The organism is Pantoea sp. AG1095 (assembly GCF_003208415.1).
In the GTDB taxonomy this organism is placed as follows: domain Bacteria; phylum Pseudomonadota; class Gammaproteobacteria; order Enterobacterales; family Enterobacteriaceae; genus Pantoea; species Pantoea leporis.
Window position 1 is genome coordinate 171,339 of sequence record NZ_QKMJ01000008.1, and the last position, 40,532, is coordinate 211,870.

The following is a 40,532-nucleotide window of genomic DNA, read 5'->3' on the forward strand; positions in this document are numbered from 1 at the left end:
GGCAAGTGGCTGCGCAACAACGCCGATGTGCTGATTTTTGATGAGCCGACGAAAGGCGTCGATATCAAAGCCAAAACCGATCTGTTCACGCTGATCGATGGCTTAGCGCGTGAGGGCAAAGGCATCATTTATGCCTCGGGCGAGTTTTCTGAATTGGTCGGTCTGTGCGACCGCATTTGTGTGCTCTGGGATGGGCGCATTGTGGCAGAGATGGAGGGCAACACCGCCACAGAAGAGGCACTTTTGCTTTATTCCACCGGAGGAACACCTGCGTGAGCAGCAAAGAACTATCCCTAAACTCGCAGCCTTCTCTGCGCCATCGGCTGTTTGATTTCCTCTATAAGTGGGGCATGTTGCTGACCGTGGTGATTTTGATTGCCGCATTTGGTCTCGCTTCGGACAGCTTCCTCGAACCGACCAACATCATTAACATCCTGCGCTCGATTGCCATCGTCACGGTGATTGCGATTGGCGTGTCGATTTCGCTGACCATTGGCGGCTTTGACCTGTCGGTGGGATCCACCGCTTCGCTGGCCAATGCGCTGGTGATTTCGCTATTCGTCTGGCACGGCTTTGGCACCACCGGAGCCATCATTATTACGCTGCTGCTGTGTACGCTGGTTGGCTTGTTCAACAGCTTCCTGATTGTGGTGCTACGTATTCCCGACATGCTCGCCACCCTCGCCACGCTGTTTGTGATTCAGGGCGTGGCGATGACCTACAGCTTTGGTGGTTCCATTACCGAGAATATGGTGCTGCCGAGCGGCGACATGGCCGAAGGCACCATTCCTGCGGCCTTTGGCCTGCTCGGCCAGGTGCCGACTATCGTGATTATCATGCTGGTGGTCACCATTGTGGCGCAGCTGGCGCTGTCGCTGACCAAGCATGGCCGTCGTATGTACGCGCTGGGCGGCAATCCTGAAGCAGCGCGTCTCTCCGGCATTCGTACCACGCGCTATCGCGTGCTGGCGTATGTGCTGGCCTCACTGCTGGCTGGCTTGGGCGGCATTTTGCTGGCATCACGCATCGGCTCTTCGCAGGTGAATGCCGGCGGCGGTTATCTGATGGATGCCGTTGCCGCAGCGTGGATCGGCTTCTCGCTGGCCGGTTCGGGCAAACCGAATGCGCTGGGTACCTTGGTGGGCGCCATCATTCTTGGTGTGTTGCAGAACGGGCTGGTGATGTTGTCGGTGCCCTATTACGCGATGGACATTATTAAAGGTCTGGTACTGGCGCTGGCGCTGGCGATGACTTACATCCAGCGCCGTTAAGGCGCGTTTAATCAGAAAGAGATCATAATGAAAAAAATTACCCTTTCGCTGCTGGCGGTTAGCCTGCTCAACGCCAGCGCCGCCTTCGCCGATGCCGCAGTACCTGAGGTTATCGCTAACCATGAAGGCCCGGTACGCATCGCCATCATCCGCAACCTGGGTTCGGACGATAACACCACGCAGTTTGTCGCCGGTGCGATTCAGCAAGGCCGCCAGCTGGGCTTTAAGGTCAGCACTTTCCTCAGCAATGGCGACGATGCGCGCTTCCAGGATTTCGTTAACCAGGCGATTAGCCAGAAATATGACGGCATTATCCTGTCGCACGGTAAAGATCCCTACTCCACGGCGCTGGTGCAGCGTATTGCCGCAGCGGGCATCAAGCTGTCGGTGTTTGATACGCCGGTTAATACGCCGGTAGAGGGCGTCACCGTGACGGCGCAGAATGATGCTTCGCTGGCGCAGGAATCACTCGGCAGCTTAATCAAAGACTTCAACGGCAAGGCGAATATCGTCAAGCTGTGGGTGGCCGGTTTCCCGGCGATGGATCGTCGTCAGGTGGTGTATGAGAAGCTGCTGAAAGAGAATCCGGACATTCATCAGCTGGAGTCGATTGGCGCGGTTTCATCTGATGTACAGGGCGATACCGCTAACAAGATTGGCGCGATTCTGGCGAAATACCCGAAAGGCAAGATCGATGCGATCTGGGGTTCGTGGGATGCCTTCAGCCAGGGCGCGTATAAAGCCCTGCAGGAGAATGGTCGTACCGAGATCAAACTGTATAGCATCGACGTATCCAATCAGGATCTGCAGTTGATGCACGAAAAAAACAGCCCGTGGGTACAAACCGTGGCGGTGGATCCGAAAACCATTGGCGCAGTGAATATGCGTTTGGTGGCGAACAAGATTGCAGGCGAAACCACACCGGCGACTTACGAGTTTAAAGCGTCATCGATTTCTCAGCAGCAGTTGAACAGCCAGCAAGGTGCGGTCAACGTGGCGTCGCTGAATAAGATCATTCCAGGCTGGGGCGAAAATAACGATTTCATCGCGCCATGGTTTGCAACGCTGGAAGCGAAGTACGGTAAGAAGTAGTTGTCCCTCACCCTAACCCTCTCCCACAAGTGGGAGAGGGAACCGATCGGCGTTATCTTCTCCCTCTCATGCTGACGGGAGAGGGAACCGATCGGTGCGGTTGGTTTTACTCCTTCTCCCGCTGGCGGGAGAAGGCCGGGATGAGGGGCAGCGCGCACAATCTCACAACCCCAACACCAACTGCCGCTCCAACTGCGGATCCACCATCGTGACATGCAATCCCACCAGCCGCACGCCGCGCCCTGCTCTGCGTTCATCCCACGCCTGACGCGCCACCGCGATCATGTCGTCTTTATTCAGCACCGGCCAAACGTGCTCCTGCGTGGTTTGCTGGAAATCATTGAACTTCAGTTTCACGCCTTGTCGGGCGATCTGCTTATCCGGCTTGATGGCGGTTAAGCGGCGATCCAACTCCGCATAGAGAAAATCAATAATCTCCAGACACTGCTCCCAGCTGTGAATATCTTCCATCAGGGTGCGTTCAACGCCGAGCGATTTGCGTTCGCGCTCAACCACCACATTGCGCTCATCCACGCCGTTGCTGCGTTCCCACAAGATGCGGCCAAACTTGCCAAAGCGTTTAAGCAGCAGCGCCAAATCGGCGCGCTGCACATCCGCGCAGGTGCGCAAGCCCATCTCTTCCAGCTTTTTAGTCGCCACTTTACCCACGCCAGGAATTTTACTGAGCGGCAGCGTCAGTAGAAAATCGGACATCGCGTCCGGCGTAATCACATATTGCCCGTTGGGTTTGTTGAGATCGGAAGCGATCTTGGCGAGAAACTTGATCGGCGCGATGCCGGCGGAAGCGGTCAACCCGGTTTCACGCAGGATATCGGCACGAATCGCCTGCGCCATTAATGTCGCCGAGCCATGGCAATGCAGGCTGTCGGTCACATCCAGATAGGCTTCATCCAGCGACAGCGGTTCAATCAGCGAGGTGTAACGTGAGAAGATGTCGCGGATCTGGCGGGAGGCTTCTTTATAGGCATCAAAGCGGCCAGGCAGCAGCCGCAAATGCGGGCAAAGTTTCAGCGCCATGCCGGTCGGCATCGCGCTGCGCACGCCATATTTACGTGCCGGATAGTTCGCGGTGCTGATCACGCCACGTTGCACGCGGCTGCCGCCAATGGCGATAGGAATATCACGTAAAGAGGGATCGTCGCGCATCTCAACCGCTGCATAAAAGCAGTCCATATCGACATGAATAATTTTGCGCATACGCCCTCCCAGATACTGGATAAGTATACAGCAGCGAAAAATATCGGCAATATTTGTTGAGAGCGAGATTAAAGTTTACAAATTAGTGGTCGTATTCCTTTTAGGAACGCGCCATTTTCTCGGACACTGGCTTGATTAAAAGCCAGACAATGTTAATGTTGCGCTGCGATAGCGGATATTTCCGATAATGCAATACCCGGACGCACAGCGTCATCGTCTCTCTCCACATCAAGGTATCTACAGAATGGGCAGAATCGCATTAACGCTTGCGATGATTCTTATGCCGCTCCTTAGCTGGGCAATGAACCCCGAGCCTAAGCAACCGCTGGCTCCGGTGAGCAAAGAGTTAAAGAAACAACTAATTGGCACCCCCGTTTTTATTCAGATTTTCAAGGAAGAGCGTACGCTGGAACTGTACGGCAAAATCGGGAATGAATATCGTCTGCTGGACAGCTATCGCATCTGTAATTTCTCTGGCGGTTTAGGACCTAAACGTCGTCAGGGCGATTTCAAAAGTCCGGAAGGCTTTTATAACGTTAAGCTGAACCAGTTAAAACCGGATAGCCGTTTTTATCGCGCTATTAATACCGGTTTTCCCAATCAGTACGATCGCGCTAAAGGCTATAACGGTAACTATTTAATGATTCACGGCGATTGCGTGTCAGTGGGCTGCTACGCAATGACGGATGCATCGATGGATGAGATCTTCGCCTACACCAACGCCGCGCTGCGTAATGGTCAGCAGGAGATTCAGGTCAATATCTATCCGTTCCGCATGACAGACAGCAATATGCAGCGTCATAAATACTCGACGTACATTAACTTCTGGCGTGAACTGCAGCCGGGCTATGCGTACTTCGCTAAGTACCGTGTGCCGCCTACCGTGAACGTGACGGCCACCGGCCAATATGCGGTGAACAGCACGCCGGTGATCGCTACACCGGATGCTGCCTCGAAATCATTCCTGGCGCTCACCCAGGCAAAATAGTGCCCACTCGCCTGGCACTATCCGGTGCCAGGTTTCATTGCCCGTCAGCGGTTGCGTAGCAATCACCGTCACCACATCTTGCGGCGTCGTCTGCTGCTGAAAATCAATTTCCACATCCTGATCGAGCAACGTCGCTTTGCCAAACGGCGCACGGCGCGTAATCCAGTAGAGATTGGTCGAACAGAACGCCATCAGATAGCGCCCATCCGATAACAGCATGTTGAAGACACCCTTCTCACGCATTTCTGCTGCCAGCTCGGCAATGTAGCGGAACACCGCTGGCCAGTTGCCCGGCGTGCGCGGATAACGCTCGGTCAGTTTGTGCAGCATCCAGCAAAATGCTTTCTCGCTGTCGGTTTCACCAATCGGACGAAATGGCCCGGTATCCAGCTGACGATAACCTTTGAGCTGACCATTATGTGCGTAGGTCCAGTTGCGGCCCCACAGCTCACGCGTGAACGGATGGGTATTTTCCAGCGACACTTCACCGCGATTCGCCTGGCGGATATGCGCCACCACCGAATGCGATTTGATCGGGTATTCCTGCACCAAACGGGCTATCGGCGAGTTAAAGCTCGGCTGCGGATCTTTGAAGGTGCGGCACCCTTTTCCTTCGTAGAACGTGATGCCCCAACCATCTTTGTGCGGCCCGGTTCCACCGCCACGCTGCACCAGACCGGTAAAACTGAAACAGATGTCCGTGGGGACATTGGCGCTCATCCCGAGCAATTCGCACATAGCAACCGCCTTAAGTTAGATCCTCTCGCGCGCGGCGAGAGGAACGCATCATGACTTAACCATCTCTTTTTCAATCAACAGCATCAGAATATGGATCACTTTGATGTGGATCTCCTGAATGCGGTCGGCATAGCCAAAGTGCGGCACACGAATTTCGATATCCGCGGAACCTGCCATCTTGCCGCCATCTTTGCCGGTCAGAGTAATCACTTTCATGCCTTTCGCGCGCGCAGCTTCCACGGCTTTGATGATGTTGGCAGAGTTACCGGACGTAGAAAGACCCAGCAGCACATCGCCTTCACGGCCTACCGCTTCGATATAGCGTGAGAACACAAAGTCATAACCAAAATCGTTACTGACGCACGACAGGTGGCTGACATCAGAAATGGCAATCGCCGGGTAGCCAGGACGGTTTTCACGGTAGCGTCCAGTCAGCTCTTCAGCAAAATGCATCGCATCGCAGTGCGAGCCGCCGTTACCGCAGGAGAGCACCTTGCCGCCCGCTTTAAAGCTATCGGCCAGCAGAACTGCGGCGCGCTGAATGGCGTGAATGTTGGCTTCGTCACTCAGGAACGTGTTGAGCGTATCGGCTGCTTCATTGAGTTCTGAGCGAATAATGTCCTGATACATAGAGATGTCCTTTAGAGGAAAGATTGACCCGGCAAGTTTAACGGAATGGGGCTAAGCCGCAAAGCGCCTGCCATAAGGAAAAGCGCGGCGTCTCGAGGAAGTTTGGCAGTTGTTGCGCATCGTGCAACGAATTTGTGAGATGTGTTGTAATTGCGATGTAAACAGATTGATAAATTTTGCCCCATATTCTAAACCTACATCCATAACAGGTCAGACCTCTTACTACTTATGGAGTGGTTCATTATGTTGGTTGCCTCAATCGTTGCGACGCTAATCCTGCTTAGCGTGTTGTTCTACCACCAAATTTCGCTTCAGCTGAGCAGCGTAATTCTGCTGCTGTGGACCGGCGCACTGGCGGCCGCTGACTTATGGACGCCATGGATGCTGCTGCCGCTGGCGATTATTCTGCTGCCATTTAACCTGCCGGTGATGCGTCGCAGCCTGTTCTCGAAACCGGCGCTGCACAGCTTCCAAAAAGTGATGCCGCCGATGTCGCGCACCGAAAAAGAGGCGATCGATGCCGGCACCACATGGTGGGAAGGCGACCTGTTCCGCGGCAAACCGGACTGGCAGAAGCTGCACAACTATCCGCAGCCGCGCCTGACCGAAGAGGAGCAGGCCTTTATCGATGGTCCGGTCGAAGAAGCGTGCCGCATGGCTAACGACTTCGAAATCACCCATGAAATGGCCGATCTGCCGCCGGAGTTGTGGGCGTATCTGAAACAGCATCGCTTCTTCGCCATGATCATTAAGAAAGAGTATGGCGGCCTGGAATTCTCCGCCTATGCGCAGGCGCGCGTGCTGCAGAAACTGGCGGGCGTCTCCGGCATTCTGGCGATCACCGTTGGCGTACCGAACTCACTCGGCCCCGGCGAACTGCTGCAACATTACGGTACTGATGAGCAGAAAGATCATTACCTGCCGCGTCTGGCGCGCGGTGATGAGATCCCGTGCTTTGCCCTGACCAGCCCGGAAGCGGGCTCGGATGCCGGCGCGATTCCCGATACCGGCGTGGTGTGCATGGGCGAGTGGCAAGGTCAGCAAGTGCTGGGCATGCGTCTTACCTGGAACAAGCGCTATATCACGCTGGCACCGATTGCCACCGTGTTAGGCCTGGCGTTCAAACTCTCCGATCCGGATCATCTGCTGGGCGAGACTACAGAGCTTGGCATCACTTGCGCACTGATCCCAACGCACACGCCTGGCGTAGAAATCGGCCAACGTCACTTCCCGCTCAACGTGCCGTTCCAGAACGGTCCAACGCGCGGTAAAGACATTTTCGTACCCATCGACTTCATCATCGGCGGCCCATCCATGGCCGGCCAGGGCTGGCGCATGCTGGTGGAGTGTTTGTCCGTTGGTCGCGGCATCACGCTGCCTTCAAACTCAACCGGCAGTCTGAAAAGCATTGCGCTGGCGACCGGTGCCTATGCGCACATCCGCCGTCAGTTCAAAGTCTCTATCGGCAAGATGGAAGGGATCGAAGAGCCGCTGGCACGCATTGCTGGTAACGCCTACGTGATGGATGCTGCCGCGACACTGATCACCAGCGGCATTATGCTCGGTGAAAAACCGGCGGTGCTATCGGCGATTGTGAAGTATCACTGCACCCATCGCGGTCAGCGCGCGATTATCGACGCGATGGATATCGCTGGCGGTAAAGGCATTATGCTGGGCGAAAACAACTTCCTGGCGCGGGCTTATCAGGGTGCACCGATCGCCATCACCGTGGAAGGCGCTAACATCCTGACGCGCAGCATGATCATCTTCGGCCAGGGCGCGATCCGCTGCCATCCGTGGGTGCTGGAAGAGATGAACGCCGCAGCGAAAAACGATTTGGTGACCTTTGACCGCGCGCTGTTCAGCCATATTGGCCACGTAGGCAGTAATAAAGTACGCAGCCTGTGGCTGGGCTTAACCGGCGGCCGCACTAGCGCCACACCAACCCGCGACGCCACGCGCCGCTACTATCAGCACCTTAACCGTTTGAGCGCCAACCTCGCGCTGCTGTCAGATGTATCGATGGCGGTGCTGGGCGGCAGCCTGAAACGTCGTGAACGTATCTCGGCGCGTCTCGGCGATGTGCTGAGCCAGATGTATCTGGCCTCCGCCACCCTGAAGCGCTATGACGATGAAGGCCGCAACGAAGCCGATTTGCCGCTGGTACATTGGGGCGTGCAGGATGCGCTGCATCAGGCCGAAGTGGCGATGGATGATTTGCTGCGTAACTTCCCGAACCGCATGGTGGCCGGTGCGCTGCGACTGGTGATCTTCGCCGGTGGTCATCACTGCCCGGCACCGTCAGATAAACTGGACCACAAGCTGGCGAAACTGCTGCAGCTGCCTTCTGCGACCCGTACCCGTTTGGGCCGCGGCCAATATCTGGCACCAAGCGCACATAATCCTGCAGGTCAGCTGGAGCAGGCGCTGCAGGATGTGATGGCCGCCGAAGTGATTCACGATCGTTTATGCAAGCAGCAGAAAAAACATCTGTCGTTTACCCGACTGGATGCGCTGGCACAAGAGGGCCTGAAAGCGGGCTGGATTGATGAGAGCGAAGCGCAGGTCTTGATCCGTGCGGAAGCCAGCCGTTTGAAAGCGATTAACGTCGATGATTTCGCGCCGGAAGCGCTGGCGGTGCCAAAGCCGCAGACGAAATCCAACCCGCGGGCCAGTGAAGCCGCTTAAAACACAAAAGCCTCCGCATGGAGGCTTTTTTATTTCATTCACGCCAGCCTTAACCCGCCTGACGAATCCGCGCAATCAGCGCATCCACATCAGCAACATGATCGGCAGCCAGAATCAGCGTGCGTCCCAACGTGATACAGCTGCGAATACACTCGGTGCGCATGGTCTCATCTTCAATCTGTTTGAAATCCGCAACGTGAGACATCCCCACCGTGCGACGGATCAACTCGGTACCGCAATAACCCAAGGTATCGCGCCACACTTTGCGCAGGAAAGATTCGGCGTAACCGGGATAGGCCAGCGCCACATCGCGGGTTTTCTCTTTCGCCAATTCCAGGAAGCGGCTGGCAAACTGATTACAAATATCCTGCACGTCACTCAGACGACGTTCACGCCCTTCTGCTGCCTCACGCGGCGCCAGCAAGCCCGGCAGGCAGCAGTAGTTGATCAGCAAGTTGCCAATCGCGCTGCCGACATCAAAACCTATCGGCCCAAAGTAACCAAACTCCGCATCAATCACTTTCAGGCTGCCATCGGCGACAAAGATGGAACCGCTGTGTACATCGCCATGCAGCAAGGCTTCCGCATCGGCGAAGAAACGGTGCTTGAGACCGGCCACGGCGATTTTTAGCGCATCGTCGCTGCGCAGGCTGACCACCAGCGATTCCAGCGCCGCAGGATATTTGTTGCGCTCATGGTCAATAAACGGATCGTTGAAGAATAAGTCTTCGGTGATTTCGCACATTTCCGGATTAATGAAACGCGCCACTTCGGCTTTTTTCTTATGCGGATGCAGGAAGAAATCGGAGGTATGGAACAGCGTCTGCGCCAGATATTCGCCAACCTGACGACCGGCCTGCGGATAATACGCACCCTTCACCAATTCGCTCCGCCAGATACGATGACTGGAGAGATCCTCCATCACCATCACCGCCAATTCGGCATCGTAATGAGTGACGTTGACGGTGTGCTGCGGGCAATGTTTGTAGTGCTCAATCAACGTCTGCGCTTCGAGACGCGCACGATCCAGCGTGAGTGGCCAGGATTCACCGACACAACGCACATAGGGCAGCGCCTGTTTTACCACCACACGGCTGCGGCCTTGATTATCGAAAATTTTAAACACCAGGTTGAGATTGCCATCCCCGATCTCCTCGGCGCTCGCCAGCGCTGACGGATCGTCCACGCCGCCAAATTGTTGAGCATATTCCACAGCATCGGCAGCATTGAACGTACGGTATTGCGACATTGCCTGTTCCTCGATTATCGATAGTAATAAGCCGTTCAGACGTCTATACATCCGTTACGCATGTTGGCACAATAGCTAGCATTAACGCAACAGGGATTTCACACCATGCAAACACTTCGTACCACCAGCCTTGAGGTCCGCGATAATCAATTGTGGATCCTTGACCAGCAGGCGCTGCCACAACAACAAAACTGGCTGCCCGCGCACAGCGTCACGCAGTTGGTCGAACACATTCATGCCTTGCGCGTGCGCGGTGCGCCGCTGATTGGCCTCTCAGCCAGTTTGCTGCTGGCGCTGCTGGGTGAGCAAGGCGCAGCGCGCGCAGAATTAGTGACGGCGCTTGAGGTGCTGCGCGCGGCGCGCCCAACGGCGGTGAACCTGATGAATAACCTTGATCGCATGAAAACTGCGTTGGCCGAAAGTGATTTCGTCACGGCGCTGAGCCGCGAAGCACTGCGTCTGGTGGCCGAAGATAAGCATCTGTGTGACAACATCGCCCGCGCCGGCAGCACGCTGGTAAAACCGGGCAGCCAGCTGCTGACGCACTGCAATACCGGCGGGCTGGCGACTGCGGGCGTCGGCACGGCGCTCGGCGTTATCGCTTATGCCCACCAGCAAGGTTTGGTGAAAAATGTCTGGGTGGATGAGACGCGGCCGCTGCTACAAGGTGGCCGTTTAACCGCGTGGGAGCTGGGTGAGCTAAACATTCCTTATCAGCTGATTACCGACTCGATGGCCGCCAGTCTAATGGCGCGCGGCGTGGTCGATGCTATTTGGGTCGGCGCGGATCGTATAGCAGCGAATGGTGATGTCGCGAACAAGATTGGCACCTATAGCCTGGCCGTGCTGGCGCACTATCACGGTATTCCGTTCTACGTCGCCGCACCGCACACTACGCTGGATCGTCAATGTCCAAACGGCGACGCCATCCCTATCGAGCAGCGCGCAGCCAGCGAAGTGACCGGCGTTGCAGGCAGTTTTGGTAGCGTGCAGTGGGCACCGGAAAGTGCGGCAGTCTATAACCCGGCCTTTGATGTGACGCCAGCGGCGTTGATTAGCGGTTGGGTGCTGGATACCGGTGTGGTGACGCCTGCGCAGGTAGAGGAAGGGATATTTTTGCCGTAAATAGGCGCAATTTGCCCCTCACCCTAACCCTCTCCCACAACTGGGAGAGGGAACCGATCGAGCAAATCTGCACGCTTGGTTTTCTCCCTCGCCCGCTTGCGGGAGAGGGCCGGGGTGAGGGCAAAAAATCACGCCAAACGCGGATACGCATCAGCAATCTTATCGCCGGTGAAATTCGCGACCCAGCCTTCCTGATTATCGAAAATGCGGATCGCGGTAAAGTGCGGCTCAGAGCCCATATCAAACCAGTGCGCCGTGCCAGCGGGCACCGAGATCAGATCATTCTTCTCACACAAAATCTGATACACCTCGCCCTCCAGATGCAGACAGAACAGCCCTGAACCTTCAACAAAGAAGCGTACTTCATCTTCGCTATGCGTATGTTCGTTAAGGAACTTGGTGCGCAGCACCTCTTTCTGCGGATTATCCGCACGCATGCTCAGCACATCCCAGCTCTGATAGCCCTTCTCGGCCACCAGACGATCAATCGCATGTTGATAGGCGTTGATCACCGTCTCTGCATCAGGATCCGCACCCAAATCGCGATCGGCTTCCCAGCGTTCAAAGCGCACGTTTTTCGCGTTAAGACGCTCGCGAATCGCCTCGGCATCGGTGCTGTGCCACACCGGTTGCTGGGCTTCGGTATCGGTAAAAATGGTCAATGCACTCATGTTAAATCGACTCCGGTTTAATCTGGGAAAAATCGTTGACCTGGTGATGACGACTGCCGTTATCCGCCGCGCCACGAATTAACTGCACGGTATGCCAGCCCGCATCCGCTGCCGCATCCAGCTCCTGATGAATATCCGACAGGAACAGCAATGACGCAGGCGCAAGGCCGATTTTTTCGGCGATATTGCGATACGATTGCGCTTCACGTTTCGCGCCGACGCCGGTATCAAAATAGCCGCTGAACAGCGAGGTTAAATCACCTTCATCGCTGTAGCCAAATAACAGTTTTTGCGCGGCCACCGATCCCGAGGAATAAACATACAGGCCAATCCCCTGCTGCTGCCAGCGCGCAAAAGCCGGCAGCACGTCGGGATAAAGGTGGCCGGTGAACTGGCCTTCAACGTAGCCGGCGCGCCAAATCATGCCCTGCAGGGCTTTGAGGCCCGGTGATTTGCGATCCTCATCGATATAATTCTTGAGTGTGGTAATCAGCTCCTCCAGCGTGGCCTGAGGCGCAGCGGACTCTGCACGCACCGCGTTGAGTGCGGCGGCGACGTTTTCATCGGTATGATTTTCCCGCACGTACGCCGCTAAACGCTGACGCGCATAAGGGAACAATACCTGATGCACAAACTGGATATCGCTAGTGGTGCCTTCAATATCGGTAACAATGGCGCGGATCATTTGGCCTCCAGCAGGCGACGTTGCAGTTCACATTCAAAAAGGAATTCCAGACCTTCCAGATGGCGACGCGCTTCGTTCACGTCCTTGCCCCAGCAGGTCAAACCGTGGCCGCGCAGCAGAAAACCATATTGCAGCGGCGTAACGGCGGCAAAAGCTTCAATGCGCTGCGCCAGCGCCGTCATGTCCTGATCGTTATCGAACAAGGGAATGGCGATGGTGTTCAGATGCGTCTGCTGCCCGGCCAGCGTTTTCTGCATCTCATAACCACTGAGCAGCAGCGCATCGCTCTTCTCCACCCGCGACAGCACCGTCGAGTTGACCGTGTGCGTATGCAGCACCGCACCCGCCTGCGGAAACAGGCGATAAATCAAGGTATGCAGACCGGTCTCCGCCGAAGGCGTGCGGCCCGATGGCACGGCGTTGGTAGCGATTTCAACCTGGATAAAATCATCGCGCGTCAGGCTGCCTTTATCTTTGCCGGACGCACTCAGCAGACAATACTCCGCGTCCTGCCGCACCGACATATTACCGCCGGTCGCAGGTGCCCAGCCTTTGCCACCAATCCAGTGGCAGGCGGCCACTAAATGTTCCAGTGGAAGAAAATCCGTCATAGCGATATACCGACTCCGCAGGTTAGTTTAGACGTCTAAGCGTCTCGATTGCCAAATGTTAACATCCTGTTTATAGTGGCAGCAACACAGGGTTTCTCCGCAACGACATTCGCGCTTAAGGCCACAAAACAATGACGCAGCACAACCTGATCCCCGAGAGCAAATTACCGGCGCTCGGCACTACCATCTTTACGCAAATGAGTGCGTTAGCTCAGCAGCACAACGCCATCAACCTGTCGCAAGGCTTCCCCGATTTTGACGGTCCGCGCTATTTGCAGGAGCGCCTGGCGCATCACGTGAGTCAGGGCGCCAACCAATATGCACCGATGATCGGCGTACTGCCACTGCGCGAGGCGATTGTTGAGAAAACCGCCGCGCTTTACGGCCACACGCCTGACGTCAACAGCGATATCACCGTGACGACGGGCGCGACAGAAGCGTTGTACGCAGCGATCACCGCGCTGGTGCGTCAAGGTGATGAAGTGATCTGCTTTGACCCAAGCTACGACAGCTACGCGCCTGCGGTGCAACTGGCGGGCGGCGTGTTAAAACGCATCGCCCTGCAGCCGCCGGGTTTCCGCGTTGACTGGCGCGAATTCCGCGGCCTGCTGAGCAGCAAAACCCGCTTAGTAATCCTGAACACGCCGCATAATCCGTCCGCCACCGTGTGGCGCAAAAGCGATTATGCCGAGCTGTGGCAGGCGATTGCGGAGCAGGAAATCTATGTGCTGAGCGACGAAGTGTATGAGCACATCTGTTTCACTGAAGAGGGCCACGCCAGCGTGTTAGCGCATGCTGAACTACGTCAGCGATCCATCGCGGTGTCATCCTTTGGTAAAACCTTCCACATGACCGGCTGGAAAGTGGGTTACTGCATTGCCCCGGCGGCGATCAGCGCTGAAATCCGCAAGGTGCATCAATATCTGACCTTCTCGGTGAATACGCCGGCACAGCTGGCGATTGCCGACATGCTGCGTCAGGCGCCTGAGCACTATCGCGAACTGCCGGAGTTCTACCGCGCGCGCCGCGATCGCTTTATCCAGGCGCTCTCCGCCAGCCGTTTCAAGCTGCTGCCGTGTGAAGGCACTTACTTCCTGCTGGTCGATTACAGCGCCATTTCCGATCTGGATGACGTGAGCTTCTGCCAGCTGCTGACCAAGGAAGTCGGCGTGGCGGCGATTCCGCTGTCGGTGTTCTGCGCCGAACCTTTTCCACACAAGCTGATTCGCCTGTGCTTTGCCAAACAGGAAGCGACGCTCGACGCCGCTGCGGAGCGCTTATGTCAGCTTTGAAAATTACCGTTCTGCAGGAAACCCTGAGCTGGATGGATGGCGCGGCTAACCTGCGTCATTTCGACGGTGTGCTGAAAGGCATTACAGGCCGCGACATCATTCTGCTGCCGGAAATGTTCACTACCGGTTTTGCTATGGAAGCTGCCGAAAGTTCGCTGCCGCAGGATGACGTCGTGGCGTGGCTGCACGCACACGCGCAAACCAGCAATGCGTTAGTCGGCGGCAGCGCGGCAATCCAAACAGAAAAAGGCGCGGTGAACCGCTTCTTGCTGGTCGAGCCAGACGGCACGCTGCATCAGTACGACAAACGTCACTTGTTCCGCATGGCCAATGAACATCAGCACTATGTGGCGGGTGAAACACGTGAAGTATTTGAGTGGCGCGGCTGGCGGATTCTGCCGCAAATTTGCTACGACCTGCGCTTCCCGGTTTTTTCGCGTAACCACAACGATTACGATTTGGCGCTGTATGTCGCCAACTGGCCGGCACCGCGTGCGCTGCACTGGCAATCGCTGCTGTTAGCCCGTGCAATTGAAAACCAGGCTTATATCGCCGGTTGTAACCGCGTCGGCAGCGATGGCAATCAGCATCAGTACAGTGGTGACAGCCGGATTATTTCGCCGCTGGGTGAGATTCTGGCGAGTGGAGAGCCCTTTGCGCGTGCGCGTCTTGATGCGGAACTTTCGCTGGAGGAGTTACAAGCCTACCGCGAGCGGTTCCCGGCTTGGCGCGATGCGGATGGGTATACGCTGAAGTAATAAAAAACCCCGGCTAGCCGGGGTTTTTTTATATTTTTAAATTACAGCTCGAAGCGATCCAGATTCATCACTTTGGTCCAGGCGGCAACGAAGTCGGTCACGAACTTCTGCTTCGCATCGCTGCTGGCGTAAACCTCGGCCAGCGCGCGCAAGATAGCGTTCGATCCAAACACTAAGTCGGCACGTGTCGCAGTGAACTTCACTTCGCCGCTCAGACGATCGCGACCTTCAAACAGCTCTTCGCTCTCATCGGTGGCTTTCCACGCGGTGCGCATGTCGAGCAGATTAACAAAGAAATCATTGCTCAGTACGCCAACGCGATCGGTGAATACGCCGTGCTGGCCGCCGTCGAAGTTGGTGCCCAATACGCGCAGTCCACCGAGCAACACCGTCAATTCTGGCGCGCTCAGCGTCAGCTGTTGGGCTTTATCCAGCAGCAGCGTTTCGGTTGAAGAACCTTTGGCGCTGCGGCGGTAGTTACGGAAACCATCGGCCAGCGGCTGCAGGAAGTTGAACGACTCAACGTCGGTTTGATCCTGACGCGCATCCACACGGCCCGGCGTAAACGGCACTTGCGTTGCCACGCCAGCGGCTGAAGCGGCCAGTTCGATACCTACGCTACCTGCCAGTACAATGACATCGGCCAACGATGCTTTGCCTGATTCCTGCTGAATCTTTTGCAGGATTGGCAGCACATCATTGATTACGCTGGCATTCACCGCCCAATCTTTCTGCGGCGCTAACGCCAGACGCGCACCGTTGGCACCGCCACGTTTGTCACCGCCACGGAAGGTGGAGGCTGAAGCCCAGGCCACTGAAACCAGCTGGCTGACGCTCAGACCTGAAGCCGCAATGCGCGCTTTAATCTCGCTGATATCAGCCGGCGTTGGCTGATGAATCGCCTGCGGTAACGGATCCTGCCACAGCAGATCTTCCTTCGGCACTTCCGGACCGATGTAACGCGCTTTTGGTCCCATATCGCGGTGCGTCAGTTTGAACCAGGCGCGGGCAAAGGCTTCGTTAAATGCCTGCGGATCGTTGAGGAAGCGGCGCGAAATCTTGCCGAACTCTTCATCGAAACGCAGCGTCAGATCGGTCACCAGCATAGTTGGTTTACGTTTTTTCTCTGGATCAAACGGATCCGGGATAATCGCTTCGGCATCAACCGCTTCGAACTGGATGGCGCCCGCTGGGCTGCGCGTCTGCACCCATTCGTATTTGAACAGGTTCTCGAAGAAGTAGTTGCTCCACTGCGTGGGAGTTTGCGTCCATACCACTTCCAGACCTGAAGTGATGGCATCTTTACCCACGCCGCTGCCATAGCTGCTGGTCCAGCCAAGGCCCTGCGCTTCAATCGGTGACTCTTCAGGGTCAACGCCCACGTGGCTGGCTTCTGCCGCGCCGTGGGTTTTACCCAAAGTATGACCGCCAGCAATCAGCGCCACGATCTCTTCATCGTTCATGCCCATGTTGCCGAAGGTAGCACGAATCGCCGGCGCCGCTGATTTTGGATCGCCGCTGGCTTCCGGGCCTTCCGGGTTGACGTAGATCAGGCCCATTTCGGTAGCGCCCAGCGGTGCATTGGCCAGCGCTTCTGGATGGCGATGCGCCAGCCATTCGGTTTCGTGGCCCCAATCCACATCCATATCCGGTTCCCACACGTCTTCGCGACCGGCACCAAAGCCGAAGGTGCGGAAGCCGGCGTTTTCCAGCGAGACGTTACCCGCCAGGATATAGAGATCGGCCCAGGAAATTTTTTGACCATATTTCTGTTTTACCGGCCACAACAGGCGACGCGCTTTATCGAGGCTGACGTTATCCGGCCATGAGTTCAGCGGCGCAAAACGCTGCTGACCGCGACCTGAACCGCCACGACCATCAATGGTGCGATAAGTACCCGCGCTGTGCCACGCCATGCGAATGAACAGCCCAATATAGCTGCCCCAGTCGGCTGGCCACCAGGATTGCGAATCGGTGAGAAGTGCGCGGATATCGGCTTTTAACGCGGAGTAATCCAGTTTGCTGAATTCGTCGCGGTAGTTGAAGGTGTCACTAAGCGGGTTGGAACGGTTGGAGTGCTGGTTTAACAGATCGACGCGTAACATATTAGGCCACCAGTCGCGGTTGGATGTCCCGCCACCGGCGCCGCGCGCCAGAACACTCTTCTCTTCAGACGCCCCGTGATGAAAGGGGCACTTGCCTGCGGCTGCTGCATTATCGTTATTGTCGTGCGTGCTCATGTTTATCGGCTCCATTGGCTTCATATTGCTTTCTAATATGCGACTAAGATTAGCCGCACTTTCGCCAGGAATATATTTGGATGAACCGAAGGTTTTGATAGTTACTGGCTTTCAAGCGCAGCGCGTGAAGTGGCGCACATTATCAGCTGCCGCGATAAGTCGACCACGACCACGGCGAGATGAGAAACGGCAAATGATAATGGCTGCCTGTGGCGCCAATCACGAAATCAATCTGCGCACTCACGTAGAGCGCATCGCGCCCTTCGGCAGCAAAGTAGTCGCCAATTTCCGCCGTCAAACGGTAATGACCTGGCGCCAGCGGTTCGGGCGTCAGATCTTTAATGCGTCCGTCGCTGTCGGTGTTGCCTTCCACCAGCGGCAGCCAGCCTTCCGGGCTATTTTGCTCGAGCGAAACCGCCACGCCAATCGCCGGTTTGCCCAGCGCGGTATCGAGAATATGCGTCGTAATGGTGCTCATGTGATGCTCTCCTTTAGCCGCAACAGGGTAATTTCACGCAGCTGCGCCAGCGCTTCACGCTGTTCACTCGCTGCATCATTGTTAAGCCGACGCTGCAATTCCGCCAGCATCTCTTCGCCGCTGCGCCCTTTGGCACGAATCAGAAACACCCGGCCAAAGCGCTGCTCATAGGTTTGATTGCCCGCCAGCATCGACAATTGCAGCGCGCCGTCCGCCTGCTGCATCGCCGACTGCTCACTGCGCGACAGCGTGGCCTCTTTGTCCGCGCCCGCCACGTTGTCGCCAATGCGTGGATGGGCACTCAGCGCCTGCTCAAGATCAGCGGCTTGCCACAACTGCGCCAAACGATCGGCTTCGGCCTGTAAAGCCGCAACGTCGGCAAAAGGTCGCGCCGCCACCAGCGCCTGCTGCCAGGCGGGAATCGCCACGCAGTGCGCAATCGCCGCCTGCGCAGCTTGAGGTGAAAGCTGATTAAAGTTGACCAAATCCATCTTTATTCCTTAGCGCGCGCAATATCGCAAACCGCTTGCAGATAAGCCTGCACGCCCAGCGCCACATCAGCGGTTTGTACCGATTCCGCCGGATGATGGCTGATGCCGCGATGGTTGCGCACAAACAGCATGCCCACCGGCCAGCGCTCGGCGATAGCAATTGCATCATGCCCCGCGCCGCTCGGCAGCGACAGGCTGCGCCCTTGCACGGTTTCTACCGCGTGGCTCAGCGCCTGCTGCAACCGCGCATCACAGGCGGTAGCGACAATGTGGTAATACTCGTTGGCGCTGAAGGTTAAGCCGCGACGCAGCGCAATCGCCTGCGCCTGGGTGAGCAGCGTGGAGAGTAAACGCTCCAGTGGCTCATCCTGCGGACCGCGCACGTCGAGCGACAGCTGCACTTCACCGGGGATGACGTTGACCGCGCCCGGCAAGCAGCTCAGCGTGCCGACGGTCGCCACCAGCTGCGGATCGTGCTCTTGCGTGGTGTGCTCAATAAACACCATCCATTCAGCGGCAGCGGCCAGCGCATCTTTGCGATGCGTCATCGGCACGGTGCCCGCGTGACCCGCTTCACCGATAAAACTGCAGTTCAGACGACGCGCGCCGTTGATCGCCGTGACCACGCCAAGCGCCAAATCTTCCTGCTCAAGACACGGACCTTGCTCGATATGCAGTTCCAGATAGGCGGCGATGTCATTGACCTGACGCGCCGCGTCGTGAATTTTCGCCGCATCGAAACCGACATCCTGCATCGCTTCCGCCACGGTGATGCCGTTGCCATCCGGGTGCGTCACCCAGCTTTCCGGCCAGCTGCCGGTAATGCCACGGCTGCCGAGCAGCGTAATGCCGAAGCGCGTGCCCTCTTCGTCGCCGAAGCCGACAATCTCAATCGCCAGCGGCAAACGCTGCTGCCGATCGTGCAGCCACTGCACGGTTTCAATGGCGCTTAACACGCCGAGCATACCGTCGTAGCGACCGGCATTGCGCACCGTATCCAGATGTGAACCGAGCAGCAGCGCCTGCGCGCCCGCCTGCGCCGCTTCGTAGCGACCGCAAATGTTGCCCACCGCGTCCTGCCACGTCGTCATGCCCGCGGCCTGCATCCATTCGCCGACGCGCGCGTTGGCACGCAGCTGTTCCGGCGACAGATAAACGCGCGTCAGGCCACCTTCGCTTTCGCTGATCTCAGCCAGCGCATCACAGCGCGCCATGACGCGAGCGGCGGCGATCTGCGCCTCGCTGGCGGTCATCAGGCTTTTATTCATGCGCGGCTCCCGTAAAGATCCCACGCCGCCTGCATCCCCGCGCCTTGCGTGGTGCGGAAGCCAACATGATTCAGCACCGCTTCCAGCGCGCTCAGGGTTTGCATCACGCAATCTTTACGCGCGTTGTAGCCCATGGTGCCGATGCGCCACACTTTGCCATGCAGCGGACCAAACGAAGTGCCGATTTCGATACCGAAATCTTCCAGCACCAGCTTGCGTACCTGATCGCCATTCACGCCCTGCGGAATCACCACGCCGAGCACGTTATTCATTTTGTTTTTTAAATCGCCAAAGGTTTCGAGGCCCATGCCCTGAATGCCTTTCAGCAGCGCATCGCCGTGCAGCTTGTGGCGCGCGATGCCGTTATCTAATCCCTCTTCCATTATCAGACGCGCACATTCACGCGCGCCAAACAGCGCGGTGGTGGCTTCGGTGTGGTGATTAAGGCGCTCCGGGCCCCAGTAATCCATGATCATGCCGAGATCGAAATAGTTGGAGTAGATCATCTCGTCGTCGCCATCCTGATGATCGGCGGTGCGGATGCCCTCTTCCACGCACTTGCGCTTGCGGATCACCGCTTCCATCTGCGGGCTCAGCGTGATTGGCGACGTACCGGATGGACCGCCAAGGCACTTCTGCATCCCGGCGGAGACCGCATCCAGGCCCCACGCATCGGTTTCCAGCGCGTTACCGCCGAGCGACGCGGTGGCATCGGTGTAGAACAGCACGCCATATTTCTTGCAAATCGCGCCCAGCGCTTCCAGCGGCTGCAGCATGGTGGTGGACGTATCGCCCTGCACCGTCAGCAGCAGGCGCGGCTGCACTTTTTTGATCGCGTCTTCGATCTGATCCGGCGTAAACACTTCACCCCACGGCACTTCAATGGTGTGCACTTCCGCGCGGCAGCGGCGGGCAATTTCACACAGCAGATGACCGAAACGGCCAAACACCGGCACCAGCACTTTGTCGCCCGGACGGATCGCCGACAGCAGAATCGCTTCGATACCGGCGCGTGACGTGCCGTCGATCAGCATCGTCCAGCGGTTTTCAGTGCGGAATACGCCACGGTATAGCGCCATCACTTCGTTCATGCAGTGCGTCATCGCCGGATCGTACTGGCCGATCAACTGGCTCGACATGGCGCGCAGCACGCGCGGATCGGCATTGATCGGGCCCGGTCCCATCAACAGACGCTGTGGCGGATTGATTTGCGAAAATTGGCTGATATCCATGTTGTATTCCTTAAAGAAAGCTTAGAGGCGCACGGTAGAGATAAACTGCTTCAGCTCCGCGGTTTGCGGATTGGCGAACAGCGTTTTGCTGTCGCCCTGCTCCCAGACGCGCCCCTGATGCATAAAGACCACGCGATCGCCCACGTCGCGGGCGAAGTTCATTTCATGGGTGACAAGAATCAACGTCATGCCTTCGGCGGCCAGCTGCTCCAGCACTTTCAGCACTTCGCCCACCAGCTCGGGATCGAGCGCGGAGGTGATCTCATCACAGAGTAAAACTTTGGGCTGCATCGCCAGCGCACGGGCAATCGCCACGCGCTGCTGCTGACCGCCCGACAAATTGGCCGGATAGTAATTGATGCGCTCACCGAGGCCGACTTTCTCCAGCATCTGCGTTGCCAGCGCACGGCATTCGGCTTCACTTTTCTTCAGCACGCGGCGCGGCGCCAGCATCACGTTTTCCAGCGCCGTCATGTGCGGGAACAGATTGAAGTTCTGGAACACCATGCCGACCGAACGGCTGATTTCACGCGCCTGCGATTCGCGGTCGGTAATTGTCATACCGCCGAGTTTGATGCTGCCTTCCTGATAACCTTCCAGCCCGTTCATGCAGCGCAGCAGGGTACTTTTACCCGATCCGCTGCGGCCGATAATCGAGATCACTTCGCCGTGATCGACATCGAGATCGACACCTTTCAAGACGTGGTTATCGCCGTAGTACTTCTGTACCTGATTAATGGTGATGAGCGGCATTGAATTTTTTCTCCAGGTACTGGCTGTAACGCGACAGCGGATAACACATCAGGAAGTAACCGAGCGCTACCAGGCCAAACACCTTGAACGGCTCATACGTCACGTTATTCAAAATGGTGCCGGCTTTGGTCAGCTCGACGAAACCGATAATCGAGGCCAGCGCGGTGCCTTTAATCACCTGCACGGCAAACCCAACCGTAGGCGCGATGGCGATACGAATCGCCTGCGGCGCCACCACGCGAAACAGCGTTTGACCAAAGGTCAGGCCGAGACAGCGCGACGCTTCCCACTGCCCTTTTGGCAGGGCGCGAATGCTGCCATACCAGATATCCACCAGAAATGCGCTGGTGTAGAGCGTTAAGGCCAGCGAGGCGGCGGTCCAGGGCGCGACATCGATGCCGAACAAGCCGACGCCGAAGAAGGCGAGGAACAGCTGCATCAGCAGCGGCGTGCCCTGAAACAGCTCGGTGTAGGCGCGCACCAGGCGCATCGGCCATTTACGTTTCAGCAGGCGCATAAACAGCAGCGGCAAGGTCACCAGCGTGCCGCCAAAAAACGCCACCAGCGAAAGTAAAATTGTCCAGCGCGCTGCCAGCAGCAGGTTGCGCAGGATGTCCCAGTCGGTAAATTGCGTCATCATGCCGGCTGCGCTCCCAACCATTTACGTCCCAGCGCCAGCAGCAGTTGGCGCATGGCAATCGACAACGCCAGATAGATCAGCGTGGTCACGAAATAGACTTCAAAACTCAAAAAGGTGCGCGACTGAATCAGGTTGGCGGCGAAGGTCAACTCTTCGTACGACACCTGCGACACCACCGACGAGCCGAGCATCACAATGATGCATTGGCTGACCAGCGCCGGATAAATACGCTGCAGCGACGGCGGCAGCACCACGCGGATAAAGGTTTGCGTGCGGGTCAATCCCAGCACGCGCCCCGCTTCCCACTGCCCGCGCGGCGTCACCTGAATGCCGGCGCGAATAATTTCGGTGCTGTACGCGCCAAGGTTAATCAACATCGCCAGCAGCGCGGCTTCGCCCGCCGTCAGTTTCAGACCCAGATTGGGCAACCCAAAGACGATGAAAAACAGCTGCACCACAAACGGCGTATTACGAATCAGCTCGACGTACAGGCCCCAGATGCGGCTCGCCCAGCTCGGTTTGCCGCTGCGCAGCGCCGCGCCGAGAATACCGAGGCTGACACCGCCCACGGTGGCGAGCACGGTGATCTGAATCGTGACCCACAGTCCGGCCAGCAACTCTGGCCAGTGCGGCCAGAGATCGGCGAAGTTAAGTTGCGCCATACTTTATGCGCCGAGGTTCGCTGGCAGCGGCGCTTTCAGCCACTCTTCCGACAGCTTGTTCAGTGTGCCGTCTTTGATTCCCTGCTCAATCAGCGCATTCACTTTCTCTTTCAGCGCTGGCTCATCTTTTTTCAGGCCGATGTAGCACGGTGAATCTTTCAGCATAAACTGGGCAACCGGCGCTTTTTCGGCGTTCTGGCGCGCAATCGCCGCCACTACCAGGTTGCCCGTCGCAACGTACTGCACTTGTCCGGAAAGGTAGGCCGACAGCGTGGTGTTGTTATCTTCATAACGCTTCACCTGCGCCTCTTTCGGGGCGATATCGCTTAACACCATATCTTCCACTGCACCGCGCGTGACGCCGATCGATTTGCCGCTCAGCGCTGCCGCATCTTTCAGCGTTTCGCCTTTCGGACCAAATACGCCGAGGAAGAACGGCGCGTAAGCGCGGGTGAAATCGATCACTTTTTCACGCTCGGCGTTTTTACCCATACTGGAGATCACCAGATCGACTTTATCGGTCTGCAGATACGGCACGCGGTTGGCACTGGAAACGGGCACCAGCTGCAACTTCAGTTTCATCTGTTTGGCGAGATACTTCGCCATGTCGATATCGTAGCCCTGCGGTTGCAGATCTGTACCTACAGAACCGAACGGCGGGAAGTCCTGCGGAACCGCTACGCGGATCACGCCGCGCTTTTGGATATCCTGCAGCTGATCGGCCATCGCACTCCCGATCTGCGCCATCAGCAATGCCGCGCCCGCTACCGCTAATAATACTTTTTTCATTATGCACCCCGGTGAGTTTACGTGAAACAAAAGATTCTTGATGAATCATTCTGCAACTAATGTGCCAACCGCAGTGCCGGGAGAAGAAAGGGGAAAAAACGGGGATTTACCGCGTTGAAGGCAGCAAAAACGGGCATCGCGCCCGTTGGAATTAACGATCAAAAACAGTGCAATGCACCACAATGGCGCCCGTTAACGGTGTTCCAGCTCGTCAAGATGCTGATAAAGATCGGCAATTTGATGGATGCGCTGACGGCCCTGCGACAACATTTCGTGCAGTAACGCATTTGCCAACAGGTTAATCAGGCTCATGGCGGAGGCGTAGCTATCGAAAGCGGAAACGCTGTCGAGCGGCGCGCAAAGCTGCCAGCGCGCCAGCGTGATAATGCCCTGCGCCTGCGGCTCACACAGCGCCAGCACGGGAATGTTGCTCTGCTGCAGCTGCTGCATCAGCGGGCGAATGATGCGTGGACGGCGGCGAAACGCCATCACCACCACGATATCGTCGGGCGTGATATCCACCAGCTCTTCACCCAACGTCTGGCCCGGCTGCGGCAGCACATGCACCTGCGGACGCGCCTGCATCAGCTGCTGACGCAGGTGCAGCGCCACCGGATAGGCGTTACGCATGCCGATGATAAATACCCGTTTTGCCGCGCCCAGCGCGCTAATCACCTCGCCAAACTGCTGCGGATCGATGCTGTTGACCCACTGCGTCAGGTTGGCCATCTCCTGCTTATAGTGGCGTGACAGCAAGGTGTTACCCTGCACCGCATCGCGGTTGTCGGTGAGCGGCATGCCGCTCTGGCGCAGGATGCGCAGCTCGTCGCGCATGTCCTTATATTTCTCGTAACCGAGACGCTTGAATAAACGGCTGACCGTGGCCTTCGACACACCGCTCAGCCGCGCCAGCTCGGCGCTGTTGTAGCTGATCAGGTCATCAAAATGGTCAAACACGAAGTCGGCAATGCGCTGCTCCTGCGGCGACAGTTGCGGATAGTGACTACGAAGGCGTTCATCAAGTTGTTTCATCATCGGTCCTGTAACTTTCGTTTCATCACAAGCTAGCATAAATCGATCCAGATTGATGTCCGTTCAAAACTGGAACAGCTCTTGCTTCCCATTAACCACGTACCCAGAAAAAGAGTTCTTTATGATACAGAGCAACATGGCGCCGTTAGGCATGGCCGTTACGCCGCACCATCTCGCCAGCGAAAGCGCCTTAGCCGTACTGCGCGAAGGCGGCAATGCGCTGGAAGCGATGGTGGCGGCCGCAGCCACCATCGCCGTGGTTTACCCGCACATGAACGGTTTGGGCGGCGACGGCTTCTGGCTGGTGGTGCCGCCAAACGGCGATCCCATCGCCATTGACGCCAGCGGCGCAGCCGGTTCGCTGGCACATCTTGATTTCTACCATGGCGAAACGCAGATTCCGCATCGCGGCCCCAAAGCCGCCTTAACCGTGGCGGGTACCGTCAGCGGCTGGCAGGAAGCGTTAACGCTGGCGCAGGAACTTGGCGCGACGCCGCTGCCGTTAACCCGCCTGCTGCGCGATGCGATTCGCTATGCCGCCGACGGCATTCCGGTCACCGCCTCGCAAGCCGCCGCCACCGCCGCCAAACAGCACGAGTTGCAGCATCAACCTGGTTTTGCCGCCACCTTTTTACCGGACGGCAGCGTGCCGCTTGCTGGCAGTCGCTTCACCCAGCCGGCGCTGGCGAATACGCTGAGCATGCTGTGCGATCACGGTCTGGAAAGTTTCTATCGCGGTGAACTGGCGCACCATCTGGCGCGCGAAATGACCGCTCTGGGAATGCCAATCACGCTCGAAGATTTGCAAACGCACCAAGCCCGGCGCTGCACGCCGCTGCACCTGGCACACAGTGAAGGCGATATCTGGAACATGACGCCGCCAACACAGGGTTTGGTGTCGCTGGCGATCCTCGGCATTACCGATCGGTTGAATATGGCTGACGCCAATGAAGCGCAAACCGTGCACCGCATCGTTGAAGCCACTAAAAAAGCCTTTGCGCTGCGCGACCAGCACATCACCGATCCGCGCCACATCGACATTGATGTGCAGCGTCTGCTGGATGAGGAACACCTCAGCACGCTGGCGGCGCAGGTGGACGATCAACAAGCCGCTGCGTGGGGCACCGGGCGCGGGCCGGGCGATACCGTGTGGATGGGCGTGATGGACAGCAGCGGATTAGCGGTTTCGTTTATCCAGAGCGTCTATCACGAATTCGGCAGTGGCGTGGTGCTGCCCGGCACCGGCATCACCTGGCAAAACCGGGGTGCCGCCTTCAGCCTGCAACCCGATCATCTGCTGGCGCTGCAGCCGGGCAAACAGCCGTTCCACACCCTCAATCCCGCTGCCGCGCGTCTCAAAGATGGCCGCACCATGATATACGGTTCGATGGGCGGCGACGGCCAACCGCAAACCCAGGCGGCGATTTTCACCCGTCACGTGATTCAGGGACATCCGCTACAGCAGGCGGTGAGCGCGCCGCGCTGGCTGCTGGGTCGTACGTGGGGACAATCATCCGATTCGCTCAAGCTCGAAGCGCGCATCGCGCCGGAAACAGTGCAGCAGTTGCGTGCGCTCGGCCATGAGGTTGAACTGCTACCCGATTTCAGTGAAGTGGTCGGCCATGCGGGCGCGATCGTCAGACACAACAACGGCATGCTGGAAGGCGCGTTCGATCCGCGCAGCAACGGCAGCGCCGCCGGTTTCTAACGGAGATTATTGATGAGTTCACAACCGGACTGGGCCACCTATATCGCCCAAATGGAGCAGATTCTGGCGCTGGAGCTGGATGATGCGCGCCGCTCCGAGCTGCTGACGCAGTTCAACCGCATCGCCGCCATGGCCGAGCCGCTGATGGCGCTGCCGCTCGACGATCGCCTGGAAGTGGCGGGAGTGTTTCATCCATGAAACTTTCGTCATTATCGATTAATGCCCTGCAGCAGGCGCTGAGTCAGGGCGAGATCAGCGCCCGCGATATCGCGCAAAACACGCTGGCGGCGATTGAACAGCATAAGGCGATCAACGCCTGGACCGAAGTCACCGGTCAGCGCATGCTGCGCGAAGCCGATCAGATCGATCAGCTGCGCCAGCGCGGTGAAACCTTGCCGCCGCTAGCCGGTATTCCTTACGCGGTGAAAAACCTGTTTGATGTCGCCGGACACAGCACCTTAGCCGGTGCCAGCCTGTTCAGCGCACGCGCGGCGGCGCGCGAGGATGCGTGGGCGGTGAGCAAACTGCGTCAGTCTGGCGCGCTGCTCTCCGGCATGCTGAATATGGATGCCTATGCTTATGGTTTTACCACGGAAAACACCCATTACGGCGCGACGCGCAATCCGCGTGATTTAACCCGCGTGGCGGGCGGATCGTCCGGCGGTTCAGCGGCAGCGGTGGCGGCGGGTTTGGTGCACTTCTCGCTCGGTACCGACACTAACGGCTCGATCCGCGTGCCCGCTTCACTGTGCGGCATCTTTGGCCTGAAGCCGACCTTCGGCCGCCTGTCGCGCAGCGGCAGCCATCCGTTTGTCGCCAGCCTCGATCACATCGGCCCGTTTGCCCGTTCGGTTGAAGATTTGAGCCTGGTGTACGACACCTTGCAAGGTGCCGATGCCAGCGATGCCTTCCAGGCCGCGCAGCCCGCCTCGCCAGCTAGCGCAGGGCTCAGCAAGGGCGCAGAAGGCGTGCGCAGCGCGGTACTCGGCGGGTTCTTCTCAACCTGGTGCAGCGATGAAGCGCGTGCCGCCGTGGCGGTGGCAGCTAAAGCGCTGCAGGCAATCGACGAAGTGACCTTGCCGAATGCGGAGATCGCACGCTCGGCGGCCTTTATCATGACCGCCGCAGAAGGCGGCAATCACTACCTGCCGATGCTGCGCACGCAGCCGGAGCAGTTCGAGCCCAACTCGCGTGAGCGCCTGCTGGCCGGTGCGATGCTGCCTTCGGCGTGGTACGTGCAGGCCCAGCGTTTCCGCCGCCACTTCCAGCAGCAGGTGCTGCCGCTGTTTGAGCAGTTTGACGTGCTGATTGCGCCCGCCACGCCCTGCACCGCCACCACCATCGGCCAGGAAACCATTCATATCAACGGCCAGCATTTGCCGACGCGCGCCAGCATGGGCATGCTAACCCAGCCGATTTCGTTCCTCGGCTTACCGGTCTGTACCGTGCCGCTGCAAACCGCCAGCGGCTTGCCGATAGGCTTGCAGCTGATCGCTGCGCCGTTTAAAGAACATCTGGCACTGCGCGCCGCCTGGGCGCTGCAACAGCAAGGGCTGACGCTGCCACAAACCACCTTAATGGACGCCTGAAAATGACACCTGAACATATCGATCGCCCGGCAATTCTCGCCGAAGTCACCGCCGCCTTTTACCGCTATGAGCAAGCGCTGATCAGCAATGATGTGGAGGTGTTGGATGAGCTGTTCTGGCACGACAAACGCACCGTGCGTTTGGGCGCGGGTGAGAATTTGTATGGCATTGATGAGATCCGCGCTTTTCGCGCGGCGCGGCCGTCAAAGGGGTTGGAACGCGAGTTACGTAATACGGTGATCACCACTTTTGGCGATGACTATGCGGTGTGCAGTACGGAGTTTACGCGTGAAGGCGTAGAGAAGATCGGACGCCAGCAGCAGACGTGGGTGCGATTACCGTGCGGCTGGCGGATTGTCGCGGCGCAGGTGAGTTTGATGAGTTGAGTTGGGTGGTTTTTCCCTCACCCTAACCCTCTCCCGCACGCGGGCGAGGGAATGATTGGGCTACCGCATGCGGGCGAGGGATGATTAGGTGGAGTGATTTGTTGAACCGGGGCGGGATCGGCGCCTTCTCCCGCTGGCGGGAGAAGGTTGGGATGAAGGGCTAAGCGCTCGGTGCCGGATGCGTCGCGATCCAGTGATCGGCGATTTGCTGCCGCGTACACACCCACACATCTTCATGCTGCTGAATATGATCGAGGAAGCGCTGCAAGCCACGGAATTTCCCCGGACGTCCCAGTAAACGACAGTGCATGCCAATCGACATCATCTTCGGTGCCGTTTCTCCCTCTTCGTACAGCACATCAAAGGTGTCGCGCAAATAGGTAAAGAACTGCTCCGCCGTGTTGAAGCCCTGCGGCGAGGCGAAGCGCATATCGTTGCACTCCAGCGTGTAAGGGATGACCAGATGCGGTTTAACCGTGCCGTCCTGACAGGTGACCTGCGTCCAGAACGGTAAATCGTCGCCGTAATAGTCGCTGTCATAGCTAAAGCCGCCCTGCTCGACCACCAAGCGTCGGGTGTTTGGGCTGTCGCGGCCGGTGTACCAGCCGGTTGGCGCTTTGCCAAACAGGTCGGTTAACACGTCCACCGCCTGCTGCATGTGCTGGCGCTCGGTCTTGGCATCCATCGCCTGGTAGTGAATCCAGCGCCAGCCGTGGCTCACCACGTCGTAATCCGCCGCTTTGATCGCCTCAACGATGTCCGGATGACGCGCCAGCGCCATCGCCACGCCAAACACCGTCAGCGGCAAACCGCGCTTTTGAAACTCATTGTGGATGCGCCAGAAACCGGCGCGCGATCCGTATTCATACAGCGAATCCATCGACATATGGCGATCGGCGTAGCTGGCCGCGCCGATGATATCGGAAAGAAACTGCTCGGAACCGGCGTCGCCATGCAACACGTTGTTCTCGGCGCCCTCTTCGTAATTAAGGACAAACTGCACCGCGACGCGCGCTTTGCCCGGCCACTGCGCATGCGGCGGGTTGCCAGCGTAGCCAATCAGATCGCGCGGATAGTTTTTGTTGAAGCTGTACTCTTTCTTGCCAGATACATCATTCATTCTGTAAGTTCCTGTCGCTCAACCAGTGGTTAGTTTAGGTGCTGAAAGGCTCCGCTGAGCGGTTTTTCGAGTGGATAATCGAGATCGCCGTGCTTGCTGGTACCAAAGCCTAGCGCCACCAGCGACTCCACCATTTTTACCGCAGCGCTGACCCCGTCGATTACCGGCATACCCAGCTCTTTGGTGAGATCCTGCGCCAGCGTAGCCATACCGCCACAGCCCAACACAATCGCGCCGCTGCCATCTTCGCGTTTGGCCTGCATGCAGCGCTGACGAACTTTTTCCTGCGCCACGCCGCTGCCGTCTTCCAGCGCCAGCACCGGCAGATCGATGGCGTGCAGCGCAGCACAATGATGAGTGAAGCCATATTGCTGCAGCAGATGGCGCGCAATCACCAGCGTGCGCGGCAAGGTGGTGACAATCGAAAAGCGCGTCGCCACCAGCGTGGCGGTGTGCATGGCCGCTTCCGCAATGCCAATTACCGGGCCGCTCGCCAGTTCACGCGCCGCCAGCAATCCCGGATCGCCGAAGCAGGCAATGATATGGCCACTCACGCCCTGCTCTTTGCCGCGTTTCACCTGCTCCAGCACACCAATCGCCGCGATGGCTTCATCAAAATGACCTTCAATCGACTCGACGCCGTGAGTCGGGCACACCGCCAGAATCTCGGTGCCCGGCGCGGCGACGGCGCGCGCGGCAGTACCCATGGTTTCCGTCATCGCTAAGCTGGTGTTGGGATTGATGACCTGAATCAGGCTCATGATGCCGCTCCTTTGTTACCGGCAAATAACCGGGTGAAATCAGGCAAGGTTTCGCCGCTGCGCTCAAAGTGCAGGCTGGCAACAATATGTTCGAAGTGATGCTGCAGCGCCGCCGTTAACCCCGGCAGATCTTTTTGCCGCAGCAGATCCACCAGCCGATCGTGATGATCGCATCGGCAGCCGCGCTGCCACGGTGCACCGTAAGCGGCAATCACCAGCGACGAACGCTGCGTCAGGCGCGTCACCATATCGGTGAGCACTGCGTTACCGGAGATCGCCTGCAGCTGAATATGGAACGCGGCGGAGAGACGAATCGCCGCGGCACCATAATGCTGATCATGTGCCAGCTGCTCTTCTTCAATCAGCACGCCGAGTGCCGCTAAGTGCGGTGCCTGCACGTGGCTCAGCACAGCCGGTAGATTGGCGCACTCTAATAAACTGCGGGTGGCAAAGATGTCGCGGGCTTCATCCACGCCCGGCGTCGCCACCTGTGCACCACGCCTGGGCGACAAAGTGATCATTTGCACCGCGGCGAGGCGTTGCAGCACCTTACGAATGCCGGTGCGGCTCACGCCGAAGACATCCGATAAGGCTTCTTCCGGCAATTTACTGCCCGGCGGCAGTTGATGCTCAACGATGGCGGTAAGCAGCGCCTGATAGATAGGTTCATCGCGATCGTTCAGATCGGCAGCCGTTTTCTGGCCTGTTTCACTCTTCATTACCTGCTCCGGTAAGTGACTGTGTGCTGCACATCGTATACGTGAAATTAATTTTTTGTATACAAGAAATCATTTCTGGCCTGGATCCTGCAATACCGTTTCACGCTGTGATTATTTTTCCATGATGTTGAGAGGAGCAGGTTTCATGCCAAATCATTCTGAAGTGACCTCGCGGGTGGCCTCTGAAGCCAACGCACAATACAGTCCACGTCTGTGTAATGACGATCTGGCGCCGACGCGCGACCAGAACTGGTCGTGGTACAACATCTTTTCGTTCTGGATGTCGGACGTGCACAGCATGGGCGGCTACGTGGTGGCCGCCAGCTTCTTTACCCTCGGGCTGGCGAGCTGGCAGGTGCTGCTGTGCTTGTTAGTGGGCATCTGCATTGTGCAGCTATGCGCCAATCTGGTGGCCAAACCGAGCCAGATGGCGGGTGTACCGTACGCGGTGATTTCGCGTCAGGCGTTTGGTGTGTTTGGCGCTAACATCCCGGCGATTATTCGCGGGCTGATCGCTTTTGCATGGTACGGCATCCAGACTTATCTGGCGGCTAACGCGCTGATGCTGGTGCTGCTGAAGTTCTTTCCAACCCTTAGCAGCATGACACAAAGCAGCTGGCTCGGCTTATCTCAGCTGGGCTGGTGTTGTTTCGGTGTGATGTGGTTACTGCAGGCGATGGTGTTCTGGCACGGTATGAGCGCGATTAAACGCTTTATTGATGTCGCCGGTCCGGCGGTGTACGTGGTGATGGTGGCGCTGGCGGGCTGGATTGTATACAAAACCGGTTTCGACGGCATTTCCTTCACGCTGGCCAGCAAGCAGTTGAGCACCGGCGAGCAAACCTGGCAGATGATTACCGCCACCGCGCTGGTAGTCTCCTACTTCTCCGGTCCGCTGCTGAATTTTGGTGACTTCTCGCGTTACGGCAAAAGCATGGGCGAAATTCGTCGCGGCAACCGCTGGGGCTTACCGTTCAACTTCCTGCTGTTCTCGATTGTCACCGTGGTGATTGTCTCCGGTACGCAATCGCTGTTCGGCAGAATGATCACCGATCCGATTGAAACTGTCAGCATGGTGGGTAACGACGTGGCGGTGGCGATTGGCCTGCTGACCATGATTATCGCTACCATCGGCATTAATATCGTGGCGAACTTCGTTTCGCCAGCATTCGACTTCTCGAACTGCTCACCGCAGAAAATCAGCTTCCGCACCGGTGGCATGATTGCCGCAGTTGGTTCGGTGTTACTGACGCCGTGGAACCTGTTCCAGTCGCCAGAACTGATTCACTACACGCTGGATGTGCTGGGCTCGTTTATTGGGCCGCTGTTTGGCATCCTGGTGGCCGATTTCTATCTGATTAAACGCAGCAAAGTCTACGTGGATGACCTGTTTGATGACACGCCGAAAGGCCGTTACTGGTATCGCGGCGGCTTCAACCCGAAAGCAATTGCCGCGCTGCTGCCTTCGGTGGGCATTTGTCTGGTGATCAGCTTTATTCCTTCACTGCATGCGGTGGCGAACTTTAGCTGGTTTATCGGCGTGGCGTTGGGTGCGGGCTGCTATCGCTGGCTGGCGCGCGCTGACCGCGAAGAGTCGGTGGCGGCGTATCGCGCGACGGTGGCGGTACAGAAGGATTAAGTTGCGTGCGCGCTGGCCCTCATCCCATCCTTCGCCCGCTTGCGAGAGAAGGCGGGGGATGAGGGAAAGCGATACCATTTGGAAAAAGCAAAAAGCCGATGCATTTCTGCATCGGCTTCTTTAAATAGATTGGCGGAACGGACGGGGCTCGAACCCGCGACCCCCTGCGTGACAGGCAGGTATTCTAACCAACTGAACTACCGCTCCGCGCTTTGTTCCCCGTCGAGAACGAGGCGCATATTAATAGCAGCTTTCACACCCGTCAACGCTTTTTCTGTGGGAATGTTTCGTTTGACGTTTTTTTCAGCTTAACGTCGATTTTGCACGCAAAATCAGCCGTTTTACACGCGCCACAAGCAGCTACCACCCTTCTTCTGCACCAAATCCAGACGACCTTCGTGCGCAGCAATCTCTTCATCGCTGGCGCTGACCACGCGCAGACCTGAACTCGGACGCACAATGCGCTGAATGTTCTCCGCGCCGCCCTGATTGTTCTGCTCACCGTCCAGAGAAAATGCCAGCGAGGTTTGACCGCCGGTCATCATCAGGAATACTTCGGCCAGAATCTCGGCATCGAGCAGTGCGCCGTGCAGCGTACGCTTGCTGTTGTCTATCTCATAACGGTTGCACAATGCATCGAGGCTGTTGCGCTTGCCGGGATACATCTTACGCGCCATCGCCAGGCTATCGGTGATCTGGCAGAAGGTTTCGGTTTTGCCGATATCCCGCTTCAGCATGCCGAATTCATAATCCATAAAGCCAATATCGAACGATGCGTTATGGATCACCAGCTCTGCGCCACGGATGTAATCGAGGAATTCGTCGGCGATATCCGCAAACATCGGCTTATCAGCGAGGAATTCATCGGCGATACCGTGAACGCCGAACGCTTCCGGATCCACCAGCCGATCGGGCTTCAGATACATATGGAAGTTGTTGCCGGTCAGGCGACGGTTGATCACCTCAACCGCACCAATTTCAATGATGCGATGTCCTTCATAATGTACACCGATCATGTTCATGCCGGTGGTTTCAGTATCGAGGACGATCTGGCGGTTATTTGCAGTGCTCATAGGACTCGTTTTATGTCAGACTTGGCGTTTTGTCAGAAGGAAGTCTACCAGAGATGCGCAAACAGGTAGAAATATTCACCGATGGATCTTGCCTGGGCAATCCCGGTCCCGGCGGTTATGGCGCCATTTTACGTTATGGCGCGCATGAAAAAGAGTTCAGTACAGGTTATCGCCTCACCACTAACAATCGCATGGAAATGATGGCGGCTATCGTGGCGCTCGAAGCGTTGAAACAGCCGTGTGAGGTGGTGATCAGCACCGACAGCCAATATGTTCGTCAGGGTATCACCAGCTGGATCCACAACTGGAAGAAGCGCGGCTGGAAAACCGCCGATAAAAAACCGGTGAAAAATGTCGATCTGTGGAAACGTCTCGATGTGGCGCTCAGCAACCATGAAATTAAGTGGGAATGGGTAAAAGGCCACGCGGGGCATCCGGAGAACGAACGCTGCGACGAACTGGCACGCAGCGCGGCGGGAAAGCCCACTCAGGATGATATCGGTTATCAGGTTGAATCCTGATCCTTCACTTCACGAAACTGGCGCGTGACATTAACCGTTTGCCGTAGCTGGCTTTGACTCAGATTCTTCTTCATTTTGGTGGGCGTTAGCGGGAACGTACGTTTACGTGCCACCACAATGTTCAAACAACCGAGCGCCGGTAAATGCGCGCTGATCACCCTGCCGCCCTGCCGATGCCACGGCACCACCTGAAAACGGGTGCGGTAAACCACCTCATAATTCAGCAGGCCCAGCCAGTCGAGCAATCGTACCTGGCTGAACATCCGTCCACTCCACGGCGCGCGCGAGTGCAGACCCGGAATGCCTTTGCTAATCCCTAATAAACTGAAAGGGTTGAAGCCACTGATGATCATCCATCCATCATCGATCAATACCCGATCCACTTCACGCAGTACGCGGTGCGGATCCTGACTCCACGCCAACGTGTGCGCAAGTAAACAGGCATCAACGGATTTAGATTCAAAGGGTAATTGCGTGTTATTGGCGATAACCTGTAATTCATCGCCCTCAATGCCCACATTCACCTGATGCGATATGGCACACTGGCTGGTGTTGATTTCTGCGCTGAGGCTGCCAATTTTAAGCATATGAAAGCCATACAGCTTGCCGAGATAAGGCTGCAGTTGCTGAGTGAGCGCGTCGCGAAAATAGTCTCCCATTGGCATATCGCGCCAGGAGCGCGGTGCAATCAGGATTTGGCGTGTTTTAGCCGGCTTCATGCTCTACCATTTTCCTTTTTCTACGACCTGAGAGGTGTTTATGAATCTTACCAGCATTCCCGCATTGCAGGATAACTACATCTGGACACTAACGGACGATGACAACAGGTGTTTGATAGTCGATCCCGGCGAAGCACAGCCGGTGCTGGATAAAATCAGCGCCAATCATTGGCAACCGGTGGCGATTTTGCTGACGCACCATCATCACGATCACGTCGGCGGTGTGGATGAGCTGTTGCAGCACTATCCCGATGTGGCCGTTTTCGGTCCAGAGGAAACGGCAGATAAAGGGGCGAAGCGTATTGTGGCCGAAGATGATGAATTTACCCTGCTTGGGCTGAATTTCCGTGTCATCGCAACACCCGGTCACACTTTAGGACATATCTCATATTTCAGCTCCCCTTATCTTTTCTGTGGTGACACGATGTTTTCTGGCGGCTGCGGGCGTTTATTTGAAGGCACTGCAGAGCAAATGTTCGAATCATTTCAAAAACTTAATCAGCTCCCTAAAGATACTCTCGTTTGCTGCGCGCATGAGTACACTTTATCCAATATGAAGTTTGCTGCGGCTATTCTGCCCCACGACCCTAAAATTTTGGCAAGGTATCAGCAAATTAAGGACTTACGCGCAGAAAACCGCATCACTTTACCAACAAAACTGGCCTTAGAGCGGGAAATAAATTTATTTTTACGTACGCAAGAGGCTGATTTACAACAGGCTTTAGGCACTAATGTCTCATCATCAGCGTTATGGCAAACTTTCGCCGATCTACGCGAGAAGAAAGACCGCTTTTGATATTTGAGGTTGTGTTGTGGTGGACCGTCACGTATAGTTGCTCGTCTTTTAAGCGAACTATTGACACACACATGAAGGCTAAAGCGATCTTACTCGCCTCGGTCTTGCTGGTAGGATGTCAGGCATCAAGGAATGACGCCAATATCCCCGTACAGCATGCCCAGAGTCTGTCTTCAGCTGGTCAAGGTGAAAATGGAAAGTACGGAGATCGATTGTTGTCGCCGCGATGGCAGGATGATGGAACAAGCCTCGCAGAAGATACTGATCTCTGGAATCACATTAGTGACGAGTTGAAGATGGGGATTCCGGAAAACAGCCGGATCCGCGAACAAAAAACAAAATTTTTAAAAAATAAGAGCTATCTCCACGATGTAACATTACGGGCAGAGCCGTACATGTACTGGATTGTCGAGCAGATACAGAAACGTAAAATGCCGATGGAACTGGTACTGCTACCCATAGTGGAGAGCGCTTTTGACCCACACGCAACATCTTCTGCGAATGCCGCCGGCATCTGGCAGATTGTTGCACAAACGGGCAAAAACTATGGTTTGAAACAGAACCAATGGTACGACGGACGCCGCGATGTGGTGGCCTCGACCAAAGTAGCGCTGGATATGATGCAGCGTCTGAACGGTATGTTTGACGGCGACTGGTTACTGACCATCGCCGCCTATAACAGCGGTGAAGGACGTGTGCTGAAGGCGATGAAACAGAATAAGGCGCGCGGTAAGCCGACTGACTTCTGGAGTTTATCGCTGCCCCGCGAGACCACGGTTTACGTACCTAAAATGTTGGCCTTGAGTGAGATTCTCAAGAACAACAAGCGTTACGGTATCAAACTGCCGACCCCGAACGAGAGCCGTGCTTTAGCTCGCGTAGAGGTGGGACAGCAGATTGAACTGACGCAGGCCGCCGATATGGCCGGTATGTCTCTCAGCAAGTTGAAGACATTTAATGCCGGTTATAAAAACGGCGCCACCGCGCCAAATGGACCGCACTACATTATGGTGCCTAAGTCCAACGTTGCTAAGTTGCGCGATTCACTGGCTTCCGGTGATATCGCTTCCGTGCAGCCTACCGAGATGGCGAAAGTCAGTGCGGCAGGAAACAGCTATACGGTACGCAGAGGCGACACCTTGTCTGGCATTGCCAACAAGCTTGGCGTAAGCGTCAGTGCACTGAAACAGCAGAACAATCTGCGCAGCGCTTCAGTTCGTACCGGTCAGACTCTGACCGTGAGCGGCAAAGCGAGCACGCAATTGGCTGATAACGGCAACAGCATCACCTACCGTGTACGTAAGGGTGATTCTTTTGCCAGTATTGCTAAACGCCACGGTGTGAACACCAAAGACGTTATGCGCTGGAACAGTGACGCTAAAGACATTCAGCCGGGCGACAAGCTCACGCTGTTTGTGAATAATAGCGCAACACCTGATACCTAATGCCCCGAAAAGGCTGACTTTTGTCAGCCTTTTTCATTTTCTGCTTCTGCTAAATTCTGCATATCGCCTGTTCAGGCTCTGACTCGCCCTTCCCTGTATTGTTTCAGCTGAACATTAACTGTTGCGGGGCGGGAGTTCGAGCGTATTAGCTTAACGCTCAATACCGTAGAGAGAGTTGAACTCAACCAGCAGCGGATTGTGATCTGATGCGCGCGTCACCAGCACAGAAGCTTCACTGACCTTCATATCGCGGTAGAAGACGAAATCCAGTGGGCGCCCAAAGGCTTTTCGGCGATGGTCATCGGTGAAGTTCACCTCACGCAAAGACATCTCCCGCGCAAAGCGATACAGCGCATTCATGCGCTGGCGGCTCCAGGCGTTGAAATCCCCCGCCATGATCACCGGTCCGCGATGATGTTGAATCTGTTCGCCAATCGGCCCCAACTGTTTGCTGTAGACATCGACACCGAGACTGAAATTGACCGCGTGGATATTCACCACCATCAGCATTTCGCCCGTGGGTAATGGATACGCCGTGACCAGCGCAGATTTGGCCAAACGCAGCAGCGGCTCACGTTCCCGTAGTGGGCAACAGTACACAGGGTGCGCAGACGCCAACGTCATGACGCCGGAAGGATGTTGCGGTAAGACAAAGGCTGGCACCTGATCGGCCGCGAGATAGTTACTGGTGGCGAATTTGACCAGTTCAGGCGTGGCCTGCGCCTCCTGCAGCAGAACAAGGTGGGCATCTTTGCCAAAACCTTGGAGCACAGACATCCAGTCTGCACGCTGTTGCTTAAAGATATTCCAGACTAAAACTCGCAGTGTGGGATCAGCTGGCAAAGGTGCGCCAGGCGGTAATGCCTGCCCAAGATGCAGCATTGCCCCCGGCGGAAAAATCCGTTCTGCTGGCTGACCTGCTACATAACGCATTGAATAAGTTTTTTTCCGCACTTTCCCGCCCAACTGGTTTACGACTCGCACTTCACCTGACTGTTATAGGGATTTTAGCGCGGGGTTTCAATTGGTGTTCTTGATTGTCGGAATTCGCCTCACAGCTTACCAATGTAAAAGCCTGCCAGTTGGCAGGCTTTTGTGCATGTTATTCCATCGCTATCGCAGTCTGAGTTTTATCGGGTTGGCCACTCAATCGCACTAGCAGCAGCGTGCCAGGTACATACACCGTACCGATCCACGGGGTTTGCGCCAATCCATAATGTTCAACAATGCAGAATCACGCTCACTGCGGCAGGCAGCGTAATACGGAGTTGTTCAGCGATGGTTGGGCTCAGAACGACGATAACAAATTCTGTCGTTCCGATCGCACAGGCACTGATCGTCAGCGCCCAAAGTGCAATTGGCATGATTAACTCCCATTAAGGTTTTGATGGGCATTAGTGTTGCCGCATGCTTTAATGACAAAAAGATGCAAAGTTCGAACAGACTTTTGCTTTTGGAGGGATAATGAAGGCATCGTCAGATGAGCTTAAGGTGTTTATCGCTGTAGTGGAGAGCGGCAGCTTCAGTCGCGCTGCAGAGCAGTTGCACATGGCCAATTCAGCGGTGAGTCGTACGGTTAAAAAACTGGAGAATAAGCTGGGTGTCGCGCTCTTAACGCGTACTACGCGTCAGCTAGCGCTCACTCATGAAGGCGAGCATTACTTTCGCCGCGTGCAAAAGTTGATGCAGGAGATGTCAACCGCCGAGAGCGAGTTGATTGAGCGTCAGCTAGCGCCTCAGGGCGTACTGCGTATTGATGCTGCTACACCCGTGATTCTGCATCTGTTGCTACCGATGATTAAACCCTTTCGTGAGCGCTATCCCAATGTCACACTATCGCTCATCTCCTCAGAGAGCTTTATTAACCTCATCGAACGTAAAGTCGATGTGGCGATTCGCGCTGGCAATTTGACGGATTCTACACTGCGCGCTCGTTTGCTCTTTATAAGCTATCGCAAATTAGTAGCGACGCCGGCTTATCTGGCGAAACATGGTGTCCCTGAATCAACAGCTGATTTGGCTCAGCATGAATGCCTTGGCTTCGTTGAAACACCACGCTTAAATCGCTGGCCTATCGCAGATGAAGGTGGCGATCTTTATGACATCACGCCAGGAATGTCATCTAACAGCGGCGAAACGCTCAAACAGCTAGTGCTAGGCGACCAAGGTATCGCGTGTTTATCAGATTTTATGGTAGATAAAGAGATAGCTGATGGTACTTTTATTGAACTGCTTGCTGAACAGCGTATTCCAGTTGAGATGCCTTTTAATGCAGTCTATTACAGTGACTTAGGAGTTAGCCAACGCGTCAGGGCGTTTATCGATTTTCTGAGTGAATGGGTTAAAGCTCAGCCCTGGCGAGTGCAGGGCTGAAAAGGGATGCAGTGATTAATCCCAGTCTGGCGCCAGACCTTCTGGACTCACTAAGCGCTGATGACGATCCAGCGCGGCAATATTTGCCATATCTTGATCGTCTAGCAGCAGATCAACCGCTGTCATGTTGCTCGCCAGGTTTTCACGTTTAGTTGATGACGGGATCACCGCGTAACCTAACTTCATCGCCCATGCCAAAACAACCTGTGCCGGAGTAGCTTTGCGCTTCTGTGCAATGGTATTAATTACCTCATCCTTCAGCGCTTCTCCATAAGCTAACGTCATGTAAGAAGTGATATGAAGACCATTCTTTTTAGCAAAATCAACCACCTGCCGATTCTGCAAAAAGGGATGCAGCTCAATCTGGTTAGTCGCTATATTTTCCACGCCAACCGCGTCAATCGCCTCTTTCATCAAAGCAATTGGGAAGTTTGAGATACCAATTTGACGCGTCAGCCCTGCTTCTTTTGCTGCCATCAATGCCAACATGCTCTCTTTCACCGATACCGCCGATCCGGGAGAAGGCCAGTGGATTAAGGTGAGATCGACATAACCGGTGCGCAGCTTTGCCAGGCTCTCTTTCAAGCTGGGAATCAACTTTTCAGCCGAAAGATTGTCGATCCAAATTTTAGTGGTAATAAACAAGTCGCCACGTGCTGCGCCATTCTCAGCGATCGCCTGGCCCACAGCCGCTTCATTTTCATAGATTTGCGCAGTATCAATTGTGCGATAGCCAAGTTCCAACGCAGTTTTAACTGAATGGATTACAACGTCATCTTGCAGGCGGAAAGTACCTAAACCAAAGGCGGGGATTGTCATGATTTCCTCATCGTATAGCGTTATGTTTCGATGGGAATTATTTTGGCAGGTTTATTGTTGCTGAAAAATCCGTTTATAAGCAGAAGAATTTTGATTTTTTATCAACAATAATGAAAAAATTGCAGATATGAAAAAGCCCTGACTTTTCAGTCAGGGCTTATCAATTAAGTGGCGGAACGGACGGGGCTCGAACCCGCGACCCCCTGCGTGACAGGCAGGTATTCTAACCAACTGAACTACCGCTCCACCGATTCTGTACTGAT

The 40,532-nt window shown here is 56.2% G+C and carries 40 protein-coding genes, 2 tRNA genes and 2 pseudogenes (1 of these 44 only partly in view); 17 read left to right on the plus strand and 27 right to left on the minus strand.

What is annotated here, in order from left to right:
- The 3 genes in view from DEU53_RS16850 to DEU53_RS16860 are tightly spaced (at most 27 nt apart) and all read left to right on the plus strand, a layout consistent with a single transcriptional unit that may run on beyond the window.
- Positions 1-276, plus strand: partial view of a sugar ABC transporter ATP-binding protein gene (locus DEU53_RS16850; RefSeq protein WP_110867803.1) — the final stretch only. 1,230 nt of this gene lie to the left of the window's left edge; only the last 276 of its 1,506 coding nucleotides appear in the window; the start codon falls outside the window, past its left edge; the stop codon is at positions 274-276.
- The gene (locus tag DEU53_RS16855; RefSeq protein ID WP_110867804.1) at positions 273-1,271 is read left to right on the plus strand and encodes an ABC transporter permease; all 999 of its coding nucleotides are present in this window, start codon (positions 273-275) and stop codon (positions 1,269-1,271) included. The genes DEU53_RS16850 and DEU53_RS16855 overlap by 4 nt, the downstream gene beginning before the upstream one ends.
- A 27-nt stretch (positions 1,272-1,298) precedes the next feature.
- Complete coding sequence (locus DEU53_RS16860; protein WP_110867805.1) at positions 1,299-2,363, plus strand: sugar ABC transporter substrate-binding protein; 1,065 nt, start codon at positions 1,299-1,301, stop codon at positions 2,361-2,363.
- A gap of 162 nt (positions 2,364-2,525) precedes the next feature.
- Here DEU53_RS16860 and dinB read toward each other — a convergent pair whose 3' ends face one another.
- A complete protein-coding gene (gene dinB / locus DEU53_RS16865; protein WP_101762522.1) occupies positions 2,526-3,581 on the minus strand; it encodes a DNA polymerase IV in 1,056 nt (351 codons plus the stop codon).
- A gap of 244 nt (positions 3,582-3,825) precedes the next feature.
- On the opposite strand from dinB, the gene dpaA reads away from it, so the two are divergent.
- Entirely contained in the window at positions 3,826-4,569 is a 744-nt protein-coding gene (dpaA, locus tag DEU53_RS16870; protein WP_110867806.1) for a peptidoglycan meso-diaminopimelic acid protein amidase, read from the plus strand.
- Here dpaA and DEU53_RS16875 read toward each other — a convergent pair.
- Positions 4,540-5,307, minus strand: a complete 768-nt coding sequence (locus DEU53_RS16875) for a class II glutamine amidotransferase (RefSeq protein WP_008108933.1) — start codon at positions 5,305-5,307, stop codon at positions 4,540-4,542. The two genes, dpaA and DEU53_RS16875, sit on opposite strands and share 30 nt — an antisense overlap.
- A 48-nt stretch (positions 5,308-5,355) precedes the next feature.
- On the minus strand, positions 5,356-5,937 hold the full coding sequence (gene lpcA, locus DEU53_RS16880) for a D-sedoheptulose 7-phosphate isomerase (RefSeq protein ID WP_110867807.1): 582 nt from the start codon (positions 5,935-5,937) through the stop codon (positions 5,356-5,358).
- 243 nt (positions 5,938-6,180) lie between these two features.
- On the opposite strand from lpcA, the gene fadE reads away from it, so the two are divergent.
- Entirely contained in the window at positions 6,181-8,625 is a 2,445-nt protein-coding gene (gene fadE, locus DEU53_RS16885) for an acyl-CoA dehydrogenase FadE (RefSeq protein ID WP_110867808.1), read from the plus strand.
- A 49-nt stretch (positions 8,626-8,674) separates the two neighbouring features.
- On the opposite strand, the gene mtnK is transcribed toward fadE, so the two are convergent.
- A complete protein-coding gene (mtnK, locus tag DEU53_RS16890) occupies positions 8,675-9,874 on the minus strand; it encodes an S-methyl-5-thioribose kinase (RefSeq protein ID WP_110867809.1) in 1,200 nt (399 codons plus the stop codon).
- Between the two features lie 105 nt (positions 9,875-9,979).
- Here mtnK and mtnA point away from each other — a divergent pair, with 105 nt between their 5' ends.
- Positions 9,980-10,999, plus strand: a complete 1,020-nt coding sequence (mtnA, locus tag DEU53_RS16895) for an S-methyl-5-thioribose-1-phosphate isomerase (RefSeq protein ID WP_110867810.1) — start codon at positions 9,980-9,982, stop codon at positions 10,997-10,999.
- A gap of 128 nt (positions 11,000-11,127) precedes the next feature.
- Here mtnA and DEU53_RS16900 read toward each other — a convergent pair whose 3' ends face one another.
- Genes DEU53_RS16900 through DEU53_RS16910 form a run of 3 tightly spaced genes read right to left on the minus strand, consistent with a single transcriptional unit; the run spans position 11,128 to position 12,966 of the window.
- Positions 11,128-11,670 carry an acireductone dioxygenase gene (locus DEU53_RS16900; protein WP_101762530.1) on the minus strand — a complete coding sequence of 181 codons (543 nt, stop codon included), beginning with the start codon at positions 11,668-11,670 and terminating at the stop codon, positions 11,128-11,130.
- A 1-nt stretch (position 11,671) separates the two neighbouring features.
- Complete coding sequence (mtnC, locus tag DEU53_RS16905) at positions 11,672-12,355, minus strand: acireductone synthase (RefSeq protein ID WP_110867811.1); 684 nt, start codon at positions 12,353-12,355, stop codon at positions 11,672-11,674.
- On the minus strand, positions 12,352-12,966 hold the full coding sequence (locus DEU53_RS16910; RefSeq protein WP_110867812.1) for a methylthioribulose 1-phosphate dehydratase: 615 nt from the start codon (positions 12,964-12,966) through the stop codon (positions 12,352-12,354). The genes mtnC and DEU53_RS16910 overlap by 4 nt, the downstream gene beginning before the upstream one ends.
- A 131-nt stretch (positions 12,967-13,097) precedes the next feature.
- On the opposite strand from DEU53_RS16910, the gene DEU53_RS16915 reads away from it, so the two are divergent.
- Both DEU53_RS16915 and DEU53_RS16920 read left to right on the plus strand, forming a co-directional pair.
- The gene (locus DEU53_RS16915; RefSeq protein ID WP_101762533.1) at positions 13,098-14,258 is read left to right on the plus strand and encodes a pyridoxal phosphate-dependent aminotransferase; all 1,161 of its coding nucleotides are present in this window, start codon (positions 13,098-13,100) and stop codon (positions 14,256-14,258) included.
- Entirely contained in the window at positions 14,246-15,016 is a 771-nt protein-coding gene (locus DEU53_RS16920; protein WP_110867813.1) for an amidohydrolase, read from the plus strand. Before DEU53_RS16915 ends, DEU53_RS16920 begins: the two co-directional genes overlap by 13 nt.
- 41 nt (positions 15,017-15,057) lie before the next feature.
- Here the strand turns inward: DEU53_RS16920 and katG are convergent, their stop codons facing one another.
- The 10 genes from katG to hpxU form a co-directional block, all read right to left on the minus strand.
- Positions 15,058-17,256 (minus strand): catalase/peroxidase HPI, encoded by a 2,199-nt coding sequence (katG, locus tag DEU53_RS16925; protein ID WP_110867814.1) that lies wholly within the window; start codon positions 17,254-17,256, stop codon positions 15,058-15,060.
- Positions 17,257-17,398: 142 nt separating this feature from the next.
- On the minus strand, positions 17,399-17,734 hold the full coding sequence (uraH, locus tag DEU53_RS16930) for a hydroxyisourate hydrolase (RefSeq protein ID WP_101762537.1): 336 nt from the start codon (positions 17,732-17,734) through the stop codon (positions 17,399-17,401).
- A complete protein-coding gene (gene uraD, locus DEU53_RS16935) occupies positions 17,731-18,225 on the minus strand; it encodes a 2-oxo-4-hydroxy-4-carboxy-5-ureidoimidazoline decarboxylase (protein ID WP_110867815.1) in 495 nt (164 codons plus the stop codon). The genes uraH and uraD overlap by 4 nt, the downstream gene beginning before the upstream one ends.
- A gap of 2 nt (positions 18,226-18,227) precedes the next feature.
- Complete coding sequence (gene hpxK / locus DEU53_RS16940) at positions 18,228-19,493, minus strand: allantoate amidohydrolase (protein ID WP_110867816.1); 1,266 nt, start codon at positions 19,491-19,493, stop codon at positions 18,228-18,230.
- The gene (locus DEU53_RS16945; protein WP_110867817.1) at positions 19,490-20,725 is read right to left on the minus strand and encodes an alanine--glyoxylate aminotransferase family protein; all 1,236 of its coding nucleotides are present in this window, start codon (positions 20,723-20,725) and stop codon (positions 19,490-19,492) included. Before DEU53_RS16945 ends, hpxK begins: the two co-directional genes overlap by 4 nt.
- Positions 20,726-20,746: 21 nt before the next feature.
- Positions 20,747-21,478: an amino acid ABC transporter ATP-binding protein gene (locus DEU53_RS16950; protein WP_101762541.1), complete on the minus strand. Its 732-nt coding sequence runs from the start codon at positions 21,476-21,478 to the stop codon at positions 20,747-20,749.
- Positions 21,459-22,115 carry an amino acid ABC transporter permease gene (locus tag DEU53_RS16955; protein ID WP_097097590.1) on the minus strand — a complete coding sequence of 219 codons (657 nt, stop codon included), beginning with the start codon at positions 22,113-22,115 and terminating at the stop codon, positions 21,459-21,461. Before DEU53_RS16955 ends, DEU53_RS16950 begins: the two co-directional genes overlap by 20 nt.
- On the minus strand, positions 22,115-22,780 hold the full coding sequence (locus DEU53_RS16960) for an amino acid ABC transporter permease (protein ID WP_061717544.1): 666 nt from the start codon (positions 22,778-22,780) through the stop codon (positions 22,115-22,117). The genes DEU53_RS16955 and DEU53_RS16960 overlap by 1 nt, the downstream gene beginning before the upstream one ends.
- Positions 22,781-22,783: 3 nt before the next feature.
- Entirely contained in the window at positions 22,784-23,569 is a 786-nt protein-coding gene (locus DEU53_RS16965) for a transporter substrate-binding domain-containing protein (protein WP_101762542.1), read from the minus strand.
- A 192-nt stretch (positions 23,570-23,761) separates the two neighbouring features.
- The gene (gene hpxU / locus DEU53_RS16970) at positions 23,762-24,601 is read right to left on the minus strand and encodes a MurR/RpiR family transcriptional regulator HpxU (protein ID WP_101762543.1); all 840 of its coding nucleotides are present in this window, start codon (positions 24,599-24,601) and stop codon (positions 23,762-23,764) included.
- Between the two features lie 121 nt (positions 24,602-24,722).
- Between hpxU and DEU53_RS16975 the strand changes: the two genes are divergently transcribed.
- Genes DEU53_RS16975 through hpxZ form a run of 4 tightly spaced genes read left to right on the plus strand, consistent with a single transcriptional unit; the run spans position 24,723 to position 28,284 of the window.
- A complete protein-coding gene (locus DEU53_RS16975; RefSeq protein WP_110867818.1) occupies positions 24,723-26,309 on the plus strand; it encodes a gamma-glutamyltransferase family protein in 1,587 nt (528 codons plus the stop codon).
- Positions 26,310-26,321: 12 nt separating this feature from the next.
- A complete protein-coding gene (gene hpxX, locus DEU53_RS16980; protein ID WP_110867819.1) occupies positions 26,322-26,507 on the plus strand; it encodes an oxalurate catabolism protein HpxX in 186 nt (61 codons plus the stop codon).
- The gene (locus tag DEU53_RS16985; RefSeq protein ID WP_110867820.1) at positions 26,504-27,898 is read left to right on the plus strand and encodes an AtzE family amidohydrolase; all 1,395 of its coding nucleotides are present in this window, start codon (positions 26,504-26,506) and stop codon (positions 27,896-27,898) included. Before hpxX ends, DEU53_RS16985 begins: the two co-directional genes overlap by 4 nt.
- A 2-nt stretch (positions 27,899-27,900) precedes the next feature.
- Positions 27,901-28,284, plus strand: a complete 384-nt coding sequence (gene hpxZ / locus DEU53_RS16990; RefSeq protein ID WP_110867821.1) for an oxalurate catabolism protein HpxZ — start codon at positions 27,901-27,903, stop codon at positions 28,282-28,284.
- Positions 28,285-28,444: 160 nt separating this feature from the next.
- On the opposite strand, the gene puuE is transcribed toward hpxZ, so the two are convergent.
- Genes puuE through DEU53_RS17005 form a run of 3 tightly spaced genes read right to left on the minus strand, consistent with a single transcriptional unit; the run spans position 28,445 to position 30,884 of the window.
- On the minus strand, positions 28,445-29,404 hold the full coding sequence (puuE, locus tag DEU53_RS16995; protein ID WP_110867822.1) for an allantoinase PuuE: 960 nt from the start codon (positions 29,402-29,404) through the stop codon (positions 28,445-28,447).
- Between the two features lie 29 nt (positions 29,405-29,433).
- Entirely contained in the window at positions 29,434-30,165 is a 732-nt protein-coding gene (gene hpxA, locus DEU53_RS17000; protein ID WP_110867823.1) for an allantoin racemase, read from the minus strand.
- Positions 30,162-30,884: a GntR family transcriptional regulator gene (locus tag DEU53_RS17005; RefSeq protein ID WP_110867824.1), complete on the minus strand. Its 723-nt coding sequence runs from the start codon at positions 30,882-30,884 to the stop codon at positions 30,162-30,164. The genes hpxA and DEU53_RS17005 overlap by 4 nt, the downstream gene beginning before the upstream one ends.
- A gap of 145 nt (positions 30,885-31,029) precedes the next feature.
- Here DEU53_RS17005 and DEU53_RS17010 point away from each other — a divergent pair, with 145 nt between their 5' ends.
- Positions 31,030-32,523 carry an NCS1 family nucleobase:cation symporter-1 gene (locus tag DEU53_RS17010; protein WP_110867825.1) on the plus strand — a complete coding sequence of 498 codons (1,494 nt, stop codon included), beginning with the start codon at positions 31,030-31,032 and terminating at the stop codon, positions 32,521-32,523.
- A 130-nt stretch (positions 32,524-32,653) separates the two neighbouring features.
- On the opposite strand, the gene DEU53_RS17015 is transcribed toward DEU53_RS17010, so the two are convergent.
- Positions 32,654-32,730 (minus strand) — tRNA-Asp (locus DEU53_RS17015).
- Between the two features lie 134 nt (positions 32,731-32,864).
- Positions 32,865-33,596 (minus strand): DNA polymerase III subunit epsilon, encoded by a 732-nt coding sequence (gene dnaQ, locus DEU53_RS17020; RefSeq protein ID WP_110867826.1) that lies wholly within the window; start codon positions 33,594-33,596, stop codon positions 32,865-32,867.
- On the opposite strand from dnaQ, the pseudogene rnhA reads away from it, so the two are divergent.
- A pseudogene (rnhA, locus tag DEU53_RS17025) lies at positions 33,550-34,117 on the plus strand (ribonuclease HI). The gene dnaQ and the pseudogene rnhA overlap by 47 nt on opposite strands.
- Here rnhA and DEU53_RS17030 read toward each other — a convergent pair.
- Positions 34,102-34,836 (minus strand): class I SAM-dependent methyltransferase, encoded by a 735-nt coding sequence (locus tag DEU53_RS17030; RefSeq protein WP_110867827.1) that lies wholly within the window; start codon positions 34,834-34,836, stop codon positions 34,102-34,104. The pseudogene rnhA and the gene DEU53_RS17030 sit on opposite strands and share 16 nt — an antisense overlap.
- Positions 34,837-34,876: 40 nt before the next feature.
- Between DEU53_RS17030 and gloB the strand changes: the two genes are divergently transcribed.
- Both gloB and mltD read left to right on the plus strand, forming a co-directional pair.
- Positions 34,877-35,632, plus strand: a complete 756-nt coding sequence (gene gloB, locus DEU53_RS17035) for a hydroxyacylglutathione hydrolase (RefSeq protein WP_110867828.1) — start codon at positions 34,877-34,879, stop codon at positions 35,630-35,632.
- 71 nt (positions 35,633-35,703) lie between these two features.
- Positions 35,704-37,077, plus strand: a complete 1,374-nt coding sequence (gene mltD / locus DEU53_RS17040) for a murein transglycosylase D (RefSeq protein ID WP_110867829.1) — start codon at positions 35,704-35,706, stop codon at positions 37,075-37,077.
- Between the two features lie 150 nt (positions 37,078-37,227).
- Here the strand turns inward: mltD and DEU53_RS17045 are convergent, their stop codons facing one another.
- Positions 37,228-38,031 carry an endonuclease/exonuclease/phosphatase family protein gene (locus DEU53_RS17045; protein WP_008105211.1) on the minus strand — a complete coding sequence of 268 codons (804 nt, stop codon included), beginning with the start codon at positions 38,029-38,031 and terminating at the stop codon, positions 37,228-37,230.
- 290 nt (positions 38,032-38,321) lie between these two features.
- A pseudogene (locus DEU53_RS17055) lies at positions 38,322-38,441 on the minus strand (MFS sugar transporter); the annotation flags it as partial.
- A 100-nt stretch (positions 38,442-38,541) separates the two neighbouring features.
- Between DEU53_RS17055 and yafC the strand changes: the two are divergent.
- Positions 38,542-39,450, plus strand: coding sequence for a DNA-binding transcriptional regulator YafC (gene yafC, locus DEU53_RS17060; protein ID WP_110867830.1), 909 nt, complete (start codon positions 38,542-38,544; stop codon positions 39,448-39,450).
- Between the two features lie 15 nt (positions 39,451-39,465).
- Here yafC and dkgB read toward each other — a convergent pair whose 3' ends face one another.
- Complete coding sequence (gene dkgB / locus DEU53_RS17065) at positions 39,466-40,269, minus strand: 2,5-didehydrogluconate reductase DkgB (protein WP_110867831.1); 804 nt, start codon at positions 40,267-40,269, stop codon at positions 39,466-39,468.
- Between the two features lie 169 nt (positions 40,270-40,438).
- Positions 40,439-40,515 (minus strand) — tRNA-Asp (locus tag DEU53_RS17070).
- Positions 40,516-40,532 lie beyond the last annotated feature (17 nt).

Excerpts from the sequence above, each read along its gene's own strand:
- DEU53_RS16910 (WP_110867812.1), bottom strand. The coding sequence starts at position 12,966 with ATGACGGATTTTCTTCCACTGGAACATTTAGTGGCCGCCTGCCACTGG.
- katG (WP_110867814.1), bottom strand. The coding sequence starts at position 17,256 with ATGAGCACGCACGACAATAACGATAATGCAGCAGCCGCAGGCAAGTGC.
- hpxA (WP_110867823.1), bottom strand. The coding sequence starts at position 30,165 with ATGAGCCTGATTCAGGTCATCAATCCCAACACCAGCTTAGCGATGACG.
- DEU53_RS16960 (WP_061717544.1), bottom strand. The coding sequence starts at position 22,780 with ATGGCGCAACTTAACTTCGCCGATCTCTGGCCGCACTGGCCAGAGTTG.
- DEU53_RS16955 (WP_097097590.1), bottom strand. The coding sequence starts at position 22,115 with ATGACGCAATTTACCGACTGGGACATCCTGCGCAACCTGCTGCTGGCA.
- puuE (WP_110867822.1), bottom strand. The coding sequence starts at position 29,404 with ATGAATGATGTATCTGGCAAGAAAGAGTACAGCTTCAACAAAAACTAT.
- dkgB (WP_110867831.1), bottom strand. The coding sequence starts at position 40,269 with ATGACAATCCCCGCCTTTGGTTTAGGTACTTTCCGCCTGCAAGATGAC.
- uraH (WP_101762537.1), bottom strand. The coding sequence starts at position 17,734 with ATGAGCACCATTACGACGCATATTCTCGATACCGCGCTGGGCAAACCG.
- DEU53_RS16945 (WP_110867817.1), bottom strand. The coding sequence starts at position 20,725 with ATGGATATCAGCCAATTTTCGCAAATCAATCCGCCACAGCGTCTGTTG.
- DEU53_RS16900 (WP_101762530.1), bottom strand. The coding sequence starts at position 11,670 with ATGAGTGCATTGACCATTTTTACCGATACCGAAGCCCAGCAACCGGTG.
- DEU53_RS17030 (WP_110867827.1), bottom strand. The coding sequence starts at position 34,836 with ATGAAGCCGGCTAAAACACGCCAAATCCTGATTGCACCGCGCTCCTGG.
- gloB (WP_110867828.1), top strand. The coding sequence starts at position 34,877 with ATGAATCTTACCAGCATTCCCGCATTGCAGGATAACTACATCTGGACA.
- DEU53_RS16915 (WP_101762533.1), top strand. The coding sequence starts at position 13,098 with ATGACGCAGCACAACCTGATCCCCGAGAGCAAATTACCGGCGCTCGGC.
- DEU53_RS16950 (WP_101762541.1), bottom strand. The coding sequence starts at position 21,478 with ATGCCGCTCATCACCATTAATCAGGTACAGAAGTACTACGGCGATAAC.
- hpxZ (WP_110867821.1), top strand. The coding sequence starts at position 27,901 with ATGACACCTGAACATATCGATCGCCCGGCAATTCTCGCCGAAGTCACC.
- DEU53_RS17005 (WP_110867824.1), bottom strand. The coding sequence starts at position 30,884 with ATGAAGAGTGAAACAGGCCAGAAAACGGCTGCCGATCTGAACGATCGC.
- mtnK (WP_110867809.1), bottom strand. The coding sequence starts at position 9,874 with ATGTCGCAATACCGTACGTTCAATGCTGCCGATGCTGTGGAATATGCT.
- DEU53_RS17010 (WP_110867825.1), top strand. The coding sequence starts at position 31,030 with ATGCCAAATCATTCTGAAGTGACCTCGCGGGTGGCCTCTGAAGCCAAC.
- hpxX (WP_110867819.1), top strand. The coding sequence starts at position 26,322 with ATGAGTTCACAACCGGACTGGGCCACCTATATCGCCCAAATGGAGCAG.
- mtnC (WP_110867811.1), bottom strand. The coding sequence starts at position 12,355 with ATGATCCGCGCCATTGTTACCGATATTGAAGGCACCACTAGCGATATC.
- yafC (WP_110867830.1), top strand. The coding sequence starts at position 38,542 with ATGAAGGCATCGTCAGATGAGCTTAAGGTGTTTATCGCTGTAGTGGAG.
- dinB (WP_101762522.1), bottom strand. The coding sequence starts at position 3,581 with ATGCGCAAAATTATTCATGTCGATATGGACTGCTTTTATGCAGCGGTT.
- dnaQ (WP_110867826.1), bottom strand. The coding sequence starts at position 33,596 with ATGAGCACTGCAAATAACCGCCAGATCGTCCTCGATACTGAAACCACC.
- dpaA (WP_110867806.1), top strand. The coding sequence starts at position 3,826 with ATGGGCAGAATCGCATTAACGCTTGCGATGATTCTTATGCCGCTCCTT.
- DEU53_RS16920 (WP_110867813.1), top strand. The coding sequence starts at position 14,246 with ATGTCAGCTTTGAAAATTACCGTTCTGCAGGAAACCCTGAGCTGGATG.
- lpcA (WP_110867807.1), bottom strand. The coding sequence starts at position 5,937 with ATGTATCAGGACATTATTCGCTCAGAACTCAATGAAGCAGCCGATACG.
- hpxK (WP_110867816.1), bottom strand. The coding sequence starts at position 19,493 with ATGAATAAAAGCCTGATGACCGCCAGCGAGGCGCAGATCGCCGCCGCT.
- DEU53_RS16965 (WP_101762542.1), bottom strand. The coding sequence starts at position 23,569 with ATGAAAAAAGTATTATTAGCGGTAGCGGGCGCGGCATTGCTGATGGCG.
- uraD (WP_110867815.1), bottom strand. The coding sequence starts at position 18,225 with ATGGATTTGGTCAACTTTAATCAGCTTTCACCTCAAGCTGCGCAGGCG.
- DEU53_RS16975 (WP_110867818.1), top strand. The coding sequence starts at position 24,723 with ATGATACAGAGCAACATGGCGCCGTTAGGCATGGCCGTTACGCCGCAC.
- fadE (WP_110867808.1), top strand. The coding sequence starts at position 6,181 with ATGTTGGTTGCCTCAATCGTTGCGACGCTAATCCTGCTTAGCGTGTTG.
- DEU53_RS16860 (WP_110867805.1), top strand. The coding sequence starts at position 1,299 with ATGAAAAAAATTACCCTTTCGCTGCTGGCGGTTAGCCTGCTCAACGCC.
- DEU53_RS16875 (WP_008108933.1), bottom strand. The coding sequence starts at position 5,307 with ATGTGCGAATTGCTCGGGATGAGCGCCAATGTCCCCACGGACATCTGT.
- hpxU (WP_101762543.1), bottom strand. The coding sequence starts at position 24,601 with ATGAAACAACTTGATGAACGCCTTCGTAGTCACTATCCGCAACTGTCG.
- mltD (WP_110867829.1), top strand. The coding sequence starts at position 35,704 with ATGAAGGCTAAAGCGATCTTACTCGCCTCGGTCTTGCTGGTAGGATGT.
- DEU53_RS16985 (WP_110867820.1), top strand. The coding sequence starts at position 26,504 with ATGAAACTTTCGTCATTATCGATTAATGCCCTGCAGCAGGCGCTGAGT.
- mtnA (WP_110867810.1), top strand. The coding sequence starts at position 9,980 with ATGCAAACACTTCGTACCACCAGCCTTGAGGTCCGCGATAATCAATTG.